At 73.3% G+C, this 52,162-nt stretch carries 49 protein-coding genes; 24 read left to right on the forward strand and 25 right to left on the reverse strand.

The window, feature by feature from the left end:
• Window positions 1-119: 119 nt before the first annotated feature.
• The 3 genes from ACIBBA_RS29960 to ACIBBA_RS29970 form a co-directional block, all read right to left on the reverse strand.
• On the reverse strand, window positions 120-1,709 hold the full coding sequence (locus tag ACIBBA_RS29960; RefSeq protein ID WP_396701696.1) for an MDR family MFS transporter: 1,590 nt from the start codon (window positions 1,707-1,709) through the stop codon (window positions 120-122).
• Between the two features lie 36 nt (window positions 1,710-1,745).
• Entirely contained in the window at window positions 1,746-2,369 is a 624-nt protein-coding gene (locus ACIBBA_RS29965; protein ID WP_396701698.1) for a TetR family transcriptional regulator, read from the reverse strand.
• 61 nt (window positions 2,370-2,430) lie between these two features.
• Window positions 2,431-2,598, reverse strand: coding sequence for a hypothetical protein (locus ACIBBA_RS29970; RefSeq protein WP_396701700.1), 168 nt, complete (start codon window positions 2,596-2,598; stop codon window positions 2,431-2,433).
• Window positions 2,599-2,821: 223 nt separating this feature from the next.
• Between ACIBBA_RS29970 and ACIBBA_RS29975 the strand changes: the two genes are divergently transcribed.
• Complete coding sequence (locus ACIBBA_RS29975; RefSeq protein ID WP_396701702.1) at window positions 2,822-3,853, forward strand: poly(3-hydroxybutyrate) depolymerase; 1,032 nt, start codon at window positions 2,822-2,824, stop codon at window positions 3,851-3,853.
• A 45-nt stretch (window positions 3,854-3,898) separates the two neighbouring features.
• Here ACIBBA_RS29975 and ACIBBA_RS29980 read toward each other — a convergent pair whose 3' ends face one another.
• Genes ACIBBA_RS29980 through ACIBBA_RS29990 form a run of 3 tightly spaced genes read right to left on the reverse strand, consistent with a single transcriptional unit; the run spans window position 3,899 to window position 5,945 of the window.
• A complete protein-coding gene (locus tag ACIBBA_RS29980) occupies window positions 3,899-4,132 on the reverse strand; it encodes a hypothetical protein (RefSeq protein WP_396701704.1) in 234 nt (77 codons plus the stop codon).
• A 17-nt stretch (window positions 4,133-4,149) separates the two neighbouring features.
• Complete coding sequence (locus ACIBBA_RS29985; protein ID WP_396701706.1) at window positions 4,150-4,992, reverse strand: ABC transporter permease subunit; 843 nt, start codon at window positions 4,990-4,992, stop codon at window positions 4,150-4,152.
• On the reverse strand, window positions 4,989-5,945 hold the full coding sequence (locus tag ACIBBA_RS29990; RefSeq protein ID WP_396701708.1) for an ATP-binding cassette domain-containing protein: 957 nt from the start codon (window positions 5,943-5,945) through the stop codon (window positions 4,989-4,991). The genes ACIBBA_RS29985 and ACIBBA_RS29990 overlap by 4 nt, the downstream gene beginning before the upstream one ends.
• Window positions 5,946-6,401: 456 nt before the next feature.
• On the opposite strand from ACIBBA_RS29990, the gene ACIBBA_RS29995 reads away from it, so the two are divergent.
• From ACIBBA_RS29995 to corA, 10 genes are all read left to right on the forward strand, one after another.
• Window positions 6,402-8,549 (forward strand): TOMM precursor leader peptide-binding protein, encoded by a 2,148-nt coding sequence (locus ACIBBA_RS29995; protein ID WP_396701710.1) that lies wholly within the window; start codon window positions 6,402-6,404, stop codon window positions 8,547-8,549.
• A gap of 53 nt (window positions 8,550-8,602) precedes the next feature.
• Window positions 8,603-8,785, forward strand: coding sequence for a hypothetical protein (locus ACIBBA_RS30000; RefSeq protein ID WP_046564715.1), 183 nt, complete (start codon window positions 8,603-8,605; stop codon window positions 8,783-8,785).
• 187 nt (window positions 8,786-8,972) lie between these two features.
• Window positions 8,973-9,191: a thiazolylpeptide-type bacteriocin gene (locus tag ACIBBA_RS30005; protein ID WP_396701712.1), complete on the forward strand. Its 219-nt coding sequence runs from the start codon at window positions 8,973-8,975 to the stop codon at window positions 9,189-9,191.
• A 75-nt stretch (window positions 9,192-9,266) separates the two neighbouring features.
• Window positions 9,267-9,452, forward strand: a complete 186-nt coding sequence (locus tag ACIBBA_RS30010; protein ID WP_046564718.1) for a thiazolylpeptide-type bacteriocin — start codon at window positions 9,267-9,269, stop codon at window positions 9,450-9,452.
• 89 nt (window positions 9,453-9,541) lie between these two features.
• Window positions 9,542-11,491, forward strand: coding sequence for a TOMM precursor leader peptide-binding protein (locus ACIBBA_RS30015; protein WP_396701715.1), 1,950 nt, complete (start codon window positions 9,542-9,544; stop codon window positions 11,489-11,491).
• Window positions 11,492-11,501: 10 nt separating this feature from the next.
• Window positions 11,502-13,148, forward strand: coding sequence for a SagB family peptide dehydrogenase (locus tag ACIBBA_RS30020; RefSeq protein ID WP_396701717.1), 1,647 nt, complete (start codon window positions 11,502-11,504; stop codon window positions 13,146-13,148).
• Window positions 13,149-13,209: 61 nt separating this feature from the next.
• Window positions 13,210-15,984, forward strand: a complete 2,775-nt coding sequence (locus ACIBBA_RS30025) for a lantibiotic dehydratase (protein ID WP_396701719.1) — start codon at window positions 13,210-13,212, stop codon at window positions 15,982-15,984.
• Window positions 15,981-17,027 (forward strand): lantibiotic dehydratase C-terminal domain-containing protein, encoded by a 1,047-nt coding sequence (locus tag ACIBBA_RS30030; RefSeq protein WP_396701721.1) that lies wholly within the window; start codon window positions 15,981-15,983, stop codon window positions 17,025-17,027. The genes ACIBBA_RS30025 and ACIBBA_RS30030 overlap by 4 nt, the downstream gene beginning before the upstream one ends.
• Window positions 17,024-18,280, forward strand: coding sequence for a hypothetical protein (locus tag ACIBBA_RS30035; RefSeq protein ID WP_396701723.1), 1,257 nt, complete (start codon window positions 17,024-17,026; stop codon window positions 18,278-18,280). Before ACIBBA_RS30030 ends, ACIBBA_RS30035 begins: the two co-directional genes overlap by 4 nt.
• A gap of 132 nt (window positions 18,281-18,412) precedes the next feature.
• Window positions 18,413-19,537 carry a magnesium/cobalt transporter CorA gene (corA, locus tag ACIBBA_RS30040; protein ID WP_396701725.1) on the forward strand — a complete coding sequence of 375 codons (1,125 nt, stop codon included), beginning with the start codon at window positions 18,413-18,415 and terminating at the stop codon, window positions 19,535-19,537.
• Window positions 19,538-19,618: 81 nt separating this feature from the next.
• On the opposite strand, the gene ACIBBA_RS30045 is transcribed toward corA, so the two are convergent.
• Together ACIBBA_RS30045 and ACIBBA_RS30050 are read right to left on the reverse strand one after the other, a co-directional pair.
• Window positions 19,619-19,804 (reverse strand): hypothetical protein, encoded by a 186-nt coding sequence (locus ACIBBA_RS30045; protein ID WP_350873174.1) that lies wholly within the window; start codon window positions 19,802-19,804, stop codon window positions 19,619-19,621.
• Between the two features lie 178 nt (window positions 19,805-19,982).
• Window positions 19,983-20,498 carry a 2'-5' RNA ligase family protein gene (locus ACIBBA_RS30050; protein ID WP_350873173.1) on the reverse strand — a complete coding sequence of 172 codons (516 nt, stop codon included), beginning with the start codon at window positions 20,496-20,498 and terminating at the stop codon, window positions 19,983-19,985.
• 83 nt (window positions 20,499-20,581) lie between these two features.
• Between ACIBBA_RS30050 and ACIBBA_RS30055 the strand changes: the two genes are divergently transcribed.
• The 3 genes from ACIBBA_RS30055 (at window position 20,582) to ACIBBA_RS30065 (ending at window position 23,733) form a co-directional block, all read left to right on the forward strand.
• Window positions 20,582-21,091, forward strand: coding sequence for a DinB family protein (locus tag ACIBBA_RS30055; RefSeq protein WP_396701775.1), 510 nt, complete (start codon window positions 20,582-20,584; stop codon window positions 21,089-21,091).
• Between the two features lie 153 nt (window positions 21,092-21,244).
• The gene (locus ACIBBA_RS30060; protein ID WP_396701727.1) at window positions 21,245-21,667 is read left to right on the forward strand and encodes an SCP2 sterol-binding domain-containing protein; all 423 of its coding nucleotides are present in this window, start codon (window positions 21,245-21,247) and stop codon (window positions 21,665-21,667) included.
• A complete protein-coding gene (locus ACIBBA_RS30065; protein ID WP_396701729.1) occupies window positions 21,667-23,733 on the forward strand; it encodes a glycogen debranching N-terminal domain-containing protein in 2,067 nt (688 codons plus the stop codon). The genes ACIBBA_RS30060 and ACIBBA_RS30065 overlap by 1 nt, the downstream gene beginning before the upstream one ends.
• Before the next feature lie 23 nt (window positions 23,734-23,756).
• Here the strand turns inward: ACIBBA_RS30065 and ACIBBA_RS30070 are convergent, their stop codons facing one another.
• From ACIBBA_RS30070 to ACIBBA_RS30080, 3 genes are all read right to left on the reverse strand, one after another.
• Window positions 23,757-24,449: a hypothetical protein gene (locus ACIBBA_RS30070; RefSeq protein ID WP_396701731.1), complete on the reverse strand. Its 693-nt coding sequence runs from the start codon at window positions 24,447-24,449 to the stop codon at window positions 23,757-23,759.
• A gap of 31 nt (window positions 24,450-24,480) precedes the next feature.
• Window positions 24,481-25,233, reverse strand: coding sequence for a hypothetical protein (locus ACIBBA_RS30075; protein ID WP_396701733.1), 753 nt, complete (start codon window positions 25,231-25,233; stop codon window positions 24,481-24,483).
• 105 nt (window positions 25,234-25,338) lie between these two features.
• Window positions 25,339-25,845 (reverse strand): DinB family protein, encoded by a 507-nt coding sequence (locus ACIBBA_RS30080; protein WP_396701735.1) that lies wholly within the window; start codon window positions 25,843-25,845, stop codon window positions 25,339-25,341.
• Window positions 25,846-25,986: 141 nt separating this feature from the next.
• Here ACIBBA_RS30080 and ACIBBA_RS30085 point away from each other — a divergent pair, with 141 nt between their 5' ends.
• Window positions 25,987-26,895, forward strand: coding sequence for a DUF72 domain-containing protein (locus tag ACIBBA_RS30085; protein ID WP_396701737.1), 909 nt, complete (start codon window positions 25,987-25,989; stop codon window positions 26,893-26,895).
• A gap of 79 nt (window positions 26,896-26,974) precedes the next feature.
• On the opposite strand, the gene ACIBBA_RS30090 is transcribed toward ACIBBA_RS30085, so the two are convergent.
• On the reverse strand, window positions 26,975-27,343 hold the full coding sequence (locus tag ACIBBA_RS30090; protein ID WP_396701739.1) for a hypothetical protein: 369 nt from the start codon (window positions 27,341-27,343) through the stop codon (window positions 26,975-26,977).
• Window positions 27,344-27,518: 175 nt separating this feature from the next.
• Entirely contained in the window at window positions 27,519-28,151 is a 633-nt protein-coding gene (locus ACIBBA_RS30095; RefSeq protein ID WP_357058169.1) for a hypothetical protein, read from the reverse strand.
• Between the two features lie 194 nt (window positions 28,152-28,345).
• Between ACIBBA_RS30095 and ACIBBA_RS30100 the strand changes: the two genes are divergently transcribed.
• Window positions 28,346-28,516 carry a hypothetical protein gene (locus tag ACIBBA_RS30100; RefSeq protein ID WP_396701741.1) on the forward strand — a complete coding sequence of 57 codons (171 nt, stop codon included), beginning with the start codon at window positions 28,346-28,348 and terminating at the stop codon, window positions 28,514-28,516.
• A gap of 3 nt (window positions 28,517-28,519) precedes the next feature.
• Here the strand turns inward: ACIBBA_RS30100 and ACIBBA_RS30105 are convergent, their stop codons facing one another.
• The 3 genes from ACIBBA_RS30105 to ACIBBA_RS30115 form a co-directional block, all read right to left on the reverse strand.
• A complete protein-coding gene (locus ACIBBA_RS30105; protein ID WP_396701743.1) occupies window positions 28,520-29,383 on the reverse strand; it encodes an alpha/beta fold hydrolase in 864 nt (287 codons plus the stop codon).
• A gap of 137 nt (window positions 29,384-29,520) precedes the next feature.
• On the reverse strand, window positions 29,521-30,780 hold the full coding sequence (locus ACIBBA_RS30110; protein ID WP_396701745.1) for a hypothetical protein: 1,260 nt from the start codon (window positions 30,778-30,780) through the stop codon (window positions 29,521-29,523).
• A 273-nt stretch (window positions 30,781-31,053) separates the two neighbouring features.
• Window positions 31,054-31,713, reverse strand: a complete 660-nt coding sequence (locus ACIBBA_RS30115; RefSeq protein WP_396701747.1) for a class I SAM-dependent methyltransferase — start codon at window positions 31,711-31,713, stop codon at window positions 31,054-31,056.
• A 317-nt stretch (window positions 31,714-32,030) separates the two neighbouring features.
• Here ACIBBA_RS30115 and ACIBBA_RS30120 point away from each other — a divergent pair, with 317 nt between their 5' ends.
• Both ACIBBA_RS30120 and ACIBBA_RS30125 read left to right on the forward strand, forming a co-directional pair.
• The gene (locus ACIBBA_RS30120) at window positions 32,031-34,088 is read left to right on the forward strand and encodes a type IIA DNA topoisomerase subunit B (protein ID WP_396701749.1); all 2,058 of its coding nucleotides are present in this window, start codon (window positions 32,031-32,033) and stop codon (window positions 34,086-34,088) included.
• Between the two features lie 53 nt (window positions 34,089-34,141).
• Window positions 34,142-36,625: a DNA topoisomerase (ATP-hydrolyzing) subunit A gene (locus ACIBBA_RS30125; RefSeq protein WP_396701751.1), complete on the forward strand. Its 2,484-nt coding sequence runs from the start codon at window positions 34,142-34,144 to the stop codon at window positions 36,623-36,625.
• Between the two features lie 159 nt (window positions 36,626-36,784).
• Here the strand turns inward: ACIBBA_RS30125 and ACIBBA_RS30130 are convergent, their stop codons facing one another.
• Complete coding sequence (locus ACIBBA_RS30130; protein WP_396701753.1) at window positions 36,785-38,131, reverse strand: uracil-xanthine permease family protein; 1,347 nt, start codon at window positions 38,129-38,131, stop codon at window positions 36,785-36,787.
• 454 nt (window positions 38,132-38,585) lie between these two features.
• Between ACIBBA_RS30130 and ACIBBA_RS30135 the strand changes: the two genes are divergently transcribed.
• Window positions 38,586-38,906: a TrmH family RNA methyltransferase gene (locus ACIBBA_RS30135; protein ID WP_396701755.1), complete on the forward strand. Its 321-nt coding sequence runs from the start codon at window positions 38,586-38,588 to the stop codon at window positions 38,904-38,906.
• 93 nt (window positions 38,907-38,999) lie between these two features.
• On the opposite strand, the gene ACIBBA_RS30140 is transcribed toward ACIBBA_RS30135, so the two are convergent.
• The 7 genes from ACIBBA_RS30140 to pseB form a co-directional block, all read right to left on the reverse strand.
• A complete protein-coding gene (locus ACIBBA_RS30140) occupies window positions 39,000-39,635 on the reverse strand; it encodes an alpha-ketoglutarate-dependent dioxygenase AlkB (RefSeq protein ID WP_396701757.1) in 636 nt (211 codons plus the stop codon).
• A gap of 44 nt (window positions 39,636-39,679) precedes the next feature.
• Window positions 39,680-40,738: a PseG/SpsG family protein gene (locus tag ACIBBA_RS30145; protein WP_396701776.1), complete on the reverse strand. Its 1,059-nt coding sequence runs from the start codon at window positions 40,736-40,738 to the stop codon at window positions 39,680-39,682.
• Window positions 40,735-41,463 carry a cytidylyltransferase domain-containing protein gene (locus ACIBBA_RS30150; protein WP_396701778.1) on the reverse strand — a complete coding sequence of 243 codons (729 nt, stop codon included), beginning with the start codon at window positions 41,461-41,463 and terminating at the stop codon, window positions 40,735-40,737. The genes ACIBBA_RS30145 and ACIBBA_RS30150 overlap by 4 nt, the downstream gene beginning before the upstream one ends.
• A gap of 89 nt (window positions 41,464-41,552) precedes the next feature.
• The gene (locus ACIBBA_RS30155; RefSeq protein ID WP_396701759.1) at window positions 41,553-43,385 is read right to left on the reverse strand and encodes a class I SAM-dependent methyltransferase; all 1,833 of its coding nucleotides are present in this window, start codon (window positions 43,383-43,385) and stop codon (window positions 41,553-41,555) included.
• Complete coding sequence (locus ACIBBA_RS30160; protein ID WP_350873155.1) at window positions 43,375-44,217, reverse strand: hypothetical protein; 843 nt, start codon at window positions 44,215-44,217, stop codon at window positions 43,375-43,377. Before ACIBBA_RS30160 ends, ACIBBA_RS30155 begins: the two co-directional genes overlap by 11 nt.
• A gap of 10 nt (window positions 44,218-44,227) precedes the next feature.
• A complete protein-coding gene (locus ACIBBA_RS30165) occupies window positions 44,228-45,379 on the reverse strand; it encodes a DegT/DnrJ/EryC1/StrS family aminotransferase (RefSeq protein WP_396701780.1) in 1,152 nt (383 codons plus the stop codon).
• A gap of 5 nt (window positions 45,380-45,384) precedes the next feature.
• On the reverse strand, window positions 45,385-46,368 hold the full coding sequence (gene pseB / locus ACIBBA_RS30170; RefSeq protein ID WP_396701761.1) for a UDP-N-acetylglucosamine 4,6-dehydratase (inverting): 984 nt from the start codon (window positions 46,366-46,368) through the stop codon (window positions 45,385-45,387).
• 377 nt (window positions 46,369-46,745) lie between these two features.
• On the opposite strand from pseB, the gene ACIBBA_RS30175 reads away from it, so the two are divergent.
• Complete coding sequence (locus tag ACIBBA_RS30175; RefSeq protein ID WP_396701763.1) at window positions 46,746-48,476, forward strand: hypothetical protein; 1,731 nt, start codon at window positions 46,746-46,748, stop codon at window positions 48,474-48,476.
• Window positions 48,477-48,594: 118 nt separating this feature from the next.
• On the opposite strand, the gene ACIBBA_RS30180 is transcribed toward ACIBBA_RS30175, so the two are convergent.
• Window positions 48,595-49,104, reverse strand: coding sequence for a GNAT family N-acetyltransferase (locus tag ACIBBA_RS30180; protein ID WP_396701765.1), 510 nt, complete (start codon window positions 49,102-49,104; stop codon window positions 48,595-48,597).
• Window positions 49,105-49,204: 100 nt separating this feature from the next.
• Between ACIBBA_RS30180 and ACIBBA_RS30185 the strand changes: the two genes are divergently transcribed.
• From ACIBBA_RS30185 to ACIBBA_RS30200, 4 genes are read left to right on the forward strand one after another with little or no spacing between them, the layout of a single operon-like run.
• The gene (locus ACIBBA_RS30185) at window positions 49,205-49,456 is read left to right on the forward strand and encodes an acyl carrier protein (RefSeq protein ID WP_396701767.1); all 252 of its coding nucleotides are present in this window, start codon (window positions 49,205-49,207) and stop codon (window positions 49,454-49,456) included.
• Window positions 49,453-50,721 (forward strand): AMP-binding protein, encoded by a 1,269-nt coding sequence (locus tag ACIBBA_RS30190; protein WP_396701769.1) that lies wholly within the window; start codon window positions 49,453-49,455, stop codon window positions 50,719-50,721. The genes ACIBBA_RS30185 and ACIBBA_RS30190 overlap by 4 nt, the downstream gene beginning before the upstream one ends.
• Complete coding sequence (locus ACIBBA_RS30195; RefSeq protein WP_396701771.1) at window positions 50,714-51,469, forward strand: SDR family NAD(P)-dependent oxidoreductase; 756 nt, start codon at window positions 50,714-50,716, stop codon at window positions 51,467-51,469. Before ACIBBA_RS30190 ends, ACIBBA_RS30195 begins: the two co-directional genes overlap by 8 nt.
• Window positions 51,453-51,911 carry a hypothetical protein gene (locus tag ACIBBA_RS30200; RefSeq protein WP_396701773.1) on the forward strand — a complete coding sequence of 153 codons (459 nt, stop codon included), beginning with the start codon at window positions 51,453-51,455 and terminating at the stop codon, window positions 51,909-51,911. Before ACIBBA_RS30195 ends, ACIBBA_RS30200 begins: the two co-directional genes overlap by 17 nt.
• Window positions 51,912-52,162 lie beyond the last annotated feature (251 nt).

Here is a 52,162-nt window from a genome sequence, read left to right on the forward strand (position 1 = left end):
CCCCCGGGCCCCCCCCCCCCCCGCCCCCCCCCCCCGGCCGCCCCCCCCCCCCCCCCCCGCGGCGGGAGGGGGTTCCGCGGCGCGGTGCCGGCGCCGCGGAACCCGCTTCCGGCCGGGTCTCAGTGCGAGACGCCGGCCGCCTGCGCGGCGGCTTCCTCCTGGGCCCGCCGCTCGTCGCCGCTGAGCGTGTGCAGCGGCTTCTCCTTGATGAAGATGACCGCCACCATCGCGAGCAGGGCCAGCGGCGCGCCCACCAGGAACAGGTCGGCGGTGGCCGTGCCGTAGACGTCCTGCACGATCCGGAGCACCGGCTCGGGCAGCGTGGTGAGGTCGGGGACCTGAGCGGTGGAATCCCCGCCGGCCGCGGCGGGCCCGAGCTTCTCGGCCATCAGGTCGGTGATCCGGCTGGCCAGCACGGCGCCGAGCGCGCTGACGCCGATCGCGCCGCCCATGCTCCGGAAGAAGGTCAGCGTGGAGGTCGCCGCGCCCAACTCGTGGGCGGGCACGTCGTTCTGCGCCGCCAGCACCAGGTTCTGCATGAGCATGCCGACGCCGATGCCGAGCACGGCCATGTAGATCGACAGGACCAAGACGCTGGTCTGCGCGTCGATGGTGCCGAGCAGCACCATCCCGGCGGTCATGACGGCGCCGCCGGCGACCAGGAAGATCTTCCAGCGGCCGTACTTGGTGATCAGCTGACCGGCGACGGTCGACGAGACCAGCAGCCCGAAGATCATCGGCAGGCTCATCAGGCCGGCCACGGTCGGCGACTTGCCCAGGGAGATCTGGAAGTACTGCGACAGGAAGACCGTGCCGCCGAACATCGCCACGCCGACCAGCACGCTGGCAACGGTGGCCAGCGAGACGGTGCGGTTGCGGAAGATGTCCAGCGGGATGATCGGCTCGGCGGCCCGGGACTCGACGAACACGGCGAACGCAAGGAGCGCGAGACCGCCGGCCACCATCAACGCCGTCCAGCCGGACGCCCAGGCGAACTTGCTGCCGGCCAGCGACGACCAGACCAGCAGCACCGACACGCCGGTCGTGATCAGCGCGGCGCCGAGCCAGTCGATCTTCACCTGGCGGCGGACGACCGGCAGGTGCAGCGTCCGCTGGAGCAAAAAGATCGACAGGATGGTGAACGGGACGCCGATCAGGAAGCACCAGCGCCAACCGAGCCAGGACGTGTCGACCAGGACCCCGCCGATGAGCGGCCCGGCGATGGTGCCGACGCCGAAGACGGCGCCGAAGATGCCGGCGTACCGGCCGAGTTCCCGCGGCGGGATCATCGCGGCCATGACGATGGTGGCGAGTGCGGTCATGCCGCCGGCGCCGACGCCCTGCACGATCCGGCTGAGCAGCAGCACCTCGACGTTCGGCGTGAAGCCGGCGATCAGCGAGCCGACCACGAACAACGCCAGGGACGACTGGATGAGCAGCTTCTTGCTGTAGAGGTCGGCCATCTTGCCCCAGAGCGGCACGGTCGCCGTCATGGCCAGCAGTTCGGTGGTGACGATCCAGGTGTAGACGGTCTGGCTGCCGTTCAGGTCGGCGATGATGCGCGGCAGCGCGTTCGCCACGACCGTGGAGGCGAGGATCGACACGAACATGCCGACCATCAGGCCGGAGAGGGCCTGCAGGACCTCGCGGCGGGACATGCGGGCCGGGCCGACCTCGACGGGATCGGCGGGCACGGTTGATGCGGACATCGTTTCCTCAACTTGTGGCGGGAGCGGTCAGGGGGGTCAGGTCTTCGGGCCGGGATCGGCCAGCCCGGCGGCGAGCGCGTCGAACGCCTCGTCGACCAGGTCGGCGAGGGACCGGGTGCCGCCGGCGGCGGCCCAGCGCAGCATGGCGGTGCGGAACGCGGCGCCGGTGACGGTCGTGAGCAGGGTCGGGAAGCCGTGCTCCGGGGATACGCCCACCCGGCCGGCCACCACCTCGATCATCGCCCGCTCCGCTTCGGCGCCCACCGTGACCAGGCGCGGCAGCAGGGCCGGGTGCTGCGTGACGACCGTCATCCGCAGCAGCCACAGCTCACGCTCGGCCTGCATCTCGTCGATGACCTCGGCGAGGGCGGTCCGGATGGCCGCGAGGGCGGGCACCTGCGGCGGCACCTCGGCGACGCGGGCCACGAACCGGGCGCTCTGCACGGCCTGGTCGCCGATGAGCGCGTCTTCCTTGCTCGGGAAGTAGTTGAAGAAGGTCCGGGACGAGACGTCGGCGGCGGCGCTGATCTCCTCCACCGTCACCTGCTCCAGCCCGCGCTCGGCGACCAGCCGCAGCGCGGCGGTGGCCAGCGCGGCGCGGGTCTGCCGCTTCTTGCGGTCCCGGAGTCCGGGCGCGGCGGGGGAGGGTTCGGCCGTCACCGGGCAACCCTAGAAACGATCTTTCAGTCCGTGCAAACTTTCGCGTCGTGAAGTGAGCAGGCTAACCTCCGGGCGACTCCTGCTCGGTCCGCGCGGTGTCCGGCACCCGGGCTTCCTCGTCGGTCAGCGCGTCGTCGTCGTGCTCGGTGAAGCGCTCCGGTTCGCGGCGTTCGGTCTGTCCCAGGCGGTCGCGGGTGGGTGCGCGCTGCTCCTCGGAACCGGATGACACTGGGGGTGGCCTCCCCGCGTTCGGCGATGCCCGGCGGTCTGCCGGCGTTTTCCGGATACCCGTCGCCGCCAATCCGACACACGGGCCCGGCCGGCGGTCACGGTGGCCCGACGACATCCCCGCCGGGCGGGTTGTGTGGGCCGCGCGCATATGGACTGTGATGTATGTCTCGGTACCGTCGGCGCACGCCGGCGTCGCCGGTGCCAGGCGACAGGAGTGGATCATGAGAGTGTGGTGGAAGGCGCTGGCCGCCGCCGTCGGCCTGCTGCTGGCCGTGCCTCCCGCGAGCGCCGCGCACGCGGCCGGCACGCCGTACACCGTGCCGCCCGTCGCCGGCTCGCTGAACACGTACAACGTCTCCGCGGTGTACGTCGCCGGGGTCTCCTCGGGCGGGTACCTGGCCACCCAGCTCCAGGTGGCGTACTCCGGGCGGATCCGCGGCTCGGCGATCTTCGCCGCCGGCCCGTACTACTGCGCGCAGAACACCGTCAGCCAGGCCCTCTACGCGTGCGGCGACAACATTTACCCGACGTACCTGGCCAACCTTGAGACCTACACCCGCACCTGGGCGTCGTACGGCTGGGTCGACCCGGTGGCCAACCTCGCGTCCCGTCCCGCTTACGTCTTCCACGGCAACTCCGACAACACGGTGAAGAAGTCGGTCACCGACGACCTGGTCCGCTATCACCAGCGCTTCGGCGCCAGCGTGCAGTACGACAGCGGCTCCGCCGCCGGCCACGCCTGGGTGACCCCGTACGGCACCGGCGGCTGCATGGTGACCGCCTCGCCCTTCCTCAACGACTGCGGCACCGACCCGCAGGGCGCCTTCCTGCGCAAGCTGTTCGGCTCGGTGCAGGCGCCGAACACGGGACCGCTGCGCGGCACGCTCACCCGCTTCGCCCAGAACACCTTCGCGGTCAACGGCTGGGCCAACGGCATCAGCATGGACACCGCAGGCTTCGCCTACGTCCCGGCGTCGTGCGCCGCCGGCCAGTCCTGCCGGCTGCTGGTCGCGCTGCACGGCTGCCTGCAGGGGTACGGCAAGGTCGGCACCGCCTTCGTCGACCGGGCCAACCTCAACCAGTACGCCGACACGAACAACACGATCGTGCTCTATCCGCAGGCCACGACCTCGGTCGCGAACCCGAACGGGTGCTGGGACTGGTGGGGCTACCTCGGCGCGACGAACTACCCGATCAAGGGTGGTGCGCAGGTCGAGACGATCATGAACATGGTCCGCCGGCTCGACGGCTGAACCCGGCACGCTCGGACCGGGCTCGCCGGTCGTCCCGCCCGCCCGTCAGTGCTCCGGGTGGCGCCGGACGAAGTCCTGGTAGGTCTCGTTGGCCAGTTCGAGCTCCCGGACCTGGGCGGCCAGTTCGGCCCGGCGCAGTTCGGCCGCCGACCGGGCTCGGGCCAGCCGCAGCTCGTGCCTCCGGTCGCCGGCCCGGGACCAGCCCCGGACGGCGGCCCAGGCGATCCAGCCACCGCAGGCCGCCAGTCCGGTAAGCACGAAGGCGAGGAGGAAGTCCATCGCGACACCCCTTCCGGTCAGTTCACGTCCCGGCGCACCGCCACCCAGGTACCCAGCCCGAAGGTGAGCAGCACGTAGCCCACGAGAACGACGGCGGGCGGCGCGGCACCGGCCGATTCGAGCACGCCCGGGGTGCCGCCGTCGAACTGGGACCGGGCGCCCAGCGCCCCGGCCAGCGCGCCGGAGCTGGGTGCGAGCATTAGGTTGCGGACCGCCGCCAGCGGGCTCAGCACGAGGGCGAGCCCGCTCACCGCGTTCTCCAGCACCAGTGTCCACACCAGACCAACGGCGATGGCGGTGGCGGTGCTGCGGAACGCGATCGCCAGGAAGTAGCCGAGGCCGGCGTGTGCCGTGCAGATGAGCCAGGCGGCCGCCACGGCCGCGGCCAGCTCGCCCGGCGGCGGCCAGGCCAGGCCGCGCCGCTCGACGAGGGCGATCGCCGTGCTGGCCGCGGCCACCGCGGCGAAGGTGAGCACGGCCAGCAGCAGGGTCAGGGCGGCGAGCGCGACGGCGTGCCCGGCCAGCACCTGCGCCCGGCGGGGACGCTGGGTGAAGATCAGGTTGAGCGTGCCCCACCGGTACTCGTTGCCGACGACCAGGGCGCCGAGGACCACCACGATCGCCCCGCCGAAGAGCGGGAAGAGCCCGATCCCGGTGGTGACGAGTTGGCCGGGCAGCACGGCGTCCAGCAGCGAAGCGGCGGCGTCCGACTGCTCGGGGTCGCCGGCGAGGGTGAGGTGCACCAGGTAGGGGACGCCGACGCCGAAGGCGAGCGCCAGCGCGGTCCAGGTGAGGGTGACGGTCCAGACCGCGGGGCGTTTCCGGTCGGCGAACCAGGCCGCGCGTACCGAGTCGATCACCGGCTGCCTCCCGTCGTGGTGGTCTCCCGCTCCGGGTCGGCACGTTCCGGCGCGGTCAGTTCCAGGAACGCCTCCTCCAGCGAGTGGCGCACCGGTCGTAGCTCCCGTACGTCAACGTCCGCCTCGACCAGCAGCCGGTTCAGCGCCGCCGCCAGCGAGGGATCAGCGGTGACCTGCAACCGTCCGTCGACCACCGCCACGGCGCGGACACCCGGATGGTCGCGCAGGCAGGCGGCCGCCTTGTCCACCGGGTCTGCGGCGATGAGCAGCGCCCCGTCGCCGAGCGCCGCGCGTAGCTCGTTTGGGGTGCCGTCGGCGACCAGTCGGCCGCGGTCGATGACCGCGATCCGGTCGCAGACCTGCTCCACCTCGCCGAGCACGTGGCTGGAGAGCAGCACGGTGCGGCCGCGCCGGCCGAGCGTGCGGAGCAGCTCCCGGATCTCCGACACGCCCGCCGGGTCGAGGCCGTTGGTGGGTTCGTCCAGGATCAGCAGGCTGGGCTCCTTGAGCAGCGCGGCGGCCACCCCGAGCCGCTGCTTCATGCCCAGCGAGTAGGTCCGGAACGGCGAGTGCCCGCGTCCGGTCAGCCCCACCTCGGCCAGTACCCGGTCGACGGCGCTGTCGGAGACGCCGGCGTAGCGGACGGCCAGCCGCAGGTTGTCCACTCCGGACAAGTGTGGATAGAAGGCCGGCGACTCGATCAATGCGCCGACCCGGGCCAGCTCCGCCGGGGTCCCCGGTGGTTGACCGAGCACTCGGATCCGGCCGGATGTCGGGCGGACCAGCCCGACCAGCATGCGCATGGTGGTCGTCTTGCCGGCGCCGTTCGGCCCGAGGAACCCGAAGACCTGCCCCGGGGGCACCCGCAGGTCGAGGGCGTCGACCGCCGTGATCCCGCCGGGATAACGCTTGGTCACCTCGTGCAATTCGATGGCGAAACGGTCATTACCCATCGGATTGTCGCAATCCATCGGCGACGCGGTGGGGCTTGAGGACGGAATTTTCCGCACCGTTCATCCAAGGGTCCTTCGAATTCCCGACCGCGACACAGGGTTAATTGCGCGTGGTCAATTAACTGTTCGTTAAGGCAAAGTCGAGAGGCTGCGAACGGCTGGCCCGCCGACCCGCAGTCAGCCTCTCGCCGGCCTGCACCCCGTCGGTCGTGGAACGATGTAAAGGCTCCTGACCTGCGGTGCTGCCCGGCGACGCCCACAGCGTAGCGGAGGTTGATCGGCGCGGGAAGGCCCTGCCGCGGTGCGGGCCGGAGTTCTTGTTCCCGGCCCAGCTCAACGACCGTTAATTCACCGACGCCGCTACCCGACACGAAACAATCTGTTGACGTATGAGTTGATCTTGGGCAGCATGAAGGCACTTTCAAGTCGACCGTGATCGTTGGCATAGGAGCCCGGATGAGCCTGCCGCCGGACGGTGTACAGAGCCTGGAAATGCGGCCCAAGCTGCGGCATGACGTGGTCTTCCTGGACGCGCCGGCCGGCGCCTACCTCCGCGGGCCGGACACCGCGTTCCTGGTCAAGGGACGGTCGGCCTTCCGCTGGCTGACCTCGCTGAGCCCGTACCTCACCGGCGAGCACACCCTGGCGCAGCTCACCGCGTCACTGGACCCGGGACAGCGGCAGACCGTGCTCAGCCTGGTGAACGCGCTGCTCGCCCGAGGCTTCGCCAAGGACGCCGCACGACGCAGCGAGCTGGCCGAACCGGTCGCCCGGCGGTTCGCCGCGCAGATCGAATTCGTCGACCACTTCGCCGACGACCCCACCGCCCGGTTCCAGCGCTTCCACACCGCCCGGGTCGTGCTCGCCGGTGGGGGAGCGACCCTGCTCGCCGCGGCGAGTGGCCTGCTGCGCAACGGATGCCTCCAGCTCGACCTGTACCCGGACGACGGACCGACCCGGTACGGCGAGGCGCTGCGGCCGGAGGTGGCGGAGCTGCGCGCCGACGGGCTGGCGGCGGAGGTCCGGGCGCACGCGGGGCCGGTCGACGTGACCGGGGCGGACGCGGTGCTGCACTGCGCCGACCGCACCGGGCTGCCCCAGCTGGCCGCGCTCGCGCGCGCCTGTCACCGCGACGGCCCGCTGCTGGTGCCGGTGGTCTGGGACGACGAGCGCGCCGTGCTGGGGCCGACCGTGCCGTCCGGCGGCACACCCTGTTGGCTCTGCGCCCAGCTCCGGCTCACCGCCGGCGCCGACCCGGCCGCCGCCGCCGAGTTCTGGCGGCAGCTCGCCGTCGGCGCCGGTCCCGACGAGACCGCGCCGCTGCCCGAGGTGACCGCGCGGATGCTCGGCAACGCCGCCGCGTTCGAGCTGTTCCGGGTGCTCACCGGGGCGCTCGGGCCGGACACCGCCGACAGAGTGCTGCTGCTCGACCGGTCCACCCTGGAGGCGGTCCGCGAGCCGGTGCTGCCGCACCCCGCGTGCCCGGTGTGCCGGAACGTCGAGCTGCCCGCGCCGGCCGGGCCGGCCGGCTCCGAGGACGAGACGTACCAGCGGGCGCAGGCTCTGGTCTCGCCGAACGCCGGCGTCTTCACCCGCTTCGTGGACGATCCGCTCGAGCAGGCGCCGCTCAAGACGGCCCGGCTGCGGCTGCCGGGGCGGCGCGGCCCCCGCGAGCTGACCGCCTTCGACGTGCACACCGTGATGAGCGCCCGGCTCGCCGCCTACCGGGTGGCGGTGCGCGAGCACGCCGCCCGGTACGCCGACCCCGACGCCGGCGTCCGGGCCACGGCCGCTGAGCTGCGCGAGCGGGGCGAGAGCCCGGTGCCGTGGACCGAACTGGATACCGCGAGCGGTGCGCTGCCCTACGACCCGCAGCGGTCGGTCCATTGGCTGCCGGCGACCGTGCTGGGCCGCCCGGAGAGCGTCTGGGTGCCGGCCGCCGTGGCGCTGCCCACCTCGGCCGCGAACGGCGACGCCCTGGCCGAGCGGACCGTCGCCGGCGCGGTGGCCGCCGACAGCCTCGACGGAGTGATCGACCAGGGTCTGGCCGACGCGCTCGCGTACCACGCGCTGACCGCCGTGCTACGGGGCGCCGCAGGTCTCGGCCGGCTGGGCGAGGAGGAGCTGGTCGCCGACGACGACACCGCGTTCGTGGTGAAGGCGGCCCACCGCTTCGGGCACCAGCTCGCGGTCTTCGCGCTTCCCGCGGCAGCGCCGGCTCACGCGGTGCTCGCCGTCACCGGCTCAACGGACGGCGAGGGCCGGGACTGGCGACTCGCCGCCGGCTTCGATCCGGTCGCCGCCCGGCTCGCCGCGGTACGCGACCTGGTCGGCCGGATCCAGGTGCGGCACTTCGAGGGCGGCGAGGCCGACCTCGGTGAACCGGCGCTCGCGGACCTCGACCCGGTCACCCTCACCGCCGGGGCGCCGTCGGCCGAGCCAGCCCGAGCCGCCGGCACCGACCGGGACGCCGTCCTGGCCACCCTGGCCGGGCAAGGAATCAGCGCGCTGCTGGTCGAGACCACCCCCCGCGACATCCGGGCCAGCGGAGCCTTCCGCAGCGGCGTGGTCCTGCTGCGCCACCACGGCCGTACGGCCGACTGAGCCACCACATCAGTGGACCGAGCGAGGCACGCACCGTGGAAGGAGGTGGAAACATGCCGATCACCCTGAACGACGAACTCCGCGAGTTGGAGACCGAGACCTTCGAGATCGAAGAGGTCGAGGACGGCGGCGAGGCGCTCGCCGCGACCAGCTCGAGCTGCTCCTGTTCGAGCTGCTGCAGCTGCAGCACGTCGAGCTGCTGCAGCACGAGCACCAGCACCTCCAGCTGCGGCTGACCAGGTGGGGCGGGGTCGAACCCCGAAACTGGCGCAGTCCGGTCCTGGTGGGACACGCATCCGACGCACCATCCGCCGCCGGCCCACACCGGCGAGCAGCCCCTGCGTGCCTCCGCCGGATCCACCGTGGTGGTGCGGACGCAGAACCATCGACGACCGGCGTTCATCGCGGCGCAAGGAGAGGCCCGTGCCGACACAACCCCTGGCACCCGTGGCACTGCCCGACTCGCTCCGCAGCGAGTTGCGCGACCTGCAGACGGAGACGTTCGAGGTCGAGGACATCGCGGATCTGTCCGCGGACCTCATGGACATCTGCAGCAGCAGCACCAGCACCTCCAGCTGCTCCAGTTGCAGCACGTCCAGTTGTTGCAGCTGCACCTCGTCGAGTTGCAGCAGCACCAGCTGAGCCCCGGTGTCACCGGCCGCTCCGGACGGCCGGCCGACGCCGCGGCCCGCACACCCCCGAGGGGAGGTAGAGGAAATGCCGGAACTGACTGAGGAACTTCGCGCGCTCGAGACCGAGACGTTCGAGATCGAGGACGTCGACGCGATCGACGCGATGGTCATGGACTGGTCGAGCTCCAGCTGTTCCTGCTCGAGCTGCTGCAGTTGCAGCACGTCGAGCTGCTGCAGCAGCAGCACCAGCACCGGATGCGGCGGCGGGTAACCGATCCCGCCGCGACAGTCCCCGCCGGCGAGCCACGCCGGCGGGGAGCCCGGTCCCGACCCGCCCCGCACGAAGACAGGTGAAACCGCATGATCGTCGACGTTCGGACCACCTCCACCGGGTGGGACACCAGCCTCAAGCAGCTCGGCGAGGCCTTCCACGAGCGACTCCAGAGTCAGCCGATCGCCGTCGGCGGGCAGCTCGACGCGGTCGCCGTCCGGATCGCCGCCCTCGGCCTGAGCGACGCGTACGCCGACGCCGACGACGGCTTCACCGGCACGGTGGTGCCGATCTGGCTGCACGGCGCGACCGCGCTGGTCGGTCCCCGCTGGTCCGACGCCGCGGGGAGCCGGGCAGGCCCCTGCCCGCTCTGCGTGCAGCGCCGCTGGCAGGCCATCCGGCTCCGCGAGGAGCGGCACGCCCTGGAGCACGGCGCGCGGGTGGGCGTGGTGGCCGCCCTGCCGCACCTGACCCCGTTCGCGGTCGAAGCGCTCTGGCAGCTGTTCCGCCAGGCCTGCCGGCCGTGGCCCGGCCGGCCCGGCGTGGGGCGGCTGCACCAGCTGCGGATGGACACCCTGGAGACGACCGTGGTCGAGGTGCTGGCCGACTCCGAGTGCCCGGCCTGCGCGGCCCCGCAACCGGACACCGCCGAGGCGGCGGTGCTCGCGCTGACCCCCCGGCCGAAGCCCAGCCCGACGTCGTACCGGCTGCGGTCGGCCGACGAGCTGGACCTGCCGGTCGGGGCCCTGGCCAACCCGATCGTCGGGGCGCTGGGCGGCAACGCGCTGCGGGCGTACAACGCGACCGCCACCGCGCCGGTGACCGGCTACTTCCGGGTCCGCAGCCGCTACGACCTGCACGAGATGTGGTGGAGCGGGCACGCGAACAGCTACGGCGGCAGCGAGACGTACGCCCTGCTCGAGGGCCTGGAGCGGTATGCCGGCCAGTTCCCGCGGGCCCGCCGGACGGCGATCTTCGACAGCTACACCAACCTCGCCCCCGACGCGCTGGACCCGGCCGGCCTGGGCTACCACCCGGCCTTCTACCACGGCCACGGGCTCTACTACTCGCCGTACTCCCCGGACGAGCCGATGCACTGGGTCTGGGGTTGGTCGCTGCGCGACGGCCGGCCGCGCCTCGTCCCGGAGCAGCTCGTCTACTACCTGGATCGCCGGACCGACCAGCGCAAGTTCGTCCAGGAGTGCTCCAACGGCTGCGCCAGCGGCAGCAGCCCCGAGGAGGCGATGCTGCACGGCATGCTCGAACTCGTCGAGCGGGACGCGTTCCTGCTCGCCTGGTACGGCTCCGCCCGGCTGGCCGAGATCGACCCGGCCAGCTGCCGCGACGAGCGGGTGCACTTCATGCTCGACCGAGTCGACCTGCTCGGCTACGACATCCGGCTCTTCGACACCCGCGCCGATCTGCCGGTCCCGGTGGTCACCGCGGTCGCGGTCAAGCGCGGCGGCGGTCTCGGCCAGCTCTGCTTCGCCGCCGGCGCCAGCCTGGACCCCGACGACGCGGTTCGCGCGGCGCTCTGCGAGACCGCCTCCTACGTCCCCGGCTTCGACGAGCGGGTCGCCGCCAGTGAGCCGGAGCTGCGGGAGATGGTGCGGGACTACACCAGGGTCACCGAGCTGAGCCACCACGCGCTGCTCTACGGACTGCCGGAGATGGCGGGGCACGCCGCCTTCCTCCTCGACGACCCGCCCCGGCGCCCGATGGCCGAGCTGTACGGCGACTGGCTGGCCACCCGCCCCGCCCACGACGACCTGCGCGCCGACCTGACCTACCTGGCGGGGGAGATCGCCGGCCTCGGCGACGACGTCGTCGCGGTCGACCAGACCTGCCCGGAGCAGGAGGTCGCCGGGGTGCACACGATGGCCGTGGTGGCCCCGGGCCTGGTGCCGATCGACTTCGGCTGGCAACGCCAGCGGGTGCTCTGGAGCGCCCGGCTGGAGCGGTACCTGGCGCGCGGCCGGCACGGACCGGACGGGCTCGGCGCGACCGGCCGCAACCCTCACCCGCACCCCTTCCCGTAGGAGCGCCGCCATGCAGCAGGAGGCCCGCGAGGTCGTTCGGGACTACACCGAGGCGGTTTTCCGCCGGGCCCGGATCCCGATGGAACCGCTCAACTACGAGGTGGACTGGGCCGACCAACCCTCCCGGCACAAGAGCTACCCGGACGCGCCCCGCCTGCCGCTGCCGGCCCACCTGCCCGAGCTGCCCACCCTGCGGGACCTGCACACCGGCGCCGGCCTGCCACCGGTCAGCGGCTGGTCGCTGCCCCGGCTGGCGACGCTGCTGCGGCTGTCGTACGGGGTGCTGGACCGGCGGCTGACGGTCAACTGGAACCAGGACGTCGCCAAACGGGCGCACTTCGAACACGCGGTCTGGGGGCGGGGCACCGCCTCCGGCGGCGGGATGTACCCGGTGGAGCTGTACCTGGTGACCGGCGGCGAGGGGCCGGTGCTGCCGGGCGTGTACCACTACCACACCGGTGCCCACGTACTGGAGCGGCTGCTGCTCGGCGACGTCAGCGGCACCGTCCGGGCCGCCCTCGCCGGCGACGCGTCGGCCTCCGAACCCCCGGCCGACAGCTACCTGCTCGCCAGCATCCGGTTCTGGAAGAACTCGTTCAAGTACAACAGCTTCAGCTATCACGTGGTCACCCAGGATCTCGGCGCGCTGCTCGGCAGCTGGGACCTGCTGGCGCCGGCGCTGGGGGCGTCCGCGCGGCGGGTGCTCCGGTTCGACCCGGCGCTGCTGGACCGGCTGCTCGACCTGGACAGCGACGCCGAGAGCATCTTCGCCGTCGTACCGCTGGACTGGGCGGACGCGGAACCGGCGGCACCCGGCGGGGGGACCCCGGCCGGGCGGGCCGGCGGCGGCGCGCGGGCCGCCGCCGCGCCCCGGGTCCGGTACGCCGCCTTCGAACGGTCCCGCCGGGTGCGGGCGTTTCCCGCAGTCACCGCCGTGCACCGGGCGGCCGCCGCTACCGCGTCCATCCCGGACGCGGTCGACCTGGTCGGTCCCCGGGATCTGCCCGGTGAGGCGGTCCCGCTGCCCACGCCCCGGCTGGACCGGCTCGACCAGCCGCTGTCGACGGTGCTGACCACTCGGTCCAGCAGCTTCGGCCGGTTCCGGCGGCCCCCCGAACTGACCGCCGACGACCTCGGCACCACGCTCGCCTTCGCCGCCGCCGGCCGCCGCTACCCGGCGGACGTCAAGGGGCCCGACGGTGCGCCGGCGCTGACCCGGCTCTGGGTCTTCGCCAACCACGTCGACGGCCTGCCGAGCGGCGGATACACCTACAGCGAGCGGCGGCACGCGCTGCTGCCGGCCGGCCCCGAACCGGACGGCGGAATGTCCGCCTTCCTGCAACAGCAGTACTTTCTCACCAACTACACGATGGGCCAGGTCGGCGCGGTGCTCGCGATCTCCGGGCGGCTCGACGCGGTGCTCGACGCGTTCGGGCCGCGCGGCTACCGGATTCTCAACGCCGAGGTCGGCACCGTCGCGCAGCGCACCTACTGCGCCGCCACCGCGCAGCGGCTCGGCTGCGGCGCGGTGCTCGGCTTCGACAACATCGCCATGGACGCCGCCCTCGGGTTGGCCGGCAGCGACGAGCGGACCGTGCTCTTCCTGCTCCTCGGGCGGCACCCGGAGACCACCGCCGACCTGGCGTACCGGCTGTGACCGCCCCGACCGGCGCCGGCGCGCCCGCGCCCCCGACCAACCGCAGACGAAGGAGAGACCCGTGACGGTGTCCCTGCCCGCACCACCGGCGAGTGCGATCTCCTGGCGGATGCCCGAGGTGTTCATGCTGCGCACCGCCGGACTGCCGATCGAGGTCGCCGACCGGTTGGCCTTCGACCGCACCGCCGCGTGGGCGCGCCGGGTGCTCGACCTGGAGGACCAGCTGCGCGGCGGCGGTCGGGACCTCGCCGACGCGCTGCAGGCGGCGGTGGCCCGGAACCTGGCCGACGACGGGTTGCGGCAGCGGCTCATCCGGCTCCGCCGGGATGTCTTCAACCTGCGCCGGCCGCGTCCCGCCGACCCCGCCGACTGGCCGGTGGGCGCGCTCGGGGTCGAGACCCACCGGGAGCTGACGGGATGGCTGCGGACCTTCGCGGCGTACCAGCAGGAGTTGGACGCCGGCCCGGCCGTGCTCGACGACGAACTCGCCCGGCGGCGGGACGCGCTGCGCGCCCTCGCCGACGACCCGGACCTGCGCGGCGGCATCCTGCTCGCCTCCCCGTCGCTGGACCGCTACCTCCCCGGTTACCTGGCCGCGACCGGCCCGCTCGGCAAGCGGGCCCGCCGGGCGGAGCGATCGCTGCTGGAGTACGCCTACCGCACCGCCACGAAGACCAGCCCGTTCAGCCGGCTGACCACGGTGAACGTGGGCACCTTCGGCAGCGGGACCTCTCGGCTGCTCGACGTCACCCCGCAGGTCGACGGCGGCGGTACGGCCAAGCGGGGCAGCGCCCGCCTCAACCTGGCCGCCCTGGGCCGGCTGTCGAGCATCGTGCTGGCCGACGAGACGCTCCGCGCGGACCTGCCGGTGGCCGTGACGACCGGCTGGCGGATCGCGCACGGCCGGCTGCGCTACCTGCGCCGCCGCCGGACCAGCTCCGAGGACGGCGACGCGGCCATCACCCTGGAGTCGATCCACGAGTCGCTCTTCGTGCTGCCCACCGGCCGGGTGCTGCACGACATCCTGGCCGCGCTCGGCGGCGGCCGGGTGCGGCGGATGGCCGAGCTGGTCGCCGAGCTGAGCACCGACGGCCGCCCCGCCGACGAGATCGCCCAGTACCTGCATCACCTGCTGCGGGTCGGCCTGCTGGTGGTGCCGCCCCTGCACCTGGACATCCATGCCGACGACCCGGTGGAGGGCTACCGGTTGGCGCTGCGCCGGATCGGCCGGGACTGGGCCGACCGGCTCGCCGAGCGGGTGGCCAGCGCCAACCGGTTGGCTGCCGGCTATCCGAGCCTGGACGTCGACGGGCGCCGCCGGGCGCTGGACGGGATTCGCGACGAGCTGGTCGCCGCCCACCGCGACCTCGGCCGCCCCGAGGTCCCGGCCCCGCGGACCCTGCTCTACGAGGACGCCGCCCTGGACACCCACGCCCCGGTCACCGCTGACCGGGCCCGCTGGGAGCGGAACGTCCTGGCACCGCTGCGCGCGCTGGCCCGGATCATGCCGGTGTTCGACATCAACCTGCCCCGCCGGCTGGCCACCAAGGGCTTCTTCCGGGCCAGGCACGGGGACGGGGGACGCTGCGACGACCTGCTCACCTTCGCCCACGAGTTCCAGCAGGACTTCTTCGAGCACTACACCGGCCGGATGATGCGCCGCCGGGCGTTCGACGAGCAGAACCGTTACGTCCGGCAAGAGAACTGGTTCCGGCAGGAGGAGATCAGCGCGCTCGACGACGCCCGGTCGGAGGTGGCCCGGCGGATGGATGAGGCGTATCACCGGCTGCCGCCCGGCGCCGAGGAGCTGGTCCTCGACGAGGCGTTCATGACCGACGTCGCCGCGATGGTCCCGCGGACTCTCGGCACGCTGGACCCGCGCTCGTTCTTCCTCCAGCTCGCCGACCAGGGCGGACGGGACCGGGTGGTGGTAAACCGGATCTACTCCGGGATGACGCTGCTCTTCTCCCGCTTCGCCCACCTCTTCGCCGCCGACGACCTGGCCGGCGCGCTGCGCGACGAACTCACCCGGCTCCAGCCACCCGGGGTGGTGTTCGCCGAGCTCAAGGGCGGGTACGACGCCACCAACCTGAACCTGCACCCGGCGGTCACCCCGCACGAGCTGGTCTGTCCCGGCGAGATCAGCTTCCGGCCGCCGGCCGAGCAGATCCAGATGGACGACCTCAGCATCGAGCACGACCCGGCCGAGGACCGGCTGCTGCTGCGCTCGCGCCGGCTCGGCGCCGAGGTGATACCGGTCTACCTCGGGTTCCTGCTGCCGATGGCGCTGCCCGAGGTGCAGCAGGTGCTGCTCACCTTCGCCTACCTCGGCATGGCCCAGCCGGACCTCTGGGCCGGTACGAACGTGCCGCTGCCCGGCCGGGGCATCGCCGGCTATCCACGCATCGTGCACGGCGATCTGGTGCTACAACGGCGGATGTGGAAGCTGCACCCCGGCCACCTGCCCACCCGCGTCACCGGGCAGGGCGACGCCGAGTGGTTCCTGGCCTGGCAGCGGTGGCGGCGGGCGAACCACCTGCCCCGACGGGTCTTCGCCACCCCGGAGGGGACCCGGCTCTCCCCGGCGGCCGGCGACGAGCCCGGCCAACCCGCGCAGCCCGGTGGCCGACCGGACCACAAGCCGCTCTATGTGGACTTCGACAGCCACTTCTCGTTGCAGCTGCTGGACGCGACGGCCCGCGCGGCGGGCAGCCGGCTGGTGCTGACCGAGATGCTGCCGGGCCGCGACGAGCAGGTGCTGCGCGGCGAGGCCGGCACCTACGTCACCGAACTGACCGTCGAACTCAACGGCGTGAAGAGTGGGAGCAGAGCATGACCGACTACCCGTCGCCGGTCGACCACGGCTGGCTCAGCGTGCACGTCTTCTACGCCAGCAACGCCAACCCGATGCTGGTCGAGGGCGTCCGCCCGCTGGTGGACGACCTGCGCGCGGAGGGGCTGATCACCCGGTACTTCTTCATCAAGTACTGGATGGAGGGCCCGCACGTCCGGCTGCGGGTGCTGCCGGCGCCCGGCGTCGACCCGGCCGTCGTCCGCGCCCGGGTGGACGCGGTGATCGGGGCGTTCCTGCGCCGCCGTCCCGCGCTCTACGAGGTGGACAGCGCCGGACTGGGCGACCTCTACAAGCAGATGTTCCTCGCCGAGTACGGCCGGGCGCGGTGGGACGAGGGGTACGGCCCGGACGGGGTCATGCCGATGCGGGCGAACAACAGCCACCACCACATCCCGTACGAGCGGGAGTACGCCCGCTACGGCGGGCCGGTCGGGATCGAGATCGCCGAGTGGCACTTCGAGCACTCCAGCGACGTCGTGCTCGACCTGCTGGCCACCACGAACGTGCACGTCCGGCCGGTGCTGCTCGGGCTCTCCGCGCAGCTCACCATGATGACGTGCGCGGTGTTTCTCGCCGGCGACCGGCGTATCGCCGAGTTCCTCGACGAGTACCGGCGGTTCTGGGAGGTCTCCTACTCCGAACCGAGCGACGACTACCACGCCAGCTTCGACACCAGCTACCAGCGGATGGACGCCGTGCTGCGCGGCCGGCTGGCCGACATTCGGGCCGCCGCCCGGGACGACGCGTCGGTACGCCCCGGCGGGGTCGAGGGCCGCTGGCTGGCGCACTGCCGTGCGCTGCGCGAGCGGGTGACGGCCGCGGCGCACCGTGGCGAGCTGGTCTTCCAGCGTGGTGGCGGCGCACCCGCCCCGGTCACCGAACTCGGCGCGGTGCTGCCGATCCTGCTCAGCTCGTACGTACACATGACCAACAACCGGCTCGGGGTGAGCATCCTCGACGAGATCTACCTGTCGTACCTGATGCGGTCCGCGCTGCGCGACGACACCCCGGCCGGCACCCGATGACCACCCTCGACGCGACCTGGGCCCGTCCCCGGCTTCGCGCGGGGGTGGTGCTCGGCCCGGGCCAGTGGCGCAGCGGGAAACTGGTGCACCACGTGAAGGACCGCGAGACCGGCTGGTTCTACCGGATCGGTCCCCGGGAGCATTTCCTGCTCTCCCGGATGGACGGCACCCGCAGCCTCGACGACCTCGCCGCCGAGTACGCCACGACCTACCGGCGCGCGCTCGGGCCGGAGAACTGGCAGCAGATCTTCGGCATGCTGCAGAAGCGGCAGTTGCTCGACGGCGCCGCGGACCCGGCGACGATAGCCCGGCTCACCGCCACGGCGGCCGAGGGCGCGGCCCGTAACCGACGCGGTCCGCTCTCGGCGCGGTTCCCGCTCTTCGATCCGGATCGGCTCTTCGGCCGGCTGCTGCCCTGGCTGCGACCGGTGTTCAGCTGGGCGTTCGTGCTGCCCGCGCTGCTGGCCGTGCTCCTGGTCGCGGGCTACGTGGCGCTGCACCTGCCGGACCTGATCGGTGGGGTCGGCGGCGGTCACCGTCCGCTCGCCGAAATCGTCGCGTCGGTGGCGATCACCTGGGTCATCGTGCTGTTGCACGAGTGCGCGCACGGGCTGACCTGCCGGCACTTCGGCGGCCGGGTCACGGAGATCGGGGTGATGTGGCGGTTCCCGCTGGTCGCGCCGTACTGCAAGGTCGACGACATCGTGCTCTTCACACCCCGTCAGCGGGTGGCCACCGCCTTCGCCGGCATCTTCGTCAGCATGCTCGCCCTGGTGCCCTTCGCCGCGATCCGGGCCTGGGCCGGGCCGGGGTCACCGCGTGACCTGGCCGGCACGATGCTGCTCTTCGGCACCGCCACCGCCGCGCTCAATCTCGTCCCGTTCCTGCGGCTCGACGGCTACTACATGCTCAGTCACGCGCTCAACCTGGCGGACCTGCGGGCGGACACGTACGCGTTCTGGCGGCGGCTGCTGCGCGGCGGGCCGGCTGCGGTGGCCGACCAACGCCGCCGGGACCGGCTGATCTACGGGGCGTACGGGCTGGCCTCGGCGCTCTTCGCGGTGACGGTGCTGACCCTGCTGATCCGGTTCTGGTACGTCTCGCTGGCCGGCTGGGTCGGGCCGGGCTGGGCGCTCGCCGTGCTGGTCACCGAGGGGCTGCTGCTGCTCGCGGTCGCCGGCCGGCTGGCCCGGCGCAGGCGTGCGGGCGGCGACGCCTCGATACCCGGCGGCGCGGCGCCCGCCGGAGGCTGAACGGCACCGCCGTGCGGGTTTCGGCCGGGGCGGAACGGGGATGCAACCGCCCCCGGTGAGCCCGCCCTGACCCGGCCGGCCGGTGACGCGGGCCGGCGCGTCCACCCCACCGCGACGTCCGGGGAGGTGGTCATGGTCGACAACGATCCCCGCCCGGAGGGCGGCTTCGGCCGCCAGTTGGACGAGCACGAGGTCAGCCCGAGCGGACGGGAGCCGGAAGAGCCGGCGACCCCCTTCGGCGGTCTGATCGACAGCGCCGTCTACACCGGAGGGCGCCGGCGCGCGTCACCGTCCACCCTCGCCGACACCTACCGCTGCCTGCAGGAACTGACCGACTCGATGGCCTGGATCGGGCTGTACCGGCCGGACAGCGATCAGATCATCTCGCTCGCACGGGAGTTCCGGCTGCACGACCTGGCTGTGGAGGACGCGATCAACGCCCACCAGCGGCCGAAGCTGGAACGCTACGGGGAGACGCTCTTCGTGGTGCTGCGCGCGGCCCGCTACCTCGACCAGCGCGAGGAGGTCGAGTTCAGCGAGCTGCACCTCTTCATCGGCCCCGGGTTCGTCATCACCGTCCGGCACGGCGAGGCGCCGCAGCTGTCCGCCGTGCGGCGGCGGCTGGAGGACGAGCCGGGAATGTTGGCCCGGGGCCCCCAGGCGGTGCTCTACGCGATCCTCGACCAGGTGGTCGACGGGTACGCCCCGGTGGTGGCCGGTCTGGAGAACGACATCGACGAGATCGAGACGGAGGTCTTCGGTGGCGACCCGAACGCCAGCCGGCGGATCTACGGGCTCAGCCGCGAGGTGATCCAGTTCCAGCGGGCGGCGCGCCCGCTGCTGGGGGTGCTCGGCGCGCTCGCCGCCGGCTCCGGCAAGTACGGCAGCGACGAGGAGCTGCAGCGTTACCTGCGGGACGTGACCGACCACCTCACCCAGGTGGTGGAGCGGGTGGACAGCTTCCGGCACCTGCTGCAGAACATCCTCGCCGTGAACGCCACTCTCGTCTCGCAGCAGCAGAACGAGGAGATGCGCAGCCTCACCGCGGCCAGCTACGCCCAGAACGAGGAGCTGAAGAAGGTCTCCTCGTGGGCGGCGATCCTGTTCGCCCCGACCCTGATCGGCACCGTCTACGGCATGAACTTCGTGCACATGCCGGAGCTGCGTTGGCGGTTCGGCTATGTCTTCGCGGTCGGGTTGATGGCGCTCGTCTGCGCCACCCTCTATCTGATCTTCAAGCGCCGCGGCTGGCTCTGACCCGCCGCTGCCAGCCGGTAGATCCTGGCCGGAAACGGCCCATCGAGGTGCCGCTCGAATCAGGATCCCAACGGGTTCGGGCTACTCGAAGCCGCGCAGGATGTGCCGCTCGTACTCGGTGTCGTCCTCGTCGGTGCCGATCCGGCCGAGCATGGCGGCAGCGCCCCAGATCGCCAGGGGGGTGGCCGGCCCGGTGGTGCCGCCGCCCTGAGGGTCGTCGGTGCTCCGGCTCCGTTCGATCGGTGGCGCGCTGCGCTGAGCCTGCATGGCACTGCCTCTCTCGTCGCAGCCGTGCCCGTTGGGCGGGGCGGCCCCGCGACAATGCGGATCGCACGCCGGCCAGCCCGCGGTCGGTGTGACACGGCTCACTGCAACCATCGCATGCCGGGGTGCGTAGGCACACGCGGTTTCCCATTACCCGACTCTTCTCCAGCTCACGCCGCGTTCAGGGCAGCGGGCAGGAGATGCCCCGGGCGTGGTCGGTGAGCGCCGCGCCGACCACGGTCGCCTCCACCGGCAACACCTCCAGGCAGCGCCGCACCGCGGCGGCCATCAACGTGTTCGGTACCCGCATCGACAGCGTGCAGTGCGGTACCCACCGCCCGGGCTGGTAGTGCTCGACCAGGGTGATGCCGGCCGCGGCGAGCCGGGCGTGCACCTCCCGGTGGTGGGCGAGCAGCTCGGCGGTGGGTGTCGCCCCGAGCCACAGCACCCGGCCGACGAACTGCCCGGCGTGCTGGAACGACAGCCGCAGCGGCGCGGCCACCACCGTGTCGCGCAGCGCCGCGCTGACCCGCTCGGGGTCGAAACTCGGCGCCACCGCGAGCGAGACGTGCGGGCGGTGCCGCTGTTCCAGCAGGGAGCGCATGCTCTGCACACCCTCGGATTCCAACGCGTCCCACAGCACCCGGATCCGCCGGGTGGCGTCGGTGTCCAGGTAGAGCTCCAGCGCCGCAACCACATGATCACGGTAGCGGTCAGGTTTGATCGTTGCCGGTGGCGGTACCTCTGCCGGCGAGGGCGATGACAGGAGGCGTGACCCGAGTGGACGTGAGTGATCTGCTGACCGAGACATACGACCGGCTGCCGGACCTGGTCCGCGCGGCGGTCGACGGGCTCAGCCCGGAGCAGCTGCGCCAGGCTCCCGGGCCGGGCGCCAACCCGGTGGGCTGGCTGGTCTGGCACCTGACCCGGGTCCAGGACGACCACGTCGCCGACCTGATCGGGACGGAGCAGGTGTGGGCCACCGGCGACTGGGCCGCGCGCTTCGGTCTCACCAGCGATCCGGGCGACACCGGCTACGGGCATACTGCCGAGCAGGTGGCCGCCGTCCGGCCGGAGAGCGCGCGGGCGCTGCTCGACTACTACGAGGCGGTGCACGCCCGGACCCGGGACTTCCTGGCCGGTCTGCGCCCGGCGGACCTGGACCGGGTGGTCGACGAGGCGTGGGATCCACCGGTGACCCTCGGCGTCCGGTTGGTCAGCGTGGCCGAGGACGATCTCCAGCACGTCGGACAGGCCGCCTACGCCCGTGGCCTCGTCGAGGCCGGCTGACCGCTCCCGGGGGCACGGAGGTGGGCGGCCGGTCGTTCCCGCTATACCGAGGCGAGGCGGGGCGGGTGGCGCCCGCCCGCGTCGGACCACCCGGTCCGGGTGAGGCCGGCTCACCCTGGCCGGTGCGACCCTCCGAGGACGAGGGGAGGGCCGATGGCGAGCACGGCGCGGGACTATCTGCAAGGGCTGGCGCCCGGCCGGCGACCGGAGCTACCGGAGCGGACCGCCGGGACGCTGCGGCTGGACGCGCACGAAAACGGCACCACCGAGAGCTGGTACCTCACCGTCGCGGACCAGCACGTCGAGGTGAGCCGGTCAGCCGAGGGCGCCGACCTGGTGGTCCGGGCCGACCGGACGGTCTTCGACCAGCTGGCGGCCGGGCAGACGCACGTGTCCAGTGCGCTGCTGCGCAACGACCTGACCGTGCAGGGCAACATCCGGCTGCTTCTGCTGCTCCGGCGGATCTTCCCCGGTCCGCCGGACGCCCGGCACCCGCGCGCGCTCGGCCGGCAGCGCACCGCAGGGTCCGAGCGCCGCGGTGGGCCGGAGCGCAGCGGCGGACGGGACGAGCGATGATGCCGCAGCAGCCGGTGTGCGTGATCGCGGGGAACGCCTTCGCGGTCAGTGACATGCAGGGTGACATGGAGGTCGACCCGCGCCACCCGATCGGAATCTTCTCGTTCGACACCCGGTTCCTCTCCCACTGGGTGCTCAGCGTCGACGGGGAGCGGCTCAACGCGCTCTCCCGCGACGACATGACCTACTTCGAGACCCGGTTCTTCCTGGTGCCCGGGAAGGCGAGCCACTACGTCGACGCGGACGTCTCGCTGATCCGGCACCGGTCCATCGACGACAGCTTCAACGAGCGGATCACGCTGCTCAACCACTCGGCCGAACCGGTCGAGCTCAGCGTCCGGCTGGACATCGGCAGCGATTTCGCCGACACCGCCGAGATCCGGCAGCCCCGCCAGCGCACCGTCGTGGTCACCGCGGATCAGGAGCGACGCCAGCTCCGGCTGCGCTACCAGCGGGAGCGCTTCACCCGGGAGGCCACGGTGACCAGCACCGCGCCGGTCGACGTGGACCAGGGTGGGATGACGTTCCGGATCCGGCTCGAACCGGAGGGCAGCTGGGTCACCGACCTGCACGTCGGGATGACGATCCACGGTGAGGGCGGGCGGGACCTACGGGCCAGCCTGGAGTCGCACCGGGACATGGTGCGCCGGAGCATGCGCGAGGATCTGCAGGATTGGCTGGACCGGGCACCGCAACTGATCACCGAGCGGAGGGAGTTGGCGGCGTCGTACGTGCGCAGCCTCACCGACCTGGCGTCGCTGCGGTACGTGCCGCTGGTGAACCCCGGCCGGGTGCCGATCGGTGGCCTGCCCTGGGCGATGGCGCTGTACGGGCGCGACAGCCTGCTCACCTGCCTGCAGAGCATCGCGTTCACCCCCGAGCTGACGCCGGCCACACTTCGCATGCTCGCCAATCTGCAGGGCGGCCGGCTCGACGACGAGCACGACGAGGAGCCGGGCAAGATCCTCTCCGAGCTGCGCTATGGCGAGTCGGCCGCGTTCGGCGACCGGCCGACCTCCCTCTACTACGGCGCGGCGGACACCACCCCGCTCTTCGTGGTGCTGCTCGACGAGTACGAGCGCTGGTCGGGCGACGCCGATCTGGTGCGGGAGCTGCGGCATCCGGCCCGGATGGCGCTGGACTGGATCGACGAATTCGGCGACATGACCGGCGACGGCTACCTGCGCTACCAGACGCGCAACGACCGGCACGGCACCGTCAACCAGGGCTGGAAGAACTCGCCGGACGCGATCAGATACGCCGACGGCCGCACGCCCGGTCTACCCCGGGCCACCTGCGAGTTGCAGGGGTACGCGTACGACGCGAAGCGGCGCGGAGCCCGGCTGGCCCGGGAGTTCTGGGACGACCCGGCGTACGCCGACCGGCTGGAGCGGGAGGCGGCGGAGCTGAAGCGGCGGTTCAACCGGGACTTCTGGCTGCCGACCCGGGAGTACTACGCGCTCGCCCTGGAACCGGACGGGACACCGGTGGACGCGCTGTCGTCCAACATGGGACATCTGTTGTGGAGCGGGATCGTCGACGACGAGCGCGCCCCGGCCCTCGCCGCGCACCTGGTCGGCCCGGAGCTCTTCTCCGGCTGGGGGGTGCGGACCCTGGCCGTTGGGCAGCACTGCTACAACCCGGTCGGCTCGCACCTGGGGGCGGTGTGGCCGTCGGACAACGCGCTGATCGTCGCCGGGCTTCGGCACTACCGGCGGGACGCCGAGGCCGCCCAGATCGCCGCGGGCATCTTCGACATGGCGCACACGCTCGGCGGCTCGGTGCCGGAGCTGGTCGCCGGTTACGAGCGGGAGTTCACCAAGTATCCGGTCCAGCTGCCGGCCGCCGGCCGCCCCCAGTCCTGGTCGGCGGGCGGGCTGCTGATGCTGCTCGGCGCCCTGCTCGGACTGCGGCCGATCGGGGACAACCTGCTGGTCAACCCGAGCCTGCCGCCCGGTTTCGGGCGAATCGAGCTGCTGGACATCCCGGGCCGCTGGGGGCACTCCGACGCGTACGGGCGGGATCGGGCCGCCTCGCCCCGGGAGAGTCGACCCCGGCTGCGCTGACCAGCGGCGGGCGCACCGCCGGCTCAGCGGACCGGCCACAACGGCGCGGCCACGTCGTACCCGGCGGAGATCTCCTTGGCGACCGTCGGGTCGTCCGTCACGAGCAGCGCCGCCTCCAGCACCCGGGCCGGCGCGGCGCTGGCGTGCCAGGCGCGTACCGCCCGCGCCCAGGGCAGCGGGTCGTCGGGCTGCCAGTACGCGAGATGCTCGGCCAGATGCCGGGCGGCGGGCTGGCCGCCGTCGTCCGCCCACGTCGACAGGTACGGCCGGAGGTCCATCCCGGTGGCGCCGATCGCGGCGAGCACGTCGGTCACCTCGACCGGCGCCGGAAAGTCGCTGAGAGTCCGTCGCCACCAGGCGTCCAGGTACGCCTCGATCGCCTGCTGCTCGTCCGTGGGCCAGCTCCGCCAGTGCTCCCCGATCGTGCGCAGCAGCTTGCCCGGCACCAGCGGGTCGTCGAGCCGGCCCGCAGCCAGCAGCTCCAGCAGCCGGGGCAGGAAGTAGCGCAGGTCGGCCAAGTCGCCCCAGGTGGTGACCGCCTTGCCCGCGTAGCGGCACAGTTGCCGGGCGGCCAGCGCGCGCAGCGGCGCGCCGAGCAGCGCGACCACCTCGTCCGGATGGACGCAGTGTTGGCAGTGGGCCATCCGGGTCGGGCGGGGATGCCGACCGAACGCCGCGTACAGCTGTCCGACCGCCCGGTCGAGCCCGGTGCTCATCCGGGCAAGCTATCAGCCCGGTCCGCCCCGCTCAGCCGCCCGAACGACCGTCGGCGGCAGGGGTCTTCTGCCCTGCGCTCGGCGGCCGTTGTTCGCCGTCGCCCGGTTCGTCGGGACGCCCCGGCGGCTCGTTCGGCGGGTCGGTCGGTCGGCTGCTCGGGTGGGCCGGAGCCACCGGCCGGTCCGAGGGCTTGCCGCGGGAGGGTTCGTCGGCGAACACCTGGTCGCAGTAGTCGGCCACCCGGCCCGGGCCACCGGCCGCGGTGACCAGGCCGGCGAAGGCGGGACTCTCCAGCGCCCGACCACGGTCGTCACCGGTCTTCTCGCGGTAGGCCCGGCAGAGACCGACGACGGCCGCGTCGGGAGTCGGCCGGCCAGCCGTGCCCGGACCCGCTTCCGGCACCGGGTTGCCGCCGGGGGAGCGCTGACCGGGTGAGGCGGACGTTGCGGGAACGGTGGTGGCCGGCTCCGGCGGCGCCCCCGGCAGCGTGCCGGTGGCGGCGAGGGCAACCCCGCCGGTGGCGGCGAGGGCGAGCGTGGCCAGGGCGGCCCGCAGGCCCACCCGGACCGTGGTGGCCCGCCTGCGTCGCGGCCGATCGGCAGGCGCGGCGAGGGCGCGGTGGAACGCCTGCACGGCGGCGTGCTCGCCGTCGAGCTCACCGGGGCGCGGCGCGGCGCGTAGGGCCGTCAGGAGCAGCACGAGCGGGCGCAGGCCATCGTGGTCAACGACGGGACCGCCGAGCAGACGCTCGACGGTCTCCGGGTCCATCCGGTGTGCATTCATCTCGTGTCCCTCAGCGCCGCGCGCCGGTGGGACGTCACATCGCACCCGGTGGCATCGGCTCCGGGGACCGGAGCCGGTGGTGGTGGCCGGGTCTGGATGCGGGGATCAGCCCATGGTCTTGGCGCCGTCGATCGACTCGCGCAGGATGTCGGCGTGCCCGGCATGCTGGGCGGTCTCGGCGATGACGTGCAGCACCACCCGTCGCACCGACCAGCTCGCCCCCGGCTCGAACCACGGGGCCACCGGCAGCGGGTGCGCGGCGTCGAGGTCGAGCGTGGCGACCAGGTCGTCCGTCCGAGCGGCCACCCGGGCGTATTCGTCGAGGAGGCCGGCGAGGGTCTCACCCTGCTGCATCTGGAACTGCCCGACCCAGTCGACCGGCTCGGACTGCATCGCCTCGGCGCCGCCCGCCGCGAACCGCAGCCAGCTCTGCTCGGTGAGCGCCACGTGCTTGACCAGGCCGCCGAGGCAGAGCTCGCTGACCGTGGTGCGGGCGGCGGCCTGCTCGTCGGTGAGCCCGTCGACGGTCTGGCGCAGGAAGCCGCGGTGGCGGCGGAGCGACTGCATGAGATCGGCCCGTTCGCTGGTGCCGACCTGCTCGGAGATGGTCATGGACGCCGCCCTTCGGTGGAGGTGGACCACGCCGAGCCTAGGACCGGGCACCGACATTTCGGTGTCCCGCGCGGCGGCCAGCCGGGGCCGGCCCCGGCGCACCGGTTGCCGATCCGGGCCGAAGGGGGTGAACTGAATGACATGGGTGTGATTCGGGTGGGCACGTCGTCCTGGGCCGACCAGTCGCTGCTGCGCTCGGGCTGGTACCCCCGCTCGGTGAACACGCCTGCCGGTCGGTTGCGCTACTACGCCGAGCGCTTCGGACTGGTCGAGGTGGACACCTCGTACTACGCGGTGCCGGCACCGGAGACCACCCAGGGCTGGGTGGACGCCACCCCGGCGGAGTTCACCTTCGACGTCAAGGCGTTCAGCCTCTTCACCGGGCATCCGACGCCCGTCGCCGCGCTCCCGCGCGACCTGCGGCCGGCCGGCGGCCCGAGCCGGATCCGCCGTCGTGACCTGCCCGCCCCGGCGTACGACGAGCTGTGGGCCCGGTTCCGCGCGGCGCTCGACCCGATCGCGGCGGCCGGCAAACTCGGCGCCGTGCTGCTCCAGTTCCCGCCGTGGTTGGTGCGTGGGGCCGCCGCCGAGCGGCGCATCGCCGAACTGGCCGAGCGGTGCCGTCCGTGGCGGGTCGGGGTGGAGCTGCGGCACGGGTCCTGGTTCGACGGCCGGTCCGCCCTCGACACCCTGGAGTTCCTGCGCACGCACGAGCTGAGCCTGGTCTGCGTCGACATGCCGCAGGGGCATCCGTCGTCGGTCCCGCCGATCCTGGTCGCCACCGCGCAGCCGGCGGTGGTCCGGTTCCACGGGCACAGCGACGCCTGGGAGAGCGGCGACAAGCAGGAGCGGTTCCGCTACGCCTACGGCGACCGGGAGCTGCGGTCCTGGTCCGACCTGCTGACGGAGCTGGCCGGCCAGGCCGACGAGCTGCACGTGCTGTTCAACAACTGCTGCGCCGGGCAGGCCCAGCGGGACGCGGAGCAGTTGGCGGAGCTGCTGGCCGGCGCCGGGCACGCTCGTCCCACCGCGGCCGGCGCCACGAGCTGACGGCGTCGCGCGGCCGCGCCCGTGACCGTCCGGGATCGACGGTCGGGTGTCCCGGGTCGGACCGCTCCCGGCGGGGCCCTCAGGTGGTGCGGCGGCCCCGGGCGCGGAAGGCGTCCTGCGCCCGCTCGTCGATGTCCGCGTCGTCCGGGAAGGAGCGGCTGGGCGGCGTCGGGTCCGGCGGTGCCCCCGGCCCGGCCTCCGTCATCCGGGTGGGTTCGACCGAGCCGAACCCGTGCCGACCCTGCGGCCCGGACGGCCCGGCCGGCGCTCCGGCCCGGCGTTCACCGCGTCGTCCCTCCGGCACCGCGGTCTCCTCGCTGCCCTCGTCCATCGGCGAGTCCTCGTCCGAGCCCCAGGGCGGTTCCGTGTCGTAGACGTCCCGGGTGCCCCACGGGACCGTCACCTCCGGATCGCGCGGAGCCCCACTGCGTCCCTTGTCCGCCGTCATGTCCACCTCGCTGCTCGGTCCGCCGGTACCGGCGCTGATTGCCCGTCACCGCGCCGGTCATGCCCGCCGAGCCGCGAGGGCGGACACCGCTCGGGTCGGGCGCGGCCGGTTGCCCGCGGACGCTGGCCGGCACCCCACCTGAGGAGTCGGCGGGGTGCCGGTCGTGCCGGCCGTTTCAGCGGCCGGACATCGCCATCGGCTTCTTGGCCGCCATGCCCAGGCCGGCGACCTTGGCCACCCCCTTCGGCGCGCTGATCAGCCCGCCGGCCCTGCCCAGCATCCCGCGCCACATCTGGCCCGGCTTCTGCTGCTCGCTCATGTACGCGGTCACCACGACCAGCGCGCCGGTCATCGCCGGGACCGCCCACTGGAGCAGCTTCATCTGCCGCTGGTTGGCGGCGACCTTGCTCGGCGTCTGGTGGTTCGGCTCGGTGATGCCGTCCACCGGTGGTCCACCGGCCTTCTGCAGCCGCATTCCGAGCAGTCGGCTGTAGCCGGTGATCGCGAGCGCGCCCACGGTCAGCGCCGTCTTGATCGTGCTGGCCCGGGCCACGCCGGCCTGGCTGGCCACCCGAGGGCTCTCGGTGACCAGTTCGCCGACCGCCCCGGCCAGGTGCGCGCCGATGGCGGCCGCGTTGACCGGCGTCCACCGGGACCAGCCCATCGAGGCGACCGGGAGGCGCTGGGTCGCGTCACTGATTTTCGCCGCCGCGCCGTTGACGCCGAGCGCCCCCATCAGGGAGCCGCCGAACCAGGCCGCCAGACCCAGATCGTGCATCGAGCGCAGTGCGGTATGCCGTTCGGACATCTGATCCCCTTCCGCCGTGTCGGGCGGTGCGGCATACCCACCGCCCGCGCGGCTAACCCCGTCCGTCACCCGCCGAGACCTCCGGGCAGGGGACAGGCGGGACAGCCGGCGCGTACGGGTCGTAGCGGCGGCGGCAGGAGTCGTCCGGGCCTGCGGGGGTAGAGCAGTCCTCAGCCACGAGGAGGGGGAACGGGATGAGCCAGCCCGAGGAGAGCCGGGAGAAGACCCCGGAGACCGACGCGGTGCTGATGCACCCGGGCAACGACCCGAAGCGGACCACCGCCGAGGTGCCGCCGCGACGGGACCACGGGGAGATCCGGGTGGAGCGGGACGGGGAGCTGGTGCCGCTCGATCCGGACGAGTGAGGTCTAGCGCCGCCGCGGCAGGCCGGCGGCGAAGGCGGCCACCCGCCCGGCCAGCGGTGACGCGGCCCGTACCCAGGTGAAGTGGTCCAGCGGGGCGCCGGCGTCCGCGACGGTGTAGTGCTCGCGGAGCACCGGGGCCGCGGTCAGCTTGGCGCAGAGGTGGTCCATCGTGGCGTGCGGCGTGTACTGGTCGTCGTCCACGCTCACCGCGAGCACCGGGAGGCGCAGCCCGCGCACCGCGGCCTCGGCGTCCACCCCGTCGAGCCGGGGGAAGCGCCCGGTCCGCGCGGTGTGCGCCCAGTCCCGGATGACCCCGCGCGCCTGCCGGCCACCGAAGCCCCAACCCGGCCAGACTCCGAGCAGCGCCGCGGTGGCGGCGATGCCCTGGGTGTACGGCAGTACGCCGTACCCCCGTCGGCCGGGGTAGCTGCGCCAGTGGGGGATGCCGACGGCCACCAGCGCCAGCCCGTCCACCGCGTCCTGGCCGTGCAGCGCGAGGTGCAGCAGCGCCGCCTGGCCGCCGAGCGAGTGCCCGAGCAGCAGCCGCGTCCGCCCGTCCAGCCGGGGCTTGAGCGCCTCCAGCACGGCGCCGACGTCGCCGGCCAGTTCGGCGTAGCCGTAGCGGGACCGCCGGCTCGGCGCCGGCGTGCTGGCCCCGGTGCCACGCAAATCGGCGACGACCACGGCCAAGCCGGCCGCGCGCAACGCGGCGGCCAGTGGCCGGTAGTAGCGGGCCCGCACTCCCATCGCCGGCCAGACCAGCACCACCGGCGCGTCCGGCTGCTCCGGCTCGGGATAGACCTGCACCCCGATCCGCTCGCCGTCGACGTCGACGAACTCCTGGGTGTACTCGGCGGCTGCGCTCACCGGATCAGCGTACGACGGGAAGCTACCGGCGGGTAGCTCCGCGTCGACGTGGCGCTGATGGGCGCCCCGGTGCCGGCCGACGCGCGACCGTACGACGAGAGCCCCGCCGGCTCGGCGGGGCCCTCGTCGTACCCGGGTCAGGAGACGGTGATCGACCCGTTGCTGGCGCGGACGCAGGAGACCGCGCGGGCGGCCGTGGTGGCGGCGCCGGTCAGGCACTGGCCGAGGACCTGGTGCCCGGTGGCGTTCGGGTGCCAGGACTCCTGGCAGGTCTGGAAGTAGGTGGCGCAGGTGTTCGCGATCTTCTGGATGGCGATCTTGTCCTTGCCGCTGAGACTGGTCACGAAGGTGCCGTTCGGCGGGCTGTCCTGCAGGCGGATGGGCGTGGCCAGCGCCCCGCTCGGGCTGGTCGCGTTCTCGCAGAGCCGGGCGCCGTCGAAGGCCCGCTGCACGTTCAGGTAGACCAGGTCGTCGGCGGGGAACTCGGCCGCGAGGGTGTCCCGGGTGGACTTCACCAGGGTGCCCAGGCCCTGCGAGAAGCGGTGACCGGGAGCCAGGCTGGCCCGGTGGATCGGGCAGCCGGCGGCGTAGCGCTCGGCGCCGAGCGCCCGGAACTTGTCCCGGGTGTCGTCCCGGCTGTCCTCCTCGTGGAAGCTCGAGTAGAGCTCCAGCGGCAGCGGGTTGGTGTAGTCCTGGAAGACGATGCGGTGCTGGCCGTCCGCGTCCACCTGGTCCAGGGTGGTCAGCAGCTGGCGTACCGCGGCGGTGGTCTCCGCGGTCGCGGCGCTGAACTGCGCCGCGGTGGCCAGGTCGGCGTCGCTGCACGGCTCCTGCGGTACCGGGCCGTTCAGGTACGCCCAGAACTCCCACCAGCCCGTCCAGGCGTCGGCGATGAACCTGTTGGCGCACTTCTCGGCCACGTTGCCGAAGGTGAACGAGCTGTTGTTCGAGCCGAGCCCGAGCAGGACCAGGTCGATGTCGTTGGTCTGCGCCACAGCGCGGAGCTGGTCGAGCTGGGCGGCCACCTGACGGCCGTTGGTCCGCGCCGACGACGCGGCGGCCATGTCGTGCGGCTGCCCGCCGGAGCAGGCCAGGTTGAACCGGTTCTGGATGCCGGGCAGCGTCGCCCGGTGCAGCGAGGCGTTGGCCGAGCGGTGGCAGAAGTACGCGTTGCTGTTCGGCGCCGTCCACCCAGGGAAGCCCTGGGCGACGCCGTTGGCGTCCACCACCGGGGTGTACGCCCCGGCGCCCTCGCCGCTGATGAAGCTGTCCCCGAGGGCGATCGCGGCGGTGGGCAGCGCGGCCGAGGCCGGTGCGGGCAGCGCCACGGCGGTCGACAGGGCGGCCGTGGCGACGGCGAGCGCCGCCAGCAACGTGGTACGGCGGAACCTGGACATACGTCTCCCATCCGTCCATCGAAATATGAAAGATTCTCCGGAGAGCGCGATCAGATCACCCGCTGCTGACGGGCGTCAATGGTTCGTCACGGAATCTTTCGATGACTGACACATCCGCCCGGAGCGCTGGCGGCGGCATCCCGCCGCACCGGGGGAGAGAGCGCGGCAGCGTTGTGGGGTCGGCACCGGGCCGCCGTAGTTCGCCCCGGACCTCGGGTGGCAGGGTCGGGTCAGGCGGCGCGGTGCGCCCGCGCCTCGGCTGGCGGGGTCGGGTCAGGCGGCGCGGTGGAAACGGGCGCGCCAGCGGCGTACGCCCGAGCTGTCGATGATCTCCTCGACCCGCAACGGCGTGAGCCCCGATCCGGCGAAGGCGTCGACCTCCGCCCGGGTCAGCGGCCACGGCGGGGCCACCGGCGGCTCCTCGTCGTCGGCCCGGCCGGCGGCGATCACCAGCAGCGTGCCACCCGGGGCGACCAGCTCGCCGACCGCGGCGAACGCGCCGGAGCGGAGCTGCGGCGGCAGTGCCTGCACGTTCATGCTCTCCAGCACCAGGTCGAACCCGTGTCGCCAGGCGACGGGCGGGTCGAACAGGTCCGCGGTGCGGTAGTCGACCGGCGAGCCGGGGTGCCGCTCCCGGGCCACCCGCACCGCGGTGGGGGAGATGTCGAAGGCGGTGGTGTCGAAGCCGAGCCCGGCCATGAACTCCGCGTCCCGGCCGTAGCCGCAGCCCACCACCACCGCGCGCCGGCCCGCGCCGGTCACGCCGTGCGCCGCCACCCACTCGACCAGCAGCCCGTGCGGCGAGCCCCGGTCCCAGGGCACGGCTGACTCACCCCGCTCGGCCTCGGTGTAGAGCCGCTCGAACCAGCCGGTCGGATCGCCCGCGGCCAGTGACTCGGCCGACAGCCGGCTGGTCGCCTCGTCCTCGTCCACGTCGTCTCCCGCCGCCCGCCCGACGCCGGTCAGCGTAGCGGCCGCCGGCCGGCGTGCCCGTCCCCGCGGACCGCCCGTACCCGGGAGACAGCCGCCCGTGCCGGAATCCGGGGAGCGCGCCCGGCGTTGCACCGTCGGGCGCCGCACTCCGCGCCGGTCAGCCACGTTCGCGGCCGGCGTTCACGTCCGGACGCGGCGGGTCGCGCGGGGTGTCACGGGCTTGTCGGGGCATCGGGCTAGGCTCGCTGCGGCGCGCCGCGCCGGCGAGGCCCGCCGGTGAGCGGCACCACACCGCCGAGACCGGGGAGTACGACCAGTTGACCGCATCGCCTGAGACCCTCTACGGGGCCGACGACCTCACGCACCTCGAGGGGCTGGACGCCGTCCGCAAGCGCCCCGGGATGTACATCGGCTCCACCGACAGCCGTGGCGTGGGTCACCTAGTCAACGAGATCCTCGACAACTCCACCGACGAGGGTGTCGCCGGTCACGCCACCAAGGTCGAGGTGACGCTGCACGCCGACGGCTCGGTGCAGGTCGACGACGACGGTCGGGGCATCCCGACCGACGTGCACGCCAAGTCCGGCATCTCCGGCGTCGAGCTGGTGCTCACCCGGCTGCACGCCGGTGGCAAGTTCGGCGGCTCCGGCTACAAGACCTCCGGTGGCCTGCACGGCGTGGGCGCCTCGGCGGTCAACGCGCTCTCCCGCCGGTTCGACGTGACCGTCCGCCGCGCCGGCAAGACCCACTCGATGTCGTTCCGGCACGGCGTGCCCGGAATCTTCGACGGCGACGGCCCGGACGCCGCGTTCACCGCCGGTCCGGGCCTGCAGGTGGTCGGCGGCATGAAGCGCGGCCAGCGCACCGGCACGTCGATCCGCTACTGGTACGACCCCCGCTACTTCGAGACCGGCGCCGGGCTGGACACCGACGCGGTCCGCACGAAGCTGCGCAACACGGCCTTCCTGGTCCCCGGCGTGAGCTACCTGCTGCGCGACCACACCGGCGAGGCGCCGACCGAGGAGCGCTTCCACTACCCCAACGGCCTGACCGACATGGTGGAGTTCCTCGCCCCCGCGGGCGACCGCCCGGTCTCCGGCACCCTGCTGGTCACCGGCGAGGGCAGCTACCGGGAGAACGCCGCCGACGCCAACGGCGTCATGCAGTCCAACGTGCAGCGTCGTGCCGAGGTCGAGGTGGCCTTCCGCTGGGGCACCGGCTACGAGCGCACCGTGGAGTGCTTCACCAACACCATCCGCAACGCGCACGGCGGCACCCACCGCAAGGGCTTCGAGCGGGCCCTGGCGCGCACCCTCGCCGAGGCCGTCCGCAACACCCGCGGCCTGCTCAAGGCCAAGGAGGAGCCCCCCACCCTGGACGACGTCCTGGAGGGGATGACCGCGGTGGTGCACGTGCGGATCCCGGAGCCGCAGTTCACCTCGCAGACCAAGGACGAGCTCTCCACCGCCGGCATCACGAAGGTGATCCAGGGCGTGGTCGAGCAGCACCTCAAGGCCTGGCTGGAGGACCGGAAGACCAAGGCCGAGGCCCGCACGGTGCTGCAGAAGATCGTCGACGCGGCCCGGGTGCGGCTGACCCAGAAGCAGCAGAAGGACGCCGCCCGGCGCAAGACCGCCCTGGAGGGGGCGTCGATGCCGGCCAAGCTGGTCGACTGCCGCGCGGCGGGCATCGAGCGCAGCGAGCTGTTCATCGTCGAGGGCGACAGCGCCCTGGGCACCGGGCGCCTGGCCCGCTCCTCGGAATACCAGGCGTTGCTGCCGATCCGGGGCAAGATCCTCAACGTCCAGAAGGCCAACCTGCAGCAGGTGCTCGACAACGCCGAGTGCGCGGCGATCGTGCAGGTGCTCGGGGCGGGCTCGGGTCGTACCTTCGATCTCTCGGCGCTGCGCTACGGCCGCGTCCTGATCATGGCGGACGCCGACGTCGACGGCGCGCACATCCGTACGTTGCTGATCACGCTCTTCGCCCGCTACATGCGACCGTTGATCGAGGCGGGCCGGCTCTTCGCCGCGATGCCGCCGCTGCACAAGATCACCACCAAGGGGCGCAACCCGCAGACGATCTACACCTACACCCAGGCCGAGATGGAGGCGACGGTCCGCAAGCTGGAGAAGGCCGGCAAGCAGATCGTCACCCCGATCCCGCGTTTCAAGGGTCTCGGTGAGATGGACGCCGACGAGTTGTGGGAGACCACGATGAACCCGGCGACCCGGGCGGTGCGCCGGATCACCCTCGACGACGTCGACGCCGCCGAGCGGATCCTCGACCTGCTGATGGGCGAGAAGGTCGAGCCTCGCCGCAACTGGCTGATCGACTCCGCCGACCGGGTGGACCGGGGGGCGATCGACGCATGAGCGAGGGCAGCGTGAACGGGAGCACCCGGTCCGGTCGAGGGGAAAGCTGAGTCATGGCACGCCGCAAGGAAACCAAGGTCGACCTCTCCGCGTTCGACCAGGCCGGCGCGCGGGTTTTCGACAACCCGCTGGTCACCGAGGTCTCCGACTCCTACCTGGAGTACGCCTTCTCGGTCATCCACTCCCGCGCCCTGCCGGACGCCCGCGACGGCCTGAAGCCGGTGCACCGGCGCATCCTCTGGTCGATGTACGAGCAGGGGCACCGCCCCGACCGGGGCCACGTGAAGTCGGCCCGGATCGTCGGCGACGTGATGGGCAAGTACCACCCGCACGGCGACACGGCCATCTACGACGCGATGGTCCGGCTGGCACAGGACTTCTCACTCAACGCACCACTGATCGACGGGCACGGCAACTTCGGCTCGCCCGACGACGGCCCGGCCGCGTCGCGTTACACCGAGGCGCGGATGTCCCGCGAGGCGATGCTGCTCGTCGGCGAGTTGGGCGAGGAGACCGTCGATCTCGAGCCGAACTACGACGGCTCGCTGACCCAGCCGACGGTGCTGCCGGCCGCCTTCCCCAACCTGCTGGTCAACGGCGCGTCCGGGATCGCGGTCGGGATGGCCACCAACATGATCCCGCACAACCTGGGTGAGGTCGTGACGGCGGCCCGCTGGCTGATCAACCACCCGGACGCGTCGCTGGACAAGCTCATGGAGTTCGTTCCCGGCCCCGACCTGCCCACCGGTGGGCTGCTGCTCGGCCTCGACGAGGTCCGGCGGGCCTACGAGACCGGGCGTGGCGTGGTCCGGATGCGCGGCAAGGTGGAGATCGGCCCGCTGGAGGGCAGCCGGGGCCGGCAGGCGATCACCGTGGTCGAGCTGCCCTACGGCGTCGGCGCCGAGAAGGTCATCGCGGCGATCACCAACGAGGTCACCAAGACCAAGCGGCTCACCGGCATCGCCGACGTCAAGGACCTCACCGACCGCGAGAGCGGCACCCGGCTGGTCATCGAGTGCAAGGTCGGGGTCAACCCGCAGGCGCTGCTCGCCGACCTCTACCGGCTCACTCCGCTGGAGCAGTCCTTCGGCGTCAACAACCTGGTGCTGGTCGACGGGCAGCCGCAGACCCTCGGGCTGAAGGCGCTGCTGGAGGTCTTCCTGGCGCACCGCTACGAGGTGGTGACCCGCCGCACCGCCTACCGCCGCCGTAAGCGCGAGGAGCGGCTGCACCTGGTCGACGGTCTGCTGATCGCCCTGCTCGACATCGACAAGGTGGTCAAGCTGATCCGGGCCAGCGAGGACGCCCAGGCCGCCAAGGACGGCCTGATGCAGCGGTTCAAGCTCTCCGAGATCCAGGCGACCTACATCCTGGACACTCCGCTGCGCCGGCTCACCAAGTACGACCGGCTGGAGCTGGAGTCCGAACAGGAGCGGTTGCGTCGGGAGATCGCCGAGCTGAGCACCATCCTCGACGACCCGAAGGTGCTCCGGAAGGTGGTCTCCGACGAGCTGGCCGCGGTGGCGAAGCAGTTCGGCGCGGCTCGCCGCACCACCCTGGTCGACGGTGACCTCAAGGAGGTGCTGGCCGCGTCCGTGCCGGCCGGCCCGCTGGAGGTCGCCGACGACCCGTGCCAGGTGATCCTCTCCGCGACGGGTCTGGTCGCCCGCACCGCGGCCGAGTCCGAGGAGTCCGCCGAGGGGCGGCGCCGGCACGGCCGGGTGAAGCACGACACCGTACGTGCCGTCGTGCACTCGACCGCCCGGGGTCGGGTGCTCCTGGTGACCAGCGCCGGCCGGGCTTTCAAGATCGACGTGCTGCCGCTGCCGGTGCTGCCGGAGCAGGCCGGCACGGTGTCGCTGCGCGGCGGGATGTCCGCCGCCGAGCTGGTGCCGCTGGAGCCGGGCGAGACCGTTGTGGGCCTGGCGCCGCTCGGCCCGGGCGCGGACGGCTCGCCGGGTCTGGCGCTCGGCACGCGGCAGGGTGTGGTGAAGGTCTGCTCGCCGGATTGGCCGGTCCGCTCCGACGAGTTCGAGGTGATCAGCCTCCGCGAGGGTGACGAGGTGGTCGGGGCGACCTGGCTGACCGATGGCGCCGAGCACCTCACCTTCATCACCTCCGAGGCGTCGCTGCTGCGCTTCCCGGCCACGCTGGTCCGCCCGCAGGGCATCCGGGGTGGCGGGATGGCCGGCATCAACCTGCCCGGCACGGCCCAGGTGGTCTTCTTCGGCGCGATCCGCACCGACGATCCGAAGCACGGTGAGCCGATGGTGGTCACCTCCACCGGGGCGACGGTCAAGGTGACGCCGTTCAAGGCCTACCCGGCCAAGGGGCGGGCTACCGCCGGGGTGCGCGCCCAGCGCTTCCTCAAGGGCGAGACCGACGTGGTGGTCGGCTGGGTCGGTGCGCGACCGGTCGGTGCCACCGCCAACGGCGAACCGGTCGAGCTGCCGGCGGCGGACCCCCGCCGCGACGGCTCCGGCTTCGCCGTCATGCTCGGCCCCACCGTCATCGGCCACCAGGTCGAACGCGACTGACCCGCACCACCCCCGCACCGACACGGCGCCCCGGACCGACTGGTCCGGGGCGCCCCGGCTCTGGGCGTTGATCATGAAGTTGTTGCCGTGACACGCCGGTGCCGAGGGCAATAACTTCATGATCAACAAGGTGGGCGGGGCGGATCGGGGTGGGGTGGGTCAGAGTTCGGGTTCGGGGCCTCGGCGGGAGGCGGGGGTGGTGTTCCGCAGGCGGGCGATCAGGCGCATGCCGTGATAGATCACCAGGGCGGCGGCGGTACCGAGGGCGATTCCGTTGAAGGACAGGTCGCCCGCGATGAGGGTGTAGTTCGCCGCGCCGACGATCACCGCCACGGCGGCCGTCATCAGGTTCACCGGGTCGTGGAAGTCCACCCGGTTCTCGATCCAGATCCTGGCGCCCAGGATGGCGATCAGCCCGTAGAGCGCGGTGGTGGCGCCGCCGAGGACCCCGGCCGGCACGGTGAGGATCAGCGCGCCGAACTTCGGGCTGAGCCCGAGCAGCACCGCCGTCAGGCCGGCGATCCAGTAGGCGGCGGTGGAGTAGACCCGCGTCGCCGCCATCACGCCGATGTTCTCCGCGTACGTGGTGGTGCCGGACCCGCCGCCGGACCCGGCGAGCACGGTGGCGAGACCGTCGCCCAGGAAGGCCCGGCCCATGTCCCGGTCGAGGTTGCGACCGGTCATCGCCGCGACCGCCTTGACGTGCCCCGCGTTCTCCGCGATCAGCACCAGGACCACCGGCACGACCAGCACCACGGCCCGCAGGGAGAAGCTCGGCGCGTGGAAATCGGGCAGCCCGACCCAGGCGGCCTCCCGCAGCCCGCTGACCGCCGCCGGGTCCAGCTCGCCGAGGGCGAGCGCGAGCAGCCAACCGACCAGCACGCCGAGCAGGATCGACAGCCGGGCCAGGAAGCCGCGGAAGATCACGGTGGCGAGCAGGATCGCGGCGAGGGTGACCACCGCGATCAGCGGCTGCGCCTTCACCCCCGTGCCACTGCCGCCGCCGTCCCAGGCGACCGGGGCCAGGTTGAGCCCGATCAGCGCGACGATGGCACCGGTCACCACCGGCGGCATCAGCGCGTCGATCCAGCGCGACCCCGCGAACTGCACCACCAGCCCGACCACGGCCAGGGCCGCCCCGGCGACGAGGATCGCGCCGAGCGCCGGGCCGATGTCCCCACCGGCCTTCGCGGCGAGCACCGGCGCGATGAAGGCGAACGACGAGCCGAGGTACGACGGCAGCCGGTTGCCGGTGACGAGCAGGAACAGCAGGGTTCCCAGCCCGGAGAAGAAGAGTGTGGTGGCCGGCGGGAAGCCGGTGATGAGCGGCACCGTGAAGGTGGCGCCGAACATCGCCACCACGTGCTGCACACCGATGCCGAGCGTGCGTGGCCAGGAGAGCCGTTCGTCGGGGTGGACCACGTCGCCGGGGTTCACGGCGCGGCCGTCGCCGTGCAGCGACCACGGGGCCCAGCGGGATCGGGGTTCGGTGGGGGGCAGGGTCACGGGTACGCCCTTCGCGTCGGGGGAGCGGGACGGGGGCAGGAGACCCTGGGCGTAGTTTCTAGCACGACCCCGCACCGCCACCCGCCCGCGGTCGCCAGGCGATCGAGAGGGCCCGGCCGCCGGCCCGGTCCGAGACACCATCGCGGAGAGACGGGCGTCTACAATGAACCGGCCTGTCCTCGTCGATGGCCCGGGTGCGCCGCGAAGCACCTCACAGATGACCGATCTCTCCTGCGGTGGAGCCGCCTTCGCGGCGTGAGCGCCGCCATCCGGGTCCGGCCTCGGCGCGAGCTTCGCTCGGCCCGCCGACCCCGCCCACATCGCTGCTGGCACCATCTCGTCGCCGCTCCGCTCTGGCCGCTGCACGGCGCCAATCTGGGCACCCTGCTGCGCACCTGCGACGCCGTCGGCGCCTGCCTCGCCGTACCGCCGTTCCGCTGGGGTCGACGAGGCGGTGGCCCGAGGAAACACGCTGCGCCGGCCCGGCTGCGTGCACCGGGTCGGGAGCCCGCTGCGCTGGCTGGCCGACGAGCGGGCCGCCGGCAGCCGGATCCTCGGCGTCGAACTGGCCGACGAGGCGGTCCGCCTCGGTGACCTGCCGGCCGCCCGGGGTCGCACCGTGGTCGTGCTCGGGCACGAGGCGACCGGCATCCCGCCCGAGGCGCTGGACTGCCTGGACGCCGCCGTGGAGATCCCGATGGTGGGGCACGGGCACAGCCTCAACGTCGCCGTGGCCGGCTCGCTGGTGCTCTACAAGCTCGCCGGCCTGCTCTGACCGCGAGGCGCGGCCCGCCCGGGGTCGCGGCCCGCCCGGGGTCGCGGCCCGTCCGGGGCGCAGCCGGCCTGGCCCGGGCCGCCCGACCTGCGGTCAGGCGACGCCGACTGGGCGGAACTGCACGCTGACCCGGGGGCCGACCGGACGCGCGGTCTTGGGGATGGTGTGCTCCCAGGTGCGCTGGCAGGAGCCGCCCATCACGATCAGGTCGCCGTGGCCGAGGGGGAACCGCAGGCTCGCCCCGCCGCCGCGCGGGCGCAGCAGCAGCGACCGCGGCGAACCGAAGGAGACGATCGCCACCATGGTGTCGCTGTGCGCCGAGCGGCCGATGGTGTCGCCGTGCCAGGCGACGCTGTCGCGCCCGGAGCGGTAGAGGCACATCCCGGCGGTGACGAACGGTTCGCCCAGCTCGGCGGCGTAGTGCCGGGTGAGCGCCGCCCGTGCGTCGGTGAGCACCGGGTGCGGCAGCTGCCGATCGCCGTCGTACCAGCAGAGCAGGCGCGGCACGTCGACCTCGGTCTCGTACATCGTGCGGCGCTCGGCCCGCCAGGGCACCTCGTGCAGCAGGGTGTCGAGCACCTGATCGGAGCCGCGCACCCAGCCCGGCAGGTGGTCGACCCAGGCGCCCCGGGTCAGCTGCTGGCGACGAAGCCCGCCCGGCAGCCGCGCCAGGGACGGCCCGGCGTCGGTCAGGTCGAGCATCGACGGCTGGTAGGCGGCCGGCGTCATGAGCCCACCCTAGCAGCACTTTCGTACAACCGTACGACCGGCGTTCAGCCGGTCACGGCGGCTCCGCGCAACGTGTCCAGCACCGCGTCGACAACCCTGCCGCGGCCCAGCCCGTCGACCGTCGCCCACCCGCGGGCGGCGAGCGCGGCGCGCCGCTCGGGCGAGGCGAGCAGGCCGTGCACGGTCCGTGCCGCGGCTGCCCGGGCGGTGCGCCCGGGCAGGCCGACGGCGGCCAGCTCCGGCAGCTCGCCCAGCCCGGCGACCAGGCCGTGCCGGACCACCCGGTGGTACGACTCGCGCTGGTTGTCGACCACGCAGACCAGCGCCGTGGGCGCGCCGAGGCAGCAGAGTTCCCAGGTGGAGGTGCCGGCCGCGCTGACCACCAGGTCCGCGGCCCGGATCAGCGTCGGCAGCTCGTCGGTGGGCGGGACGGTTCGTACGAACTGGTTGCGTCCCGGGGCGAGGTCCTCCAGCTCCGCCTCGATCTCCGGGCGGCCGACCACCACGGTCAGCTCCATCGGGTGGCCGGTGGAGAGCAGCACCCGGGTCAGCACCGGGGCGGCCCCGACCGCGTCGGTCCCGCCGAAGAAGGCGAGCACCCGGGGGCGGCCGGACACGGTGGGAGCTGGGGGCGCCGGCGGCCGGGCGGTCACCACCGAGTCGCGCAGCAGGGCGTAGGTCGTACCGGCCAGCAGCCGGCCGGGCAGCTCCGGCGTCGCCGCGCCGAAGTTCTGGTCCAGGTAGAGGTCGGCGTCCTGGCCCCGGCTGTCGCCGTCGATGATGGCCACGGTGCGCACCCCGGCGGCGCGCAGCGCGCCCGCCCCGGCGGGGTCCAGCTCGTAGGAGTCGAGGACCATGACGTCCAGCTGGTGCCGGCGGGCCGTCTCGACCAGCTCCGCGGGGGTCGCCGGGCCGGGGTGCAGCGGGATGCCGCGCGCCGCGAGCTGGGCGGCCGCCCAGCCGACCCCGTCGACCGAGCCGAACATCTCGACCCGCGCGCCGCGGGCCAGGAACTCCTCACCCAGGGCCAGCGACCGGACCAGGTGGCCGACGCCGCGCCGCGGCCCGGCGTCGCAGCGCAGCCCCACCCGTACCGTGTTCAGGACTCCTCCAGCTGCTTCTGGCGTACGTCGGCGTTCAGCGCGCGCAGCGCCGGCTGCCCGTCCAGCCAGTCGGCGAGCTTGGCCAGTGGCACGCTGACGTCACCGAAATGGTCGGTCACCGCCCGCACAAGGGCCCAGTCCCGGTCGGTGTCGAGGGTGAGCCGCAGCCCGGAGCGGTCCGGGGTCAGCGTCACGCCGAGCACCCGGAACAGCTCCGGGTGGGTGTACGCGTACGAGGTGACGTGCACCCGGTGGTGGTCGGTGGCGAGCCGGTCGAGGGTACGCAGCGCCTCGGCGCGGATGATCTCGACGTCCAGCCCGCGGGGCAGGGTGCGGGCGATCGACGTGCTGGCGTAGTCCAGCCCGGGCACGGCCCGGTAGACCGACGCGACCAGCGTGATGATCTCCGGGTCGAGCAGCGGGCAGTCGGCGGTGAACCGCATGACCGCGTCCCCGGGGTGCGCGTCGAGCGCGCCGATGAAGCGGGCCAGCACGTCGTCGACCGGGCCCCGGTGGCACGGCACGTCGAGCCGGGCGCACTCGGCCGCCACCGCGTCGTCGACGCTGTCCGTGCTGGTGGCCACCACCAGGTCGGCGAGCACCCCGCTGTCCTGGGCGGCCCGGACCACCCGGCCCAGCACGCTGCGCCCGGCGAGCGGACGCAGCACCTTGCCGGGCAGCCGGGACGAGCCCATCCGCGCCTGCACCACACCCACGATCCGCAGCCCGTCGGTGTGCGGGGCCGTACCGCCCGGCTGCGCTCCGGTGGCCGGCGCGGCGGTGGCGCCGGGCCGGTCCGACCTCGTCGCGTCGGTCACTGCTGCTCCTCCTGCTTCGGGGTCAGCGCCTCGCGGGCCCGACGCTTGGCGGCCCGGGCCCCCCGCTTGGCCAGCCGGGCCGGGGTGATCGCCAGCCGGCCGACTCGGTAACTCAGCGAGCCGCTGAGCAGGTTGATCGTGGCGTCGGCCCGGCGCAGCGCCCGCTCCCGCGAGGTCAGCAGCTCCTCGGTCCACTTGAGCAGCGCGGCGAGCCGGGTCAGCTCCTCGCGCTGGCGCAGCCACGCCTCGCGCAGCTGCTGGTAGCTGCGCGGCCCGCCCGGTGGGTCGGTCGGCTCGACCGCCTTCAGCTCGGTGGCCAGGGTGACCCGCCCCTCGGCGTCCAATCCGCGCAGCGCGGCGGTCACCGCCGCCTCGGTCTCCACCGCCGCCGAGACGGTGGCCCGGTCCAGGTCGCGTCCGGCGAGTCCGCCGAGCACCACGGTCAGGCCGGCGACGTCCAGGGTGGACGCCCAGGGGTGGGCGTAGCCGCCGGTGAGCAGGGTGGCGGCGAACCGCCACAGGCTGCGGGCGAGCACGACGTCGCCCGGCAGCGGCTCGCTCGCCCGCCAGCTCGGGTCGAGCACCTCGTACCCGCCGTCGAAGACCACCGTGTTGTCGGCGCCGGCCAGCGCGACCGCCCCGGCGAGCCGACCGTCCGGGTCGGCGTGCCCGGCCAGCCACTGCGCGTACCCGTGCAGCAGCCGCCGCAGCGCGTCCAGGTCGCGTCGCAGGCTGGCGTCGAGCAGGAGGGTGCGCAGCAGCCGACCCTCGGGCACCGGCTGCCCGTCGAGCGCGGCCAGATCCCGGTACGCCGCCTCCCGACTGGCGAAGGGGGCGGCCGTCACCTCGCCGCGTCCGGCCGTGGCGGTGGCCCGCCACTGCCAGCCCAGCGGTCCGTCGACCACCTCCACCACCTCGGCGCCGGGCGGTCCGGTCTGCACCATCGCCACCGGCAGGTCGGCCGGCGCGGCGGCGGCCGGGGTCACGTCCAGCGGGGTCACGTCGTTCGTCCGGCGGGCGAGCACCAGCCAGCCCGGGGCGAGCGCGGCGGCCTGCCCGGCGTGCAGGGCGTCGACCGCCAGCCGGGCCGGGTCCTGGAGCACCGTCGCGGAGCCGTCGGCGCAGGCACCGTGCAGCACGGCGTCGAAGAGTCCGGACGCGGTGCGCCACTCCAGCTGGTCGGTGTCGAGCAGCGCGGTCGCCGCGCCCGCGTCGGGATATCCGGCGAAGGTGGGCCCCGGTCGGAGGCCGACCTCGGTGAGCCGCTCGCGCAGCTGCGCCCGGTTCGCCGGGCGTTCGGCGTCCAGCACGCCGGGGATGCTCCAGGCGGCGTCGTCGCGCCGGGCGTACCAGGGGGCGGTGTCGACCAGCCGGTGCAGCCCGATCGGGTTGTCCACCCGCAGCAGCAGCGTGCCGCCGGGGCGCAGCGCACCGGCCAGCCGGGCGAGTACGCCGCCCCAGCCCAGCCGGGCGCCCTCCACCGACTCGACCGGATCCAGGCCGGCGCCGGCGATCACCACGTCGAAGCGCTCGTCGTCCGGGAGCGCGGCCGGGCCACCCACCATCACCCGTGCGCTGCGCGCCGCCAGCGCCACCCCGTCCGGGTAGCTGCGCAGCAGGCAGGTCACCTCGGCGTGCCCCAGCCGGTCGAGCAGCGCGGGATCGTGCGGCCCGGCCAGCAGCACGCGGGCGCCGGCCGGCACGATCCGGGCGGCCAGCGCGGCGAGCGGGCCGCCGTCGACGAGGCGCTTCTCCGGCAGGTCGGACCAGGTCAGCATCTCCCCGCCCGGTAGCGCGATCCGGTCGGCGGCCGCCGTCTCAGTGGTCAACTCGTTCCTCCTGGAGGTTCGCCCACCCGAGCAGCTCGCGCAGCTCGGCCGGCGTGCAGCGGTGGTCGGTGCCCAACTCGGCGCGGGCGATCGCGACGGCGGTGGGCAGATCCACCGACTCGCCGTGCAGCTCCGGCCACTGGCGCCGGATCCGGGCGGTCCCGCCGAAGGTCGGGTCCTCGTTGGCGAGCACCATCGGGTCACCGTAGACCGCCGGCTCGCAGCCGGCGGCGATGCCGTAGAAGATCGCGCTGGTCAGCCGGTTCGATGCCACCCGGCGGTGCCGGCGCAGCTCGGTGAGCTGCTTGTCGAGAAAGTACGGGTCGGTGTCCCGCCACCAGTGCCCCCGATAGCCGTGGCAGATCACCCGGAAGCCGGCGTTCTCGTAGAGGCGGCGTACCCGGCGCATGCCGAACTCGTGCCAGTAGAGGCAGACCGTGACCGGGCCCGGCTCGGTGTCCCGGATCCGGGCGATCAGCTCCTTGTGGTCGCCGCGGACGTGCTGCCCCTCCCAGCCGTGGAACGGGTACCAGATGGTGCCCTCCCGCTCCGCCTCCGGCGGGTCGTCCGGCCGCATGGCCAGCAGGTACGCGAAGGGAGCGCCGATCACGACGACGTTGCGCCGGCCGACCGACCAGGCGCGCCGGCGGGTCTGCTCCGACCAGAGCAGGCTCGGCGTTCCCTCGGCGTACGGGTGGCCGGGGGCGAGCCCGTCGCCGATGTTCCAGCCGTGCTGCACGTACCCGTTGATCCGCGGCGGGTGGCCGTCGCCCAGTCCCGCGTAGCGCGCCAGCACGTGGGCGTGGCCGTAGAAGTGGTTGGCGTGGTGCATCAGCGTCCCATCAGGCGGCGACGGGCCTCGCCGGGCGGCCGCGCAGCGCCGCGCCCAGCGCGTCGATGACGCGGTCCTGGTCGGCGTCGGTCAACGTCGGGTAGAGCGGCAGCGAGAGCTGCTGACGATAGAACGACTCGGCGACCGGGCAGGATCCGCGCCGGTAGCCGAGGTCGGCGAAGGCCGGGTGCCAGTGCACCGGGATGTAGTTGACCTGCACGCCGATGCCGGCCGCGCGCATCGTGTCGTAGACCTCGCGGCGACGCCCGTCGAGCACCCGGATCGGGTAGAGGTGCCAGGCCGGCTCCGCCCAGGAGCGGCGTCCCGGGGTCAGCACGCCGGGCAGGTCGGCCAGGGCCTCGTCGTAGCGGGCCACCAACTCGGCGCGGCGGGCGAGGAACGCGTCGAGCCGGCGCAACTGGCTGCGGCCGAGCGCGCAGAGCACGTCCGGCAGCCGGTAGTTCAGCCCGAACTCGTGCACCTCCTGGTGCCAGCCGCCCTCGTCCGGCCAGCGCAGCTCGTCGCGCTCGCGGACCAGCCCGATGTTGCGGAACCGGCGGGCCCGCTTGAGCAGCTCCGGGTCGGGCGCGGCGACCGCGCCGCCCTCGGCGGTGGTGAGGTGCTTGGTCGGGAAGAACGAGAAGGTGGTCAGGTCGGCGAGCGAGCCGACGGGCCGGCCCCGGTAGGTGGCCCCGATGGAGTGCGCCGCGTCGGCGAGCAGCAGGGCGTCCGAGCCGGCCATCGAGGTGCGCAGCGCGTCGTAGTCCGCCGGGTGGCCGGCGTAGTCCACCGCCGAGACCACCTTGGTGTGGGAGGTCGTCGCCGCGGCCACCGCTGCCGGGTCGAGGGTGAAGGTCTCCTCCTCGACGTCGGCGAAGACGATCTTCGCACCGAGCAGGGCGGCGCTGCTGGCGGTCGCCACGAAGGTCATCGGCGGGACGATCACCTCGTCGCCCGGGCCGACGCCGGCCGCCGCGTACGCCACGTGCAGCGCCGCGGTGCCGTTGGAGACCGCAGCGCAGCCCGCCCCGCCGGTCACCTTGGCGAGGTCGGCCTCGAAGCCGTCGACCTGCGGGCCGGTGGTGAGCCAGTCGCCGCGCAGCACCTCGGCCACCGCCTGGATGTCGTCCTCGGCGACCGAGTGCCGGCCGTACGGGAGCATCGCCATCACGCGGTGAGGCCGAGCATGGTGCGCAGCTGCTCGACCGTGAGCCAGTCGTCGTTGGTGTCCGACTGGTAGGCGAAGCCGTCCGGCACCGCCTCGCAGTCCACCGGCGGCTGGTAGCCCCAGCCGGCGATGGTGGGCTGGACGATGTAGCGGTCCTTGGCCCGCAGCGTCCGGCGGCTGTCGTCCGGCGCGATCATCTCCTCGTGCAGCTTCTCGCCGGGCCGGATGCCGATCTCGTGAGTGGTGGCGTCCGGGGCGACCGCCTCGACCAGGTCGAGGATCCGCATGCTGGGGATCCGCGGTACGAAGAGCTCGCCGCCCTGCATCTGGTCGAACGAGTCCATGACGAACTGGACGGCCTGCTCCAGGGTGATCCAGAAGCGGGTCATCCGCTTGTCGGTGATCGGCAGGCTCTTGCCCTCGGCGGCCAGCCGGCGGAACAGCGGGACCACCGAGCCGCGGCTGCCGACGACGTTGCCGTAGCGGACCACCGCGAACCGGGTCGGGTGGTGGGCGGCGTAGTGGTTGGCGGAGACGAAGAGCTTGTCGCCGACCAGCTTGGTCGCGCCGTACAGGTTGATCGGGCTGGACGCCTTGTCGGTGGAGAGGGCGACAACCTTCTTCACGCCGGCCTCGATCGCCGCGTCGACCACGTTCTGGGAGCCGGTGATGTTGGTGGCGATGAACTCCGAGGGGTTGTACTCGGCCGTGTCCACCTGCTTGAGCGCCGCGGCGTGCACCACGTGGTCGACGCCGTGCATCGCCCGGGTCAGCCGGTGCCGGTCCCGGATGTCGCCGATGAACCAGCGCAGCCGCGGGTCGTCGCCGAGCTGCTGGCGCAACTCGTACTGCTTGAGCTCGTCGCGGGAGAAGACCACCACCCGGGCCGGGTCGGCCTCGGCGAGGATGTGTCGGAGGAAGGTCCTGCCGAAGGAACCCGTTCCCCCGGTGATCAGAATGGACGATCCATTCAAGTCACTCAATTTGGTGCTCCCGTGATCGTGGATGAAACGGCGGCCCTCGGCCGGCCGACCGGACCGAGACGCTAACCGCGGCGGGTTAACGGGCCGACGCTCGCGGGTTAACCGCGGCCCCTCGGGCCGTGAATGGCGGGCACCCGGCCGGCGAACACTTCCCCGCAGCTCAACCGCGGGCTGACCGGGCCGGATCCGGCGGCTACAGTGACCGCGCGTACGCGACGCGGCCCGCGATCCGGGCCTGGTGTCGCACCCGTTCCGCGGGCCGGACGTCGCGGTGTCGCGACCGGCCAACCCCAGTGCGAGCAGCCCGGCCCCGTTCGCCGTGCGTACCGGAGCAAGGTCCGGCGCCGGCGCGTGGCCGGTGACCCCAGGAGGCGGCGATGGCATCCGGCACCGACGTGATGGAGCGGGCGGCGACCCCGAGCGGCGCGCCGGCCGGCTCGCACCGGCGATGGCTGGTGCCGCTGCTGCTGGTCGTCGGGTGGCTGCTCGGGGTGGCCTGGCGGATGTGGCTGGGCCGGCACATCAGCCTGCCCATCGCGCACACCGACGAGGACAGCTACCTCAACACGGCGCGGGCGCTCGCCGGTGGGCCGGGCGGATTCAGCAGCGAGAACGAGCTGCTGCGCCGGGTCGGCTACCCGATGCTGATCTCCCCGGCCTTCCTCGGCGACGGGGACTTCACCCAGAGCTACCGGCTGGTGCAGCTGATCAACGCGATGGTGAACGCGGCCCTCCTCCCGCTGGCGTACCTGCTCGGCCGTCGGCTGCTGCGCCTGGACCGCGGGCCGGCGCTGCTGGCCGCCGCGGTCGCCGCCACGTTGCCGGCCACGGCGTTCTACGCGAACGTGGCGATGATCGACACCGTGATGGCGCCGCTCGTGGTGGCCTGGCTGCTCGCCGTGCACCGGTGGATCGAGCGACCCGGTCCGCTCGCCGCGGCGACCGTCGGGCTGCTGGTCGGTGCGTTCCACCTGCTGCACTCCCGGGGTTTGGTCATCGTGGTGGTGCACGCCGGTCTGGTGCTGCTGCTGCTGGTCCGTCGCCGGATCACCCCCGGCGTGGTGCTCGCCGCGCTGCTGCCGGTGCTCGCCCTGGCGCTGGTGAACGAGGCCGGGATCCGGCTGCTCGGCGAGAAGGTCTATCTGCTCGGCAACGAGCCCTCCGGCGGCACCGTGCAGGCGATCGCCTCCGGCCCGGGTCTGCTGCGCCTCGGCGCGGCGGTCGGCACCCAGCTCTGGTACCTCGTGGTGATCACCTTCGGGTTGGCCGGTGTCGCCTGGGTGGGCGCGCTGCGGGAGCTGCGCCGTCCCGAACGTGGGCCGGCGGCGCGGTGGACCCTGGGCGTGGCGCTGGCCACCACGGTCGGGGTCGCCGGTGGGGCGTCGGTGATCCTCGCCGGCATCACCGGCAAGCCGCTGGACGCGATCTACGGGCGCTACGTGCAGATGCTCGCCCCGTTCTGGCTGCTGGTCGGGCTCGGTGTGGTGCTCGCCGCCGGCTACCGGGTGGTGCTGCGCCGCACGGCGGTGGCGGCGGCGCTGTTGGTCGTGGGTGCCGCCCTGATCAGCGCCCGACTGGCGTACGTGCAGAGCCGGGGCCACAGCCTGCGCTACGGCGGGTTCGGCGCTCCGGACCTGTTCGCGCTGACCGGCGGCTGGCGGGAGTTCCGCCCGTTCACCGGCGCGCTCGTCGGCGTCGCGGGCTGCGTGCTGTTGATCGCCGCGGCGCGGCTGCCCCAGCTGCGGGTGCCTCTGTTGGTGGCGCTGCTCGCGGTGAACGTGGGCACCATGCAGGTGATCTCGCACCGGATGGTCCGGCCGATGGTGGCGGCGACCGCGCCGACCCCGGCGGTCGCGGACCTCGGCATCCGTCCCGGCGAGCGGGTGTACGCCTCGACCGGCGTGCACTACATCCTCCGGTTCAACCTGAGCCACCAGGTGACCTGGACCGACGTGCGCTGGTTCAGCGACCGCCCGCCGGCCGCGGCCGAGGCGGTCTTCACCCGCTGGGCGCCCGGCGAACCGGACGACTGGCCGGGCGAGCAGTACGGCTTCGTCCGGCTCGGCGGCAACCCGCAGCAGCACTGGGCGGCCTGGCGGCGCGGCTGAGCGCAGCGGCGCCGGTCCGGCCGTTCTCCCGCCGTCCGTGCCATTTCCGGGCACTTCAGTTAACGACGGGTGTCCGGCCGGTGAATGGCGCACGGACAATTGTCGAACGGCCCGAAATTCAGCGCCGACGACGGTTCGAGCGGTCGAGGGAAATCGGGATGACGGTGATTTCCCGGCCGTCGGAAACCTCCGTCCGTGGCGTGCCCTCGACGAATCGGAACCGACGGTTCATCTGCCGCACGACGGTGTTGTGCGCGAGCACCTCGCCGTCGAGGCGATCCAGCCCCAGATCGTCGAACGCGTGGTCCACCGCCGCGCGCACCACGGCCAGCCAGGCGGGCAGGGTCTCGCCCCGGGCGGCCAGGCCGTCGGCGTCGAGATAGAAGCCCCAGGAGCCGCTCCGTGGCTCGTCCCGGCGCAGGTCGAAGAAGGTGACCACGCCGCACGGCACCCCGTCGTGGAGGTACATCAGCACCCGCCGGGACGGGTCGCCGCGCACCGCCGACCACCACCGGGCGTGCTCCTCCGCGGTGATCTCGTGGCTGGTCTTGCTGACCTGCCGGTTGGTTTCCTGATTACGCCAGGACAACATCAGGTTAACGTCGTCCCCGGTCGCTTCGCGCAGCACGTGCCTCTCGCTTTCCCTGGTGTTTCCCGCAATCGTCTGAGCACCCTACCCGGCCCCGGGAAATGTGATGTCCATTCGCCGGGCCTGTACACTCCGGCGCATGAACGAATTGAGTCGCGCGCAGATCCGCGACCTCATGGCGCAGGTGCTCAAGAACCAGGGCAAGGTGCTGCCGGAGGACGACGCGGCGGATCTGCGGGAGATCGGTTTCCGCTCCCTGGACTTCTCGGAGCTGGCGCTGCGGGTCGAGGACGAGACGGGCGAGGAGCTCAACTTCGACGCCCCCGGGCTGCGTCGGATCTCCACCGTCGGGGACGTGCTCGACTTCCTCGTCGAGCTCCAGCGGCAGTGACCGTCGCGACCTCCCGCGCCGGGTCCACCGCGCACCCTGAGCCGGCCGGGATCGACAACCGGATCGTCGTCGGCGGCACCCCACTGACCTGGCGGGAGCTGCCGGAGCTGACGCTGCCCGCCCCGGCCGCGGTGCTGGCACACGGCGCGCGGGACGCCCTCGCCGCGGCCCGCCACCACGCGACGCACGGCACCGAGCTGCTGCTCAGCGGTGCCGGCCGGGTCGACGCGGCGCTGCGGGCCGAGCTGCGCGACGCCGGCTTCACGCTGACCGAGCTGGTCGACGGTGAGCCGCGCGACGAGGCCCCGACCCGGGCCCGCGCCGCCGACCCCGGTCGGCTCTGGCTGCTCACCTCCGGCTCCACCGGCCGGCCCAAGCGGGTCGGCCACACCCTCGACTCGCTCACCACCGTGCGGGGCGAGCAGCCCGCCCGGACGTGGCTCTGCCCGTACGCCCCGGGCACGTACGCCTGGTGGCAGGTGGTCACGCTGTCGCTGACCCAGCCCGGCCAGCACCTGGTGGTGGTCGAGCAGGACCAGCTCGACGACTGGCCGGCCCTCGCCGCCGCGCACGGCGTGGACGCCGCCTCCGGTACGCCGACGTTCTGGCGCCGCACCGTCTACCGCGACGCCGCCGCGCTGGCCCGGGTGCCGCTGCGCCAGATCACGCTCGGCGGCGAGCCGGTCGACCAGGCGATCCTCGACCAGTTGCGGGCCCTCTTCCCGGCCGCCCGGCTCTCCTGGATCTACGCCTCCTCGGAGGTCGGCGCCGCGATCGTGGTGCACGACGGCCGGGCCGGCTTCCCGGTGCAGTGGCTCGACCGGGTCGTGCCCGGCCGGCCGACGCTCAGCGTGCGGGACGAGGAGCTGGTGATCACCTCGCCCTACCACGGCGCGGGGCTGGACGGTGCGGTCCGCACTGGTGACCGCGTGCAGGTGGTCGACGACCGGGTGGTCATCACCGGCCGGCTCGACGCCGACGAGATCAACGTCGGCGGGAGCAAGGTCTCCGCCGGGCTGGTGCGGGACGTGCTCACCGCGCACCCGGGAGTGGCCTGGGCCCGGGTGACCGGCCGGCGGGCCCCGATGCTGGGCCGGATGGTGGTGGCCGAGGTGGTCCCGCAGCCGCGCGCCGACGCCGAGCCGCCCGACGAGGCGGCGCTGGTGCGCTGGTGCGCCGACCGGCTGCCCGAGCACGCCGTACCCCGCCGGATCCGGATGCTGACCGAGATCCCCGTCAAGGAGACCCTGAAGAGCGATGTCTGACCGCGCCGAGACCCCGATCGTTCCGCCCAGCTCCGTCGTCCTCGTCTCCGGCGGTTCGCGCGGGCTCGGGCTGGCCATCGTCACCGACCTGCTCGAGCAGGGCGTCCGGGTGGCGGCCTTCGCCCGGACCGTCACGCCGGAGCTGGCGAAGCTCGCCGCCGAACACCCCGACCGGATCCACGTCGGGTCGGTGGACGTCACCGACCTCCCGGCCGCCCAGTCGTTCGTCCGCGAGGTGGAGCAGCGGCTCGGGCCGATCGACGGCCTGGTCAACAACGCCGCCGTCGGGCAGGACTCGCTGCACGTACACACCGCCACCGCTGACATCGCGCGGATCATCGAGACGAACCTGACCGCGCCGTTGCAGCTCACCCGGCTGGTGATCCGCCGGATGCTCGGCCAGGGGCTGCGCGGGCGGATCGTCAACGTCACCTCGATCTGCGCGCAGCGCGGTTTCCCGGGCCTGGTGGCGTACTCGGCCACGAAGGGCGGGATGGACGCGGCCACCCGGTCGCTCGCCCGCGAACTCGGCGGCCGGATGCTGGTCAACGCGGTGGCACCCGGCTTCTTCGCCTCGGAGATGTCCGCGGTGCTCGGCCAGACCCAGCTCGACCAGATCGTGCGCCGCACGCCGACCGGTCACCTGACCGAGCCGGAGGAGGTCGTGCCGGTGGTCCGGATGCTGCTGCGCGAGCAGACGAACATCAACGGCCAGGTCATCGTGGTGGACGGTGCCGCCTCCATCTGAGCTGGAGCGGGCCGTGCTGCCCCGGCCGCCGGCCGGGGCAGGACCGCGTCCGGTGCCGGCGCTGGTGGCGGGAGCCGAGCGCTATCTGCGGGTGGGCACCGCCGCCGAACTGCACGCGGCGCTCACCCGCAGCCACCTCGACGACGGCCGCTGCGTCGGCTGGTACGGGCCGCCGACCCCGGGTTGGCGGGTGGCGATCGACGCCGAACGGGCCGACGCGCCGGTCCCGGTGGCGCTGGCCCGACGCTTCGGGGCGGCCGACTTCTGGGCCCGGTGGACCCGGGCCGAGTGCTACTGCAAGCTGGCCGACGTGCCGGTGGTGGCCTGGTGGCGCCGGCACGGGCTGGGTACGCCGGCGCAGAGCCCGGCGGTCTGGCGCACGCTGCGCCTGGCCGACCTGGTGGTCACTGTCGCCTTCGCGCCGCAGCCGGACGGCTGCTGATCTCCCGATCTCCCCCGACCCGGTGGGGGCGGGGGAGATCGGCGCGGGTTCGGCGACGTCACGGCGGCCGGCGGGTGTGGACCCCCCGACGTCACCGACCCGAGCCGCGCGCCGCCGGCGGAGGGCGACGCGCGGCGGACCCGGCGGTCAGCCGGGCGGCCGGACGCTCCTATGCCGCGTCAAGTGGTTGTGGTGGGGTTTCGAGGCGTCGGTAGAGCTCTCGGGCGATGTAGCGCTTGAGGTAGCGTTTG

This window comes from Micromonospora sp. NPDC051006, assembly GCF_044456245.1.
Taxonomy (GTDB): domain Bacteria; phylum Actinomycetota; class Actinomycetes; order Mycobacteriales; family Micromonosporaceae; genus Micromonospora.

Excerpts from the sequence above, each read along its gene's own strand:
- ACIBBA_RS29960 (WP_396701696.1), bottom strand. The coding sequence starts at position 1,709 with ATGTCCGCATCAACCGTGCCCGCCGATCCCGTCGAGGTCGGCCCGGCC.
- ACIBBA_RS29975 (WP_396701702.1), top strand. The coding sequence starts at position 2,822 with ATGAGAGTGTGGTGGAAGGCGCTGGCCGCCGCCGTCGGCCTGCTGCTG.
- ACIBBA_RS29980 (WP_396701704.1), bottom strand. The coding sequence starts at position 4,132 with ATGGACTTCCTCCTCGCCTTCGTGCTTACCGGACTGGCGGCCTGCGGT.
- ACIBBA_RS29990 (WP_396701708.1), bottom strand. The coding sequence starts at position 5,945 with ATGGGTAATGACCGTTTCGCCATCGAATTGCACGAGGTGACCAAGCGT.
- ACIBBA_RS29995 (WP_396701710.1), top strand. The coding sequence starts at position 6,402 with ATGAGCCTGCCGCCGGACGGTGTACAGAGCCTGGAAATGCGGCCCAAG.
- ACIBBA_RS30000 (WP_046564715.1), top strand. The coding sequence starts at position 8,603 with ATGCCGATCACCCTGAACGACGAACTCCGCGAGTTGGAGACCGAGACC.
- ACIBBA_RS30010 (WP_046564718.1), top strand. The coding sequence starts at position 9,267 with ATGCCGGAACTGACTGAGGAACTTCGCGCGCTCGAGACCGAGACGTTC.
- ACIBBA_RS30015 (WP_396701715.1), top strand. The coding sequence starts at position 9,542 with ATGATCGTCGACGTTCGGACCACCTCCACCGGGTGGGACACCAGCCTC.
- ACIBBA_RS30020 (WP_396701717.1), top strand. The coding sequence starts at position 11,502 with ATGCAGCAGGAGGCCCGCGAGGTCGTTCGGGACTACACCGAGGCGGTT.
- ACIBBA_RS30030 (WP_396701721.1), top strand. The coding sequence starts at position 15,981 with ATGACCGACTACCCGTCGCCGGTCGACCACGGCTGGCTCAGCGTGCAC.
- ACIBBA_RS30035 (WP_396701723.1), top strand. The coding sequence starts at position 17,024 with ATGACCACCCTCGACGCGACCTGGGCCCGTCCCCGGCTTCGCGCGGGG.
- corA (WP_396701725.1), top strand. The coding sequence starts at position 18,413 with ATGGTCGACAACGATCCCCGCCCGGAGGGCGGCTTCGGCCGCCAGTTG.
- ACIBBA_RS30045 (WP_350873174.1), bottom strand. The coding sequence starts at position 19,804 with ATGCAGGCTCAGCGCAGCGCGCCACCGATCGAACGGAGCCGGAGCACC.
- ACIBBA_RS30060 (WP_396701727.1), top strand. The coding sequence starts at position 21,245 with ATGGCGAGCACGGCGCGGGACTATCTGCAAGGGCTGGCGCCCGGCCGG.
- ACIBBA_RS30065 (WP_396701729.1), top strand. The coding sequence starts at position 21,667 with ATGCCGCAGCAGCCGGTGTGCGTGATCGCGGGGAACGCCTTCGCGGTC.
- ACIBBA_RS30070 (WP_396701731.1), bottom strand. The coding sequence starts at position 24,449 with ATGAGCACCGGGCTCGACCGGGCGGTCGGACAGCTGTACGCGGCGTTC.
- ACIBBA_RS30075 (WP_396701733.1), bottom strand. The coding sequence starts at position 25,233 with ATGAATGCACACCGGATGGACCCGGAGACCGTCGAGCGTCTGCTCGGC.
- ACIBBA_RS30080 (WP_396701735.1), bottom strand. The coding sequence starts at position 25,845 with ATGACCATCTCCGAGCAGGTCGGCACCAGCGAACGGGCCGATCTCATG.
- ACIBBA_RS30085 (WP_396701737.1), top strand. The coding sequence starts at position 25,987 with ATGGGTGTGATTCGGGTGGGCACGTCGTCCTGGGCCGACCAGTCGCTG.
- ACIBBA_RS30090 (WP_396701739.1), bottom strand. The coding sequence starts at position 27,343 with ATGACGGCGGACAAGGGACGCAGTGGGGCTCCGCGCGATCCGGAGGTG.
- ACIBBA_RS30095 (WP_357058169.1), bottom strand. The coding sequence starts at position 28,151 with ATGTCCGAACGGCATACCGCACTGCGCTCGATGCACGATCTGGGTCTG.
- ACIBBA_RS30100 (WP_396701741.1), top strand. The coding sequence starts at position 28,346 with ATGAGCCAGCCCGAGGAGAGCCGGGAGAAGACCCCGGAGACCGACGCG.
- ACIBBA_RS30110 (WP_396701745.1), bottom strand. The coding sequence starts at position 30,780 with ATGTCCAGGTTCCGCCGTACCACGTTGCTGGCGGCGCTCGCCGTCGCC.
- ACIBBA_RS30125 (WP_396701751.1), top strand. The coding sequence starts at position 34,142 with ATGGCACGCCGCAAGGAAACCAAGGTCGACCTCTCCGCGTTCGACCAG.
- ACIBBA_RS30140 (WP_396701757.1), bottom strand. The coding sequence starts at position 39,635 with ATGACGCCGGCCGCCTACCAGCCGTCGATGCTCGACCTGACCGACGCC.
- ACIBBA_RS30160 (WP_350873155.1), bottom strand. The coding sequence starts at position 44,217 with ATGCACCACGCCAACCACTTCTACGGCCACGCCCACGTGCTGGCGCGC.
- ACIBBA_RS30165 (WP_396701780.1), bottom strand. The coding sequence starts at position 45,379 with ATGCTCCCGTACGGCCGGCACTCGGTCGCCGAGGACGACATCCAGGCG.
- ACIBBA_RS30175 (WP_396701763.1), top strand. The coding sequence starts at position 46,746 with ATGGCATCCGGCACCGACGTGATGGAGCGGGCGGCGACCCCGAGCGGC.
- ACIBBA_RS30185 (WP_396701767.1), top strand. The coding sequence starts at position 49,205 with ATGAACGAATTGAGTCGCGCGCAGATCCGCGACCTCATGGCGCAGGTG.
- ACIBBA_RS30195 (WP_396701771.1), top strand. The coding sequence starts at position 50,714 with ATGTCTGACCGCGCCGAGACCCCGATCGTTCCGCCCAGCTCCGTCGTC.